The sequence below is a fragment of the Parafrigoribacterium mesophilum genome, assembly GCF_039652555.1.
Taxonomy (GTDB): domain Bacteria; phylum Actinomycetota; class Actinomycetes; order Actinomycetales; family Microbacteriaceae; genus Parafrigoribacterium; species Parafrigoribacterium mesophilum.
In genome coordinates, this window is record NZ_JBDJAF010000002.1 from 111,939 (window position 1) to 168,859 (window position 56,921).

General features: G+C 67.3%; 52 protein-coding genes, 2 pseudogenes and 1 riboswitch (1 of these 55 only partly in view). Of the genes and pseudogenes, 28 read left to right on the plus strand and 26 right to left on the minus strand.

Features of this window, described 5'->3' with window-relative positions:
• Together ABFX56_RS10640 and mdlC are read left to right on the plus strand one after the other, a co-directional pair.
• A protein-coding gene (locus tag ABFX56_RS10640) for an aconitase X swivel domain-containing protein (RefSeq protein WP_346233302.1) crosses the window boundary here: on the plus strand, nucleotides 1–93 show its 3' end. The gene continues 345 nt to the left of window position 1, outside the view; the window shows 93 of its 438 coding nt (coding positions 346–438); the start codon falls outside the window, past its left edge; it ends in the stop codon at nucleotides 91–93.
• 10 nt (nucleotides 94–103) lie between these two features.
• Entirely contained in the window at nucleotides 104–1,681 is a 1,578-nt protein-coding gene (gene mdlC, locus ABFX56_RS10645) for a benzoylformate decarboxylase (RefSeq protein ID WP_346233303.1), read from the plus strand.
• 33 nt (nucleotides 1,682–1,714) lie between these two features.
• Here mdlC and ABFX56_RS10650 read toward each other — a convergent pair whose 3' ends face one another.
• Genes ABFX56_RS10650 through ABFX56_RS10660 form a run of 3 tightly spaced genes read right to left on the minus strand, consistent with a single transcriptional unit; the run spans nucleotide 1,715 to nucleotide 4,384 of the window.
• The gene (locus tag ABFX56_RS10650) at nucleotides 1,715–2,470 is read right to left on the minus strand and encodes a maleylpyruvate isomerase family mycothiol-dependent enzyme (RefSeq protein WP_346233304.1); all 756 of its coding nucleotides are present in this window, start codon (nucleotides 2,468–2,470) and stop codon (nucleotides 1,715–1,717) included.
• Between the two features lie 4 nt (nucleotides 2,471–2,474).
• Nucleotides 2,475–3,308 (minus strand): fumarylacetoacetate hydrolase family protein, encoded by an 834-nt coding sequence (locus ABFX56_RS10655; RefSeq protein ID WP_346233305.1) that lies wholly within the window; start codon nucleotides 3,306–3,308, stop codon nucleotides 2,475–2,477.
• Nucleotides 3,305–4,384, minus strand: coding sequence for a cupin domain-containing protein (locus ABFX56_RS10660; protein WP_346233306.1), 1,080 nt, complete (start codon nucleotides 4,382–4,384; stop codon nucleotides 3,305–3,307). The genes ABFX56_RS10655 and ABFX56_RS10660 overlap by 4 nt, the downstream gene beginning before the upstream one ends.
• 297 nt (nucleotides 4,385–4,681) lie before the next feature.
• Between ABFX56_RS10660 and sucC the strand changes: the two genes are divergently transcribed.
• The 11 genes from sucC to ABFX56_RS10715 all read left to right on the plus strand — a co-directional run bounded on the left by sucC (nucleotide 4,682) and on the right by ABFX56_RS10715 (nucleotide 19,161).
• Nucleotides 4,682–5,851 (plus strand): ADP-forming succinate--CoA ligase subunit beta, encoded by a 1,170-nt coding sequence (gene sucC / locus ABFX56_RS10665; RefSeq protein WP_346233307.1) that lies wholly within the window; start codon nucleotides 4,682–4,684, stop codon nucleotides 5,849–5,851.
• Between the two features lie 61 nt (nucleotides 5,852–5,912).
• Complete coding sequence (sucD, locus tag ABFX56_RS10670; protein ID WP_346233308.1) at nucleotides 5,913–6,800, plus strand: succinate--CoA ligase subunit alpha; 888 nt, start codon at nucleotides 5,913–5,915, stop codon at nucleotides 6,798–6,800.
• A 235-nt stretch (nucleotides 6,801–7,035) separates the two neighbouring features.
• The gene (locus ABFX56_RS10675) at nucleotides 7,036–8,433 is read left to right on the plus strand and encodes a cell division protein PerM (protein ID WP_346233309.1); all 1,398 of its coding nucleotides are present in this window, start codon (nucleotides 7,036–7,038) and stop codon (nucleotides 8,431–8,433) included.
• A gap of 9 nt (nucleotides 8,434–8,442) precedes the next feature.
• Nucleotides 8,443–9,036, plus strand: coding sequence for a phosphoribosylglycinamide formyltransferase (gene purN / locus ABFX56_RS10680; RefSeq protein WP_346233310.1), 594 nt, complete (start codon nucleotides 8,443–8,445; stop codon nucleotides 9,034–9,036).
• Nucleotides 9,033–10,607, plus strand: a complete 1,575-nt coding sequence (gene purH / locus ABFX56_RS10685; RefSeq protein ID WP_346233311.1) for a bifunctional phosphoribosylaminoimidazolecarboxamide formyltransferase/IMP cyclohydrolase — start codon at nucleotides 9,033–9,035, stop codon at nucleotides 10,605–10,607. The genes purN and purH overlap by 4 nt, the downstream gene beginning before the upstream one ends.
• Before the next feature lie 118 nt (nucleotides 10,608–10,725).
• Nucleotides 10,726–11,955: a dimethylargininase gene (gene ddaH / locus ABFX56_RS10690; protein WP_346233312.1), complete on the plus strand. Its 1,230-nt coding sequence runs from the start codon at nucleotides 10,726–10,728 to the stop codon at nucleotides 11,953–11,955.
• 217 nt (nucleotides 11,956–12,172) lie between these two features.
• Nucleotides 12,173–13,258, plus strand: a complete 1,086-nt coding sequence (locus ABFX56_RS10695) for a substrate-binding domain-containing protein (protein WP_346233507.1) — start codon at nucleotides 12,173–12,175, stop codon at nucleotides 13,256–13,258.
• Nucleotides 13,259–13,278: 20 nt separating this feature from the next.
• Nucleotides 13,279–14,316, plus strand: coding sequence for an ABC transporter permease (locus ABFX56_RS10700; RefSeq protein WP_346233313.1), 1,038 nt, complete (start codon nucleotides 13,279–13,281; stop codon nucleotides 14,314–14,316).
• Between the two features lie 2 nt (nucleotides 14,317–14,318).
• A complete protein-coding gene (locus ABFX56_RS10705; protein ID WP_346233314.1) occupies nucleotides 14,319–15,152 on the plus strand; it encodes an ATP-binding cassette domain-containing protein in 834 nt (277 codons plus the stop codon).
• 488 nt (nucleotides 15,153–15,640) lie between these two features.
• Nucleotides 15,641–17,359 carry an ABC transporter ATP-binding protein gene (locus ABFX56_RS10710; protein WP_346233508.1) on the plus strand — a complete coding sequence of 573 codons (1,719 nt, stop codon included), beginning with the start codon at nucleotides 15,641–15,643 and terminating at the stop codon, nucleotides 17,357–17,359.
• Nucleotides 17,356–19,161: an ABC transporter ATP-binding protein gene (locus ABFX56_RS10715; RefSeq protein WP_346233315.1), complete on the plus strand. Its 1,806-nt coding sequence runs from the start codon at nucleotides 17,356–17,358 to the stop codon at nucleotides 19,159–19,161. Before ABFX56_RS10710 ends, ABFX56_RS10715 begins: the two co-directional genes overlap by 4 nt.
• 192 nt (nucleotides 19,162–19,353) lie before the next feature.
• Here ABFX56_RS10715 and ABFX56_RS10720 read toward each other — a convergent pair whose 3' ends face one another.
• Both ABFX56_RS10720 and ABFX56_RS10725 read right to left on the minus strand, forming a co-directional pair.
• Entirely contained in the window at nucleotides 19,354–19,671 is a 318-nt protein-coding gene (locus ABFX56_RS10720; protein ID WP_346233316.1) for an MGMT family protein, read from the minus strand.
• A gap of 9 nt (nucleotides 19,672–19,680) precedes the next feature.
• Nucleotides 19,681–20,133, minus strand: coding sequence for a GNAT family N-acetyltransferase (locus tag ABFX56_RS10725; protein ID WP_346233317.1), 453 nt, complete (start codon nucleotides 20,131–20,133; stop codon nucleotides 19,681–19,683).
• A gap of 148 nt (nucleotides 20,134–20,281) precedes the next feature.
• Between ABFX56_RS10725 and ABFX56_RS10730 the strand changes: the two genes are divergently transcribed.
• From ABFX56_RS10730 to ABFX56_RS10745, 4 genes and pseudogenes are all read left to right on the plus strand, one after another.
• Nucleotides 20,282–21,511 carry an NADP-dependent isocitrate dehydrogenase gene (locus ABFX56_RS10730; RefSeq protein ID WP_346233318.1) on the plus strand — a complete coding sequence of 410 codons (1,230 nt, stop codon included), beginning with the start codon at nucleotides 20,282–20,284 and terminating at the stop codon, nucleotides 21,509–21,511.
• A gap of 203 nt (nucleotides 21,512–21,714) precedes the next feature.
• Complete coding sequence (locus ABFX56_RS10735; RefSeq protein WP_346233319.1) at nucleotides 21,715–22,896, plus strand: ABC transporter substrate-binding protein; 1,182 nt, start codon at nucleotides 21,715–21,717, stop codon at nucleotides 22,894–22,896.
• A gap of 88 nt (nucleotides 22,897–22,984) precedes the next feature.
• On the plus strand, nucleotides 22,985–23,860 hold the full coding sequence (locus tag ABFX56_RS10740; RefSeq protein ID WP_346233320.1) for a branched-chain amino acid ABC transporter permease: 876 nt from the start codon (nucleotides 22,985–22,987) through the stop codon (nucleotides 23,858–23,860).
• 64 nt (nucleotides 23,861–23,924) lie between these two features.
• Nucleotides 23,925–25,235: pseudogene (locus ABFX56_RS10745) on the plus strand (ABC transporter permease subunit); the annotation flags it as partial.
• A gap of 27 nt (nucleotides 25,236–25,262) precedes the next feature.
• Here ABFX56_RS10745 and ABFX56_RS16300 read toward each other — a convergent pair.
• Nucleotides 25,263–25,385: pseudogene (locus tag ABFX56_RS16300) on the minus strand (hypothetical protein); the annotation flags it as partial.
• A gap of 12 nt (nucleotides 25,386–25,397) precedes the next feature.
• Here ABFX56_RS16300 and ABFX56_RS16305 point away from each other — a divergent pair.
• From ABFX56_RS16305 to ABFX56_RS10760, 4 genes are all read left to right on the plus strand, one after another.
• Nucleotides 25,398–25,619 carry an ABC transporter ATP-binding protein C-terminal domain-containing protein gene (locus tag ABFX56_RS16305; RefSeq protein WP_428834438.1) on the plus strand — a complete coding sequence of 74 codons (222 nt, stop codon included), beginning with the start codon at nucleotides 25,398–25,400 and terminating at the stop codon, nucleotides 25,617–25,619.
• Complete coding sequence (locus ABFX56_RS10750) at nucleotides 25,616–26,338, plus strand: ABC transporter ATP-binding protein (protein WP_346233322.1); 723 nt, start codon at nucleotides 25,616–25,618, stop codon at nucleotides 26,336–26,338. Before ABFX56_RS16305 ends, ABFX56_RS10750 begins: the two co-directional genes overlap by 4 nt.
• 262 nt (nucleotides 26,339–26,600) lie before the next feature.
• Nucleotides 26,601–28,133 carry a beta-N-acetylhexosaminidase gene (nagZ, locus tag ABFX56_RS10755; protein ID WP_346233323.1) on the plus strand — a complete coding sequence of 511 codons (1,533 nt, stop codon included), beginning with the start codon at nucleotides 26,601–26,603 and terminating at the stop codon, nucleotides 28,131–28,133.
• A 73-nt stretch (nucleotides 28,134–28,206) separates the two neighbouring features.
• Nucleotides 28,207–28,974, plus strand: coding sequence for a glucosamine-6-phosphate deaminase (locus tag ABFX56_RS10760; RefSeq protein ID WP_346233324.1), 768 nt, complete (start codon nucleotides 28,207–28,209; stop codon nucleotides 28,972–28,974).
• A gap of 13 nt (nucleotides 28,975–28,987) precedes the next feature.
• Here ABFX56_RS10760 and ABFX56_RS10765 read toward each other — a convergent pair whose 3' ends face one another.
• The 8 genes from ABFX56_RS10765 to ABFX56_RS10800 form a co-directional block, all read right to left on the minus strand.
• Nucleotides 28,988–29,359 carry a YrdB family protein gene (locus ABFX56_RS10765; RefSeq protein WP_346233325.1) on the minus strand — a complete coding sequence of 124 codons (372 nt, stop codon included), beginning with the start codon at nucleotides 29,357–29,359 and terminating at the stop codon, nucleotides 28,988–28,990.
• A 36-nt stretch (nucleotides 29,360–29,395) separates the two neighbouring features.
• Nucleotides 29,396–30,574: an ROK family protein gene (locus ABFX56_RS10770; protein ID WP_346233326.1), complete on the minus strand. Its 1,179-nt coding sequence runs from the start codon at nucleotides 30,572–30,574 to the stop codon at nucleotides 29,396–29,398.
• Between the two features lie 48 nt (nucleotides 30,575–30,622).
• Entirely contained in the window at nucleotides 30,623–31,612 is a 990-nt protein-coding gene (locus tag ABFX56_RS10775) for a Gfo/Idh/MocA family protein (RefSeq protein WP_346233327.1), read from the minus strand.
• A complete protein-coding gene (locus ABFX56_RS10780; protein ID WP_346233328.1) occupies nucleotides 31,609–32,406 on the minus strand; it encodes a sugar phosphate isomerase/epimerase family protein in 798 nt (265 codons plus the stop codon). Before ABFX56_RS10780 ends, ABFX56_RS10775 begins: the two co-directional genes overlap by 4 nt.
• A 29-nt stretch (nucleotides 32,407–32,435) precedes the next feature.
• Nucleotides 32,436–33,317 (minus strand): carbohydrate ABC transporter permease, encoded by an 882-nt coding sequence (locus ABFX56_RS10785; RefSeq protein WP_346233329.1) that lies wholly within the window; start codon nucleotides 33,315–33,317, stop codon nucleotides 32,436–32,438.
• Nucleotides 33,314–34,225 carry a carbohydrate ABC transporter permease gene (locus ABFX56_RS10790; RefSeq protein ID WP_346233330.1) on the minus strand — a complete coding sequence of 304 codons (912 nt, stop codon included), beginning with the start codon at nucleotides 34,223–34,225 and terminating at the stop codon, nucleotides 33,314–33,316. Before ABFX56_RS10790 ends, ABFX56_RS10785 begins: the two co-directional genes overlap by 4 nt.
• 87 nt (nucleotides 34,226–34,312) lie before the next feature.
• Complete coding sequence (locus ABFX56_RS10795) at nucleotides 34,313–35,671, minus strand: ABC transporter substrate-binding protein (protein WP_346233331.1); 1,359 nt, start codon at nucleotides 35,669–35,671, stop codon at nucleotides 34,313–34,315.
• A 22-nt stretch (nucleotides 35,672–35,693) separates the two neighbouring features.
• Nucleotides 35,694–36,713, minus strand: a complete 1,020-nt coding sequence (locus tag ABFX56_RS10800; RefSeq protein WP_346233332.1) for a Gfo/Idh/MocA family protein — start codon at nucleotides 36,711–36,713, stop codon at nucleotides 35,694–35,696.
• A 126-nt stretch (nucleotides 36,714–36,839) separates the two neighbouring features.
• Between ABFX56_RS10800 and ABFX56_RS10805 the strand changes: the two genes are divergently transcribed.
• Nucleotides 36,840–37,760 (plus strand): ROK family protein, encoded by a 921-nt coding sequence (locus tag ABFX56_RS10805; RefSeq protein WP_346233333.1) that lies wholly within the window; start codon nucleotides 36,840–36,842, stop codon nucleotides 37,758–37,760.
• Here the strand turns inward: ABFX56_RS10805 and ABFX56_RS10810 are convergent.
• Nucleotides 37,754–39,781, minus strand: a complete 2,028-nt coding sequence (locus tag ABFX56_RS10810; protein WP_346233334.1) for a beta-N-acetylhexosaminidase — start codon at nucleotides 39,779–39,781, stop codon at nucleotides 37,754–37,756. The genes ABFX56_RS10805 and ABFX56_RS10810 overlap by 7 nt on opposite strands.
• A gap of 214 nt (nucleotides 39,782–39,995) precedes the next feature.
• Between ABFX56_RS10810 and ABFX56_RS10815 the strand changes: the two genes are divergently transcribed.
• Complete coding sequence (locus ABFX56_RS10815) at nucleotides 39,996–41,222, plus strand: MFS transporter (RefSeq protein ID WP_346233335.1); 1,227 nt, start codon at nucleotides 39,996–39,998, stop codon at nucleotides 41,220–41,222.
• Between the two features lie 93 nt (nucleotides 41,223–41,315).
• Here the strand turns inward: ABFX56_RS10815 and ABFX56_RS10820 are convergent, their stop codons facing one another.
• Nucleotides 41,316–43,190, minus strand: a complete 1,875-nt coding sequence (locus ABFX56_RS10820; protein WP_346233336.1) for an ABC transporter ATP-binding protein — start codon at nucleotides 43,188–43,190, stop codon at nucleotides 41,316–41,318.
• 83 nt (nucleotides 43,191–43,273) lie between these two features.
• Here ABFX56_RS10820 and ABFX56_RS10825 point away from each other — a divergent pair, with 83 nt between their 5' ends.
• From ABFX56_RS10825 to ABFX56_RS10835, 3 genes are read left to right on the plus strand one after another with little or no spacing between them, the layout of a single operon-like run.
• Nucleotides 43,274–44,200: an ABC transporter ATP-binding protein gene (locus ABFX56_RS10825; RefSeq protein ID WP_346233509.1), complete on the plus strand. Its 927-nt coding sequence runs from the start codon at nucleotides 43,274–43,276 to the stop codon at nucleotides 44,198–44,200.
• Complete coding sequence (locus ABFX56_RS10830; RefSeq protein ID WP_346233337.1) at nucleotides 44,197–45,003, plus strand: ABC transporter permease; 807 nt, start codon at nucleotides 44,197–44,199, stop codon at nucleotides 45,001–45,003. The genes ABFX56_RS10825 and ABFX56_RS10830 overlap by 4 nt, the downstream gene beginning before the upstream one ends.
• On the plus strand, nucleotides 45,000–45,833 hold the full coding sequence (locus tag ABFX56_RS10835) for an ABC transporter permease (RefSeq protein WP_346233338.1): 834 nt from the start codon (nucleotides 45,000–45,002) through the stop codon (nucleotides 45,831–45,833). Before ABFX56_RS10830 ends, ABFX56_RS10835 begins: the two co-directional genes overlap by 4 nt.
• 10 nt (nucleotides 45,834–45,843) lie before the next feature.
• Here the strand turns inward: ABFX56_RS10835 and ABFX56_RS10840 are convergent, their stop codons facing one another.
• The 6 genes from ABFX56_RS10840 to mvaD form a co-directional block, all read right to left on the minus strand.
• A complete protein-coding gene (locus ABFX56_RS10840) occupies nucleotides 45,844–46,197 on the minus strand; it encodes a DUF202 domain-containing protein (RefSeq protein ID WP_346233339.1) in 354 nt (117 codons plus the stop codon).
• A complete protein-coding gene (locus ABFX56_RS10845) occupies nucleotides 46,194–46,316 on the minus strand; it encodes a hypothetical protein (protein WP_346233340.1) in 123 nt (40 codons plus the stop codon). Before ABFX56_RS10845 ends, ABFX56_RS10840 begins: the two co-directional genes overlap by 4 nt.
• 9 nt (nucleotides 46,317–46,325) lie before the next feature.
• Nucleotides 46,326–46,529 (minus strand): YidH family protein, encoded by a 204-nt coding sequence (locus tag ABFX56_RS10850; RefSeq protein ID WP_346233341.1) that lies wholly within the window; start codon nucleotides 46,527–46,529, stop codon nucleotides 46,326–46,328.
• An 80-nt stretch (nucleotides 46,530–46,609) separates the two neighbouring features.
• On the minus strand, nucleotides 46,610–48,898 hold the full coding sequence (locus ABFX56_RS10855; protein ID WP_346233342.1) for a hydroxymethylglutaryl-CoA reductase, degradative: 2,289 nt from the start codon (nucleotides 48,896–48,898) through the stop codon (nucleotides 46,610–46,612).
• Nucleotides 48,895–49,911: a mevalonate kinase family protein gene (locus ABFX56_RS10860; protein ID WP_346233343.1), complete on the minus strand. Its 1,017-nt coding sequence runs from the start codon at nucleotides 49,909–49,911 to the stop codon at nucleotides 48,895–48,897. Before ABFX56_RS10860 ends, ABFX56_RS10855 begins: the two co-directional genes overlap by 4 nt.
• On the minus strand, nucleotides 49,908–50,903 hold the full coding sequence (gene mvaD, locus ABFX56_RS10865; RefSeq protein ID WP_346233344.1) for a diphosphomevalonate decarboxylase: 996 nt from the start codon (nucleotides 50,901–50,903) through the stop codon (nucleotides 49,908–49,910). Before mvaD ends, ABFX56_RS10860 begins: the two co-directional genes overlap by 4 nt.
• 130 nt (nucleotides 50,904–51,033) lie before the next feature.
• Here mvaD and ABFX56_RS10870 point away from each other — a divergent pair, with 130 nt between their 5' ends.
• Both ABFX56_RS10870 and ABFX56_RS10875 read left to right on the plus strand, forming a co-directional pair.
• Nucleotides 51,034–52,500, plus strand: coding sequence for a hydroxymethylglutaryl-CoA synthase (locus tag ABFX56_RS10870; RefSeq protein ID WP_346233345.1), 1,467 nt, complete (start codon nucleotides 51,034–51,036; stop codon nucleotides 52,498–52,500).
• A gap of 102 nt (nucleotides 52,501–52,602) precedes the next feature.
• A complete protein-coding gene (locus tag ABFX56_RS10875) occupies nucleotides 52,603–53,031 on the plus strand; it encodes a hypothetical protein (protein ID WP_346233346.1) in 429 nt (142 codons plus the stop codon).
• 57 nt (nucleotides 53,032–53,088) lie between these two features.
• On the opposite strand, the gene ribH is transcribed toward ABFX56_RS10875, so the two are convergent.
• The 4 genes from ribH to ribD are packed head-to-tail and all read right to left on the minus strand — an operon-like array spanning nucleotide 53,089 to nucleotide 56,616.
• Nucleotides 53,089–53,559 (minus strand): 6,7-dimethyl-8-ribityllumazine synthase, encoded by a 471-nt coding sequence (gene ribH, locus ABFX56_RS10880; RefSeq protein ID WP_346233347.1) that lies wholly within the window; start codon nucleotides 53,557–53,559, stop codon nucleotides 53,089–53,091.
• Nucleotides 53,556–54,887 carry a 3,4-dihydroxy-2-butanone-4-phosphate synthase gene (ribB, locus tag ABFX56_RS10885; RefSeq protein ID WP_346233348.1) on the minus strand — a complete coding sequence of 444 codons (1,332 nt, stop codon included), beginning with the start codon at nucleotides 54,885–54,887 and terminating at the stop codon, nucleotides 53,556–53,558. Before ribB ends, ribH begins: the two co-directional genes overlap by 4 nt.
• Complete coding sequence (locus ABFX56_RS10890; RefSeq protein WP_346233349.1) at nucleotides 54,884–55,522, minus strand: riboflavin synthase; 639 nt, start codon at nucleotides 55,520–55,522, stop codon at nucleotides 54,884–54,886. The genes ribB and ABFX56_RS10890 overlap by 4 nt, the downstream gene beginning before the upstream one ends.
• A complete protein-coding gene (gene ribD / locus ABFX56_RS10895) occupies nucleotides 55,522–56,616 on the minus strand; it encodes a bifunctional diaminohydroxyphosphoribosylaminopyrimidine deaminase/5-amino-6-(5-phosphoribosylamino)uracil reductase RibD (RefSeq protein ID WP_428834433.1) in 1,095 nt (364 codons plus the stop codon). The genes ABFX56_RS10890 and ribD overlap by 1 nt, the downstream gene beginning before the upstream one ends.
• An 87-nt stretch (nucleotides 56,617–56,703) precedes the next feature.
• Nucleotides 56,704–56,856: riboswitch (FMN riboswitch) on the minus strand.
• Nucleotides 56,857–56,921 lie beyond the last annotated feature (65 nt).

Consider the following 56,921-nt stretch of genomic DNA (forward strand, 5'->3'; position numbering starts at 1 on the left):
ATCGAGACCGGCGACTGGGTGGTGGTCGACGGCGATCGCGGTGTCGTCATCGTGACCAAGAAGGCGGAGCGCACCGACCTGAAGGTTGCGTGAGCCAAAGAACATGCCGACCATACGCGAGGTAACGTACGAGGTTCTCCGGAAAAACGGGCTCACCACGATCTTCGGCAATCCCGGATCAAATGAGTTGTCATTCCTGGATCGCATGCCGGATGACTTCCGGTACATCCTCGGGTTGCACGAGGGGGTTGTTGCCGGGATGGCGGATGGCTACGCACAGGTCACCGGCCGACCGGTCTTCGTCAATCTGCACGCGGCGGCCGGCACCGGCAACGCCATGGGTGCGATTGCCAACGCTTGGAGCGCACACAGCCCGCTGGTCATTTCGGCGGGACAACAAACACGGGCCATGGTCGGCGTCGAGGCGATGCTGGCCAACGTCGACTCGGTGCAGCTGCCGAAGCCCTTGGTCAAGTGGAGCTACGAGCCCGCGCTCGCCGCCGACGTGCCGCGTGCCATTGCGCAGGGGATCCACACCGCCGGCTCTGCCCCGCAGGGACCGGTCTACGTGTCGATCCCCTGGGATGACTGGGCGCATGAGGCGGACGACGCAAGCGGGAGTGACGGGCTCGCGGGCCGCACCGTCGAGAGTGCCGGCTCTCTTTCGGAGCAGCAACTCGACCACCTCGTGACGCGAATCACGGCTGCCGAGAACCCGGTACTGGTTCTGGGCGCCGACGTCGATGCAGGTGGAGCCAACGGGTTCGCCGTGGAAGTGGCCGAGCGCCAGCGCATGCCCGTGTGGCTTGCACCATCGGCATCACGTTGTCCATTCCCGACCGATCACCCGTGTTTCCGCGGCATTCTCTCGTCCTCAATCGCCGGAATCTCAGGCACCTTGGCCGGTCACGACCTGATCCTTGTCATCGGTGCACCGGTGTTCCGGTATCACATATTCGAACCGGGTCGATACCTGCCAGCCGGGAGTGAGCTGATCCAGATCACTTCTGACCCTGCCGAGGCCGCTCGCGCACCCGTTGGCGACGCCGTCATCGCGGACGTGGGCAGCGTGTTGCAGGCACTCGCGAAGGCCGTTCCCGTCGCCGGCAATCGCGTCATGCCAGCGACCCGCGCCGGCGTGGCTGCGGCAGAGCGCAGCGGCGTACTGACCACGGAAGCTGTGTTCGACGTGCTCGATACCGTCGCGCCCGATGACGCGATTTATGTACGGGAGGCGACTACGACGAACACGGCGTTTTGGGAGCGCATCCGGCTACGGCATCCCGGTAGCTACTTCTTCCCGGCGGCCGGAGGCCTCGGGTTCGGGATGCCGGCAACAGTGGGTATCCAATTGGGCAGCGCCAGCCGGCGAGTCATTGGCATCATTGGCGACGGCAGCGCCAACTACGGTATCACCGCGCTATGGACTGCGGCGCGTTATCGCATCCCCGCCACATTCCTCATCCTGAACAACGGCGGTTACGGAGCGCTGCGCTCATTCGCGACGCGGCTCGGCGTGGAGTCCATCCCTGGGATCGACCTTCCCGGTCTGGACTTCTGCGCGCTCGCGACTGGCTATGGGGTGAGCGCCACGGTTGCCGACACGACCGACGCCCTGGAGGCGGCACTGCGGAATGCACTGGCGGGTAGCGCGCCCACACTCATTGAGATTCCGATCTAGCGCCGCGGCTCGCGTTTTCGTGTTCCCCGCCGGCTAGAGCCAGCGCGGCGCCGCCGGCACGACAGAGCCGTCCGCGGCAGTGACTCCGGCACTCCCGCGCCCGGTTGCCCACCGGGCCAAGGCCGCGGCAGAGCCGGTCAGCACCACGGCGTCACCGGCATCCGCATCGCCGACCGAGCGCGCGCTGTCGCGGTCGTCAGGACGCAACACGAAGTTGGGGATGCTCTCCGCCTCGCGCCGCTTGCGCCAGTTGCTGAGCACGTCCGCGATCAGGTGGTCGATCAGCTCGACCGGGAAATGGGTGACACTGCCACCGTTGTTCAGGTCCACGGCGTGCAGCCACACCTCGCGGGTGCGCATCCAGATCGTGGTGGATGTCGGAACGACGCGACCCTGCGACGTGCGCACTTCGGCGTGCCAGGCGTCGTCGGTGAGATCGCGCCATTGCACGTTGAGGTGCACGGCGGCGTGCTCCGAAAGGTTGCGCAGCGCGACCGGACTCAGCGTCGCCCCGTATTCGATCTCACGCCAGCGCGCCTCGGGCGACTCGTACATCGGATGCTCGACGCCGGTTTGCGCCCATTCGGTCAGCCTCACGATGGCGCGCGCGTTGTAGCCGACGTGGGCGATCAGGTGTCGGCGGCTCCAGCCGGGGAGCAGGCTGGGCTGATCGAACTGGTCGTCAGGCAACTCGTTGAGCTTGCGCGAGAAGTAGGCGGTGCCCCGCCGGGCCAGCAGCAGGCCGGCTCGGATTTCGGGGTCCGTGGTCTTGTCGGTACGTGCTGGCACGGTGCTACCTCACCTTCACTGCCCGGTTCGACTGAGCGCCGAGGCCCTCGATCGACGTCTGAAGTGTGGCGCCGTCGGTGAGGTATCGCGGGGGCTTCCGGGCGTGCCCGACGCCACCGGGGGTTCCGGTCGCGATCACGTCGCCGGGGTTGAGGGTGACCACCTGCGAGAAGTAGGCGATCAGCTTCGCCGGCGAGAACACCAGATCCGACGTCGCCACATCCTGCATCGTCTCGCCGTTGACCAGGGTGGTCAGTTTCGGGCCCGGCGTCCATTCATCCGTTGTCACCAGGTAGGGACCGAACGGGCTGGTGTTCTCGAACGTCTTGCCCTGCAGCCACTGCAGCGTGCGGTACTGGAAGTCGCGCATCGTCACATCGTTGATCACCGCGTACCCGGCAATCGCTTCGGCCGACTGCTCCTCGGTGAGGTTGCGGGCCGGACTGCCGATGACGACGGCCAGTTCGCCCTCCCAGTCCACGGCATCCGATACCGCGGCCAGTTCGATGTCGTCGAACGGGCCGACAAGCGCCTCCGGGAACTTCGAGAAGTACGTGGGATGCTCTGGCAGGGTGCGGCCCATCTCCAGGATGTGGTTGCGGTAGTTGAGTCCGACGCAGAGGATCTTGCCCGGCCGCGGCACGACCGGCGCCCACCGCTGCGGCTCGATGCCCTCCAGCGGATGCACCGGACCGGATGCCGCGGCAGCGAGTTCGCGCCAGTCCCGCTGCTTCAGCAGCGCGCCCACGTCGGTGACGGAGGTGATTTCGGTGGCGGCGGCGGTGCCGACGACGACGGCGACGGTGCCATCGGACGTGCGCAGAGTGGCGAGTTTCACGCGGTCTCCTGAGGGGTGTAGGTGCGGGTGAAATGCAGGCGGTCGATGATCGGTCCGTCGTTGTAGCGGAACAGGTCGAACTGGCTGTTCGCGTGCAATGACCACGATACCCAGGAGGGTACCGCGAAGATGTCGCCGGTGGAGACCTGGTGCTCGACATCGCCGAGGACCACGGTGCCCTCGCCCTCGAACACCTGCCACACCGAGGAGCCCACCTCGTGCCGGGTCGGCGTGTCCGCGCCCGCGCGCAGCCGGTGGAACTCGGCCCGCAGGGTCGGCATCACGTCGCCGCCGGTGGTGGGGTTCACGTAGCGGATGGCGGCGTGGCCCTGCTCCACGGTGGCCGGGTGACCGTCGTCTTCCAGCGCGAGCTGCTCACGCAGGGCGGCATCCGTATACTCCCAGCGGTAGGCGGCCAGCGGGGAACTGGTGGTGTCTTCGAGCGCGGACAGCGGCCGCAGTCCCGGGTAGCCCCAGAGCCGTTCGGCGCGGGAGACGGCCGGGGAGGCCTCGTCGGTGACCCGCTCGGAGCCGTACTCGAAGAATCCGACATCGGTGTAGTGCGAGAACGGGATGTCCAGGCCGTCCAACCAGGCCATCGGCTGGTCCGTGTCGTTGTGATGGCCGTGGAAGTGCCAACCCGGAGTGAGCAGCAGGTCGCCGCGGGTCATCGCCACCGGATCGCCGTTGACGACGGTCCAGACCCCCTCGCCCTCCACGACGAACCGGAACGCGTTCTGGCTGTGCCGATGTTCGGGTGCGGTCTCGTGCGGTCCGAGGTACTGGATGGCGCACCAGAGCGTCGAGGTTGCATGGGCGGTGCCCGGCAGGCCCGGGTTCGCCAGGCCGATTGCACGGCGCTCGCCGCCTCTGCCGACCGGGACTAGGTCCCCGCTGCGCCGCGCGAGGTCGTAGAGCACGTCCCATTTCCATACATAAGGAACGGCGGCGGGCTCTGGCGACATCGGCATCAGCCCTTCGCGCTGGGTCCACAGCGGTGACAGCTGGTGGGTGTCGAAGTCCCGGTACAGCTTTTCCAGTTCCGGGCTGTCGGCCCGGCCATCCATCTGCTGCATTGCAGTCTCCTTTCGCATGCACGGCCGCGCCGCGCCCAAAATGCTCAGTACCGAATGCTCGGTGCCAAAATGCTCAGTGCACCAACTATATGAACATCGAGGCGGATGATCAAGAGTGTTTGGGACCGCGACGGCGAAAGAACACCCGATCTTAAGGCGTCACACAGCCTCCCAGGTCTTTGCCCGCATCGGCGAGCGGGTAGAGTTCTTGGTGGCCAAAGTCTCTTGACGTCGAACTATCTCGGTATCGAGACATGTGCCATTTCAAGCAACCGACGCGCGGATTGGACGAGCAGCGTGGATCTATTCGAGTATCAGGCCAGGGACCTTTTTGAGTCCTACGGAGTGCCTGTGCTGGCCGGCATCATCGCCGACACCCCCGAGGACGTACGAGCGGCGGCCGAGAAGCTCGGCGGCACCGTTGTCGTCAAGGCCCAGGTCAAGGTCGGTGGCCGCGGCAAGGCCGGCGGCGTCAAGGTCGCACACGACCCGGCGCAGGCCGAGGAGGTGTCCCGCGGCATCTTCGGGCTCGACATCAAGGGCCACACGGTGCGTCGCGTCATGGTTGCCGGGGGCGCGAAGATCGCGCGCGAGTTCTACTTCTCGGTGCTGCTGGACCGGGCCAACCGCTCCTTCCTGTCACTGTCCAGCGTCGAGGGCGGCATGGAGATCGAGATCCTGGCCGTGGAGAAGCCGGAGGCGCTGGCCCGCATCGAGGTCGACCCGATGGTCGGCATCGACGAGGCCAAGGCGACCGAGATCGCCCGGGCAGCAGGATTCCCGGATGAGCTCATCGACAAGATGACCCCGGTCATCCGCAACCTCTACAACGTCTTCAAGGGCGAGGACGCCACGCTGGTCGAGGTCAACCCGCTCGTGCTCACCGAGGAGGGCGACATCATCGCCCTGGACGGCAAGGTGACCCTGGACGCCAACGCCGACTTCCGCCACCCGGCGCATGCCGAGCTGGAAGACGTCGCGGCGGAGGACCCGCTGGAGGCCAAGGCCAAGGCCTCGCACCTCAACTACGTGAAGCTCGACGGCAACGTCGGGATCATCGGCAACGGCGCTGGCCTGGTGATGTCCACCTTGGACGTCGTGTCTTACGCGGGGGAGCGCCACGGCGGCGCGAAGCCGGCCAACTTCCTCGACATCGGCGGCGGCGCATCCGCGGCGGTGATGGCGGCCGGACTGGACGTCATCCTCGGCGACAAGCAGGTCAAAAGCGTGTTCGTCAACGTGTTCGGCGGGATCACCTCGTGCGTCGCGGTGGCCAACGGCATCCTCGAAGCGCTGAAGACGCTGGGCGACACCGCCACCAAGCCGCTGGTCGTCCGGTTGGACGGCAACAGCGTCGTCGAGGGGCGCAAAATTCTGGCGGAGGCGAAGCACCCGCTCGTCACCGTCGTCGAGACCATGGACGAAGCCGCCGACAAGGCCGCCGAACTCGCGAACGCGTCGCGCTGATCAAACGCATCCCGGTGATCGAGCTTGTCGAGATCCCAGAATCATAGCTAAGGACTAGAAAATGTCGATTTTCCTCGACGAGAACTCCAAGATTGTCATCCAGGGTCTCACCGGCTCGCAGGGCACCAAGCACGCCGGGCACATGCTGCGCGGCGGCTCGACCATCGTCGGTGGTACCAACCCGCGCAAGGCCGGCACCAGCGTGGAGATCGAGGGCCACAGCCTGCCGATCTTCGGCACGGTGGCGGATGCGATGCAGCAGACCGGCGCGAACGTCTCGGTGGTCTTCGTGCCGCCCGCCTTCGCCAAGGCCGCCGTGATCGAGGCGGTGGATGCCGCGATCCCGCTGGTCATCGTGATCACCGAGGGCATCCCGGTGCACGACTCGGCGGAGTTCTGGGCGTATGCGAAGTCCAAGGGCAACGCCACCCAGATCATCGGCCCGAACTGCCCCGGCGTGATCAGCCCCGGCAAGTCGAACGCCGGCATCATCCCCGCATCGATCTCCGAGGCCGGCCCGATCGGCCTGGTGTCCAAGTCCGGCACCCTGACCTACCAGATGATGTTCGAGCTGCGCGACCTGGGCTTCTCGTCGGCGATCGGCATCGGCGGCGACCCGATCATCGGTACCACCCACATCGACGCGCTCGCCGCGTTCGAGGCGGACCCGGAGACCAAGGCGATCGTCATGATCGGCGAGATCGGCGGCGACGCCGAGGAGCGTGCGGCCGAGTACATCCAGGCCCACGTCACAAAGCCGGTCGTCGCCTACGTCGCGGGCTTCACCGCGCCGGAGGGCAAGACCATGGGCCACGCCGGGGCGATCGTCTCCAACGGCGCCGGCACCGCCGAGGGCAAGAAGGTGGCCCTGGAGGCTGCCGGCGTGCGGGTCGGCAAGACGCCGTCCGAGACCGCGGCCATCATGCGCGAGCTGGTCGCCGCGCTGTAGCCGCCACATCCGGCATCCGACTCCGTCCCCTCCCCTCTCCGAAAACTCAGGAACGTACGTCACCGCCGCGACGGGGAAGGCCGCGCCGCGGCCCGGCCGCCTACTCGGCTGACGTGACTTCCTGAATTTCCGGGGGGGGGGACGCGGTGTTGCGGGGAGTCGGCGCCCGCGAATGTGCCACGGCCCGGACTGCCGCGGCGGGATCGCGGCGGCACGAAGGTAGGCTCCGACGAGTATGAATCGACCGCTCACCGCCCTCTTCGCCGCGCTTGAGGCGCTCCTCGTCGTCGGCATCGGCATCGGCATCCCGCTCGTGCCGCTCACCATCATGTGGGCCGCCCAGTACGGCCTTCAGGTCGACTGGCTCGTGTTCTGGCGCGCCAGCGTGGACATCTGGCTGCTCGGCTCCGGCACGGACATCCGGATGACACTGGACCCGGCCCTGGCCACCGCCGCCGGTTTCGTCGGCGCCGGAACCCCGTTCGTGCTGACCATCGCGCCGTTGGGTTTCTCGCTGCTCACCGTGCTGCTGGGGATCCGGGCGGGTCGACGGGTGGCCGAGACCCCGTACCGGATTTTCGGCCTTCTCGCCTCGATCGGCAGCTTCGGCGTGCTGGCGTTCGCCGCCACGGTGTCCGCGCTGCACCCGCTGGCCCGGCCGTCGATCTCGCAGGGCACGTTGTTGCCGACCCTCGTCTTCGCGACCGGCGTGGCCATCGGCTGGGAGGTGACCAGGCGTCGGCTGCGCGCCGTGCGGGAGAGTCCGGACACGACAAGAGGCAATGCCGCGCGCACGGATGCGACGCGGCCGGGCGCTGCCGGATCGGATGGTCGCAGCGCGGATGACGCGCCGCCGCCGAGGGGCCGGGCCGGCGCCCTGCGCGTCACGGCCGCTCTGGCCGACTGGGCCGACGGGCTGCGCCATCAATGCGGGCGCTGGATCCTCGAACTGCCGACGGGCATCCGCAGCGCTGTTCCGGCGGCGGTGCGCGGCGGCGCCATGGCCGCGGCCGGAGTGGTCTCCGTCGCGTCGGTCCTCGTCGCCGGCTCCCTCGTGGTCAGCTATGCGCGCGTCATCGGCCTGTACGAAAGCGTGCACACGGGGGTGCTCGGTGGCGTCGCCCTCACGCTCGGGCAACTGGCGATCCTGCCGAACCTGGTCATCTGGGGCGGGTCCTGGCTGGTCGGTCCCGGCTTCGCGATCGGCACGGCCTCGGCGGTTTCCCCATTGGGCACCAACCTCGGTCCGCTGCCCGCGGTGCCGGTGCTCGGCGCCCTGCCGTCCGGTGAACTCGGCTTCGGCTTCCTCGGCCTCCTCGTTCCGGTGCTCGCCGGCTTCCTGGCGGCGGTCGTGATCCGCACTCGGATCCAGTCGGTCGGCACACGCGGTGCGTTCGGTCAGGTCGGACTGGGTATCGGCATCGGCGTCAGCGCCGGCGTGGTGCTCGGACTGCTCGCCTGGTTTTCCGCGGGCGCCGCCGGCCCGGGACGGCTCGCCGAGGTGGGGCCGAACCCGTGGCTGGTCGGCGGGTTCGCGGCCCTGGAAATCGGACTCGCCGCCATCGCAGGACTGTTCGCCGTGCGTCCGGCGGAACGACTGGCCTCGCAGCTGGACTCCGCCGGCTCGCGATAAACTTGTAGGGTGCTCTCTGTCGTCGTGCTCATCTCCGGCGGCGGCTCGAACCTCGAAGCACTGCTCCAGCGCGCCGAAGTCGACGGTTTTCCGGCTCGCATCGTCGCGGTCGGTGCCGACCGCCAGGCGAGCGGACTCGCGCACGCAACCTCACGCGGCATCCCCACCTTTGTCTGCGCCACGGCCGACTACCCGGACCGCGCATCCTGGGGCGACGCGCTGCTGGACCAAGTGCAGCACTGGGAGGCGGACCTGGTCATCCTCAGCGGCTTCATGCGGTTGCTGCCGCCGCGTGTGGTCGCGGCGCTGTCGCCTCACCTGATCAACACGCATCCTGCCTTCCTGCCCGAGTTCCCTGGCGCGCATGCGGTGCGGGATGCGCTCACTGCGGGTGTAGAAGCCACGGGAGCTAGCGTCATCGTCGTCGACAACGGAGTCGACAGCGGACCGATCGTCGCAAGACGCAGGGTGCCGGTCCTCCGGGACGATACCGAAGCTGTGCTGCACGACCGCATCAAACTCGTCGAGCGGGAGCTGCTCGCGCAGAGCGTGCTCGGCATCGCCACCGGAACCATCGATCTCAAGGAGCTCGTTCGCGCATGACCGCTACTTCCACCTCCGAGCGTCGCGACCGCGACATCATCCCGATCCGCCGGGCCATCGTCTCCGTCTACGACAAGACCGGCCTCACCGAGCTGGCCGCGGCGCTGGTCGCCGCAGGGGTCGAGATCGTCTCCACGGGGTCGACCGCCGCCCGCATCCGCGACGCCGGACATCCGGTGACCGACGTGTCCAACATCACCGGATTCCCGGAGTCGCTGGACGGCCGGGTGAAGACCCTGCACCCGTCGGTGCACGCCGGCATCCTGGCCGACCTGCGCCTGGCCAGCCACGAGGCGCAACTTGCCGAGCTCGGGATCACCCCGTTCGAACTGGTGGTCAGCAACCTGTATCCGTTCGCCGAGACCGTCGCATCCGGGGCCGCGCCGGACGCGATCATCGAGCAGATCGACATCGGAGGCCCGGCCATGGTGCGCTCGGCCGCGAAGAACTTCGCCAACGTGGCGATCATCACCTCCCCGGAGTCCTATGCGGCGCTCATCGCCGCGGTGGCCGCCGGCGGCACGAGCCTGGCATTCCGCCGGGAACTGGCGACGCTGGCCTTCACGCACACCGCAAGATACGACACCGCCGTCTCCGAGTGGTTCACCTCCGGCACACCGGAGGACGCGGAGGCCGGCTTCCCGAAGACCGTAGCGGCTCGCTATGACCTGGCGCACGAGCTGCGCTACGGCGAGAACGCCCACCAGGCGGCCGCCCTCTACCGCTGCGAGGGCGCCGGCATCGCGCAAGCCACTGTGCTGCACGGCAAAGAAATGTCTTACAACAATTACGTCGACGCGGATGCCGCCTTGCGCGCCGCCTTCGAATTCGACGCTCCCGCCGTGGCCGTCGTCAAGCACGCCAACCCGTGCGGGATCGCGGTCGGCGCCGACATCGCTGACGCGCACGTCAAGGCGCACGCCTGCGACCCGGTCTCCGCGTTCGGCGGGGTCATCGCGGCCAATCGGCCGGTCACCCTGGCGATGGCGCAGACGGTGAAGGACATCTTCACCGAGGTTGTCGTGGCACCCGGCTTCGAGCCGGAGGCGCTGGAACTGCTCGCCCAGAAGAAGAACATCCGCCTGCTGCAGCTGCCCGCCGGCTACGCGCGCGAGCCGCGCGAGTTCAAGCAGATCTCCGGCGGCCTGCTCGTGCAGGAGCCGGACACTCATTTCGCGCCGGCGTCCCAGTGGACCATCGCGGCTGGGCAGCCGGTCGATGCCGCCACCCTGGCGGACCTGGAATTCGCGTGGCGGGCGGTGCGTGCGGTGAAGTCCAACGCCATCCTGCTCGCGCACGACGGCGCCTCCGTCGGCGTCGGCATGGGGCAGGTCAACCGCGTCGATTCCTGCCACCTGGCCGTGACCCGCGCCGGCGACCGGGCGCACGGCAGCGTCGCCGCCTCGGATGCGTTCTTCCCGTTCGCCGACGGCCTGCAGGTGCTGCTGGATGCCGGCGTGCGCGCGGTGGTACAGCCCGGCGGTTCCATCCGTGACGAGGAGGTGATCGCCGCGGCGGCCGCCGCCGGAGTGACGATGTACCTCACCGGCGAGCGTCACTTCTACCACTGAGCCCGCCACTACCACTGAGCCCGCCACTATCACTGAGCCGCCGCCGCTGCTCGACCGGCCAAGGACCTTCGGTGGCGCGGGTCCGGGTACCCAGCCGGCATCCAATAGTGTCGAGGACATGACTTCTTCCTCTGGAACCCTCCCGCTCGCGCGTCGCGTCACGGCCGCACTGCTGCCGGCCGCGACCGCCGCCGCCATCGCGCATGTGGCGACGGTACTGGCGTTCTTCGTCGCCGGCGGGGCGAACACCGAAAGCCTCAGGCAGGTCAGCGACTACTTCCTCGTCGCCACCCTGTTCGCCTTCATCCTGTTGGCCGTCGTCGCGGGCCTGGACGGCCTGCGACGCTGGTACATTGCCGTCCCGGCCGCGATTGTCGTGGCGGCCATCGCATCACTGTTGGGCACGGTAGTCACGCTGGTGACGAGCCAGACGCCGATCGACGCGACCACGATCGGCCCGGTGCTGGCCACACTGCTCGGCCCGAGCCTGGTCTATATCGTCGCGTTCACCGTGGCCGCCGCCACGATCGGCAGACGCGTGTGGTCCGCGCTCGCCGCAACCTCCGTGGAATCGGATGCGACCGGGACCGGTCGCGTGGCCCTGGTGCGCGCACCGGCGGCGAACCTGGCCGAGGGGCAGGTCACCCACATCGAGCGCACCCCGATCGACGCGGACCTCGCCGAGGATCAGTGGGACGGCTATCTGCAGGCCCTGGTCGACAACGGCTGGGAGCCGGTAGAGGTGACCGCGGCGCCGGCCATCCCCGACTCGGTCTTCATCGAGGACACCGTCGTGATGTTCGACGACACCGCCGTCATCACCAGCCCGGGAGCCGAATCACGTCGCGGCGAGACCGCCGCAGTGGAGGACGCCGTGCGGGATCTCGGGCTGAGCATCCGCCGCATCGAACTGCCGGGCACCCTCGATGGCGGTGACGTGCTCAAGGTGGGTCGTACCGTCTACGTGGGCCGTGGCGGCCGCACCAATGCCGAAGGAATCCGCCAACTGCGCGCCATCGTCACGCCGCTCGGGTTCACCGTGGTCGCTGTCCCCACGACGAAAGTGCTGCACCTCAAGAGTGCGGTCACCGCGCTGCCCGACGGCACCGTGATCGGATACCCGCCCCTCGTGGACGACCCGGCCGTCTTCGACCGCTTCCTCGCCGTGCCAGAGGAGTCCGGAGCGCACGTGGTGGTGCTCGGTCCCGACACGGTGCTGATGGCGGCATCCGCCCCCAACAGCGCCGCGCTGATCGCCGACCTCGGCTACCGCGTCGTTCCGGTGGACATCAGCGAGTTCGAGAAGCTCGAGGGCTGCGTCACCTGCCTCTCGGTGCGGGTGCGCTGATTCGGATGCGCTGATTCGACCGCGCCGATTTGGGTGCGCAAGTGTTGCGCAGAACCCGTTGACAGTGCGAAAACGACGTGCTTACCATGCACACCAGGTGCTAGCACTACCGGCCAGACTTCAACGACCTGCGCAGCGGTAACACCCGAAGATGACGAGTCCAGGGACATCGGCGCTTCACGAGGTGTCTCATGACTCCTGATCAGGAGGTTGTGTGATGGTCCTCGCAAACATGCGCCCGACGATGGCGCGCAACCCAGTCTCCAGGCGCGACTTGCTGCGCGGAGCCGGATTGTCCGGCCTTGCCGGCCTGTCCGCTGCGGCGCTGGCCGCCTGCACGACGAACGCCTCGACGGATTCGAAAGCCGGCGGCCCCGGCGACTTTCCCAGTACGCCCAAGTTCAAATTCACCTTCGTCAATCATGTGACGACGAACACGTTCTTCCAGGCCACACAGTACGGGCTGGCCGATGCTGCGGCGCTGCTCGGGCTGCCGACACCGCAATGGACCGGATCCGAGTCCTCGAACGTCTCGCAAATGGTCACCGCGATGAACACCGCGATCACCGCAGGAGTGGACGGGATCGCGGTGGCACTCGTCGATGCGAAGGCGTTCGATGAGCCGACCTCCAAAGCACTGGACGCCGGCATCCCGGTGGTCTCCTACAACGCGGACGTGCCCACCAATCCGCGCCTGGCATACATCGGGCAGGATCTCTTTGCCTCCGGGGAGGCGATGGGTCAGAGGATCGCCACTTTGATGCCGGATGGCGGCGATGTCGCGATCTTCATAGCCACCCCCGGCTCATTGAACATCCAGCCTCGTGCGGATGGCGCCGTCGCCGCCCTGAAGGCCACCGGAAAGTCGTACAACGTCAAGCAGATCGCGACCGGCGCGGACCAAAGCGGTGAGCAGACGGCCATCGATTCGTTCTACACCGGCAACAAGGATGTCAAGGGGCTGTTTGCCGTCGACGCGGGAAGCACCGCAGGGGTGGCGGCCGTGATGACCAAGTACAAGCTCGCCGACAACGGGTTCCACGGCGGCGGTTTCGACCTGCTGACCACCACCGAGAACGCCATCCAGTCGGGCAACTTGGACTTCACCATCGATCAATCGGCGTACCTGCAGGGGCTGCTCCCGACGCTCTACCTGTACATGTACAAACTGTCCGGCACCCTGGTCGCCCCACCGACCACGAACACCGGGTTGAAGTTCGTGGACAAGTCCAACGTCAGTCCGTATTTGAAGACGACGAACCGCTATGAGGGGAGCTCCACCAAGCAGCTGTACATCCACTGAACAAGTGAAACGGTGACGACATGGCGGTGAGGGAAGCCGAACAGAAGGACTCGAGCCCGGTGACTCCACCGCGCTCCCGGAATGGGATGGGCATGGTCGGCACGCGGGTGCTCCGCGTGCGCGAGTTGTCAGTACTCGTGGTGGACATCGCCCTGATCGTGTACTTCGGGCTGGCGAATCCGGCCTTCTTCACGGCCGGGAACTTTCAGAACATCGCGAACTTCTTCAGCGCGGCGGCGCTGATCGCGGCAGGGGAGACGTACCTGCTGATCTGCGGCGAAATCGACCTCTCCGCGGGCATGACGTTCGCGCTGGTGCCCGTGATCATGGTGACCCTGAACGGTGAGAACGGCGAGGGTCTGCCGCTGTGGCTGTGCCTGATCATCAGCCTGGCCATCGCCGTGGTCATCGGCGTGTTCAACGGGCTGGTGACCCAGTATCTGAGGTTGCCCTCCTTCATCACCACGCTCGGCACCCTGTACGTGCTGCACGGCATCTCGTTGACCATAGCCGGCAGCACACCGCTGCCGGCACCGCAGGACGGCTTCATCCCCACCGTGTTCGGCGGGTGGATCTGGTCTGAGCTGATCTGGACGGTGGTGATCGTGCTGGTCATGCAGGTGGTACTCACCCAGACCCGCTGGGGAGCGCACACCATTGCGACCGGGGCGAATCTCCTCGGTGCGGCCGAGGCCGGGATCAAGGTGCGGCAGATCAAGACTCGGGCCTTCGTCATCACGGCCGTGTTCGCCGGGCTGGCCGGCATCCTGGACGGAACGAACATCGCGAAGTCGTTCGACCCGAACGCGGGCGGCAACAACCTCATGTTCACCGCCATCGCGGCATCCGTCATCGGCGGCACGGCCCTGCTCGGCGGCTCAGGAACCGTCATCGGCGCCGCCCTCGGCGCCCTGCTGTTGGCCGTGTTGCAGGACGGGTTCAACATCCAAGGGATCAGCGCGACCACGTTCGTGATCGTCGAGGGCGTCGCCATCCTGCTCGCCATGACGCTCAACACCTATCTCGCCCGGTTCAGAGCCCGAGCCAAGGAGGCCTGACCATGGCAGATGTCGCGAGCGACCGGGTGCAGGACGAACCGCGGCCGGCGCCGCCGGCCATCGAGGCCCGCAACGTCAGCAAGAGGTTCGGGTCGGTGACCGCTCTTGAACGGGTCAGCCTGCGGGTGGGCAAGGGCGAGGTGCTCGGCCTGATCGGGGACAACGGCGCCGGCAAGTCCACCCTGATCAAGATCCTCAACGGCTTCCATCAGCCCACCCAGGGCGAACTCCTGATCGACGGGGTGGCAACCAGGCTCACCGGGGTGGCGGATGCCCGCGCGCACGGGATCGAGACGGTGTTCCAGGACCTGGCGTTGATCAACACGCTGCCGGTGTATATGAACCTGCACCTGAACAAGGAACCGCGTTTTGGGCCATTTCTGCGTCGGTCGCTGATGCAGCGCAATTCGCGGCGCTACCTGGACGACATAGGAATCGGCATCTCATCCGTCAACGACGAGGTCGCCAACCTCTCCGGCGGCCAGCGCCAGGCCATCGCCGTGGCCCGATCGGTGTATTCGAACTCGCGGATCCTGCTGCTGGACGAGCCGCTCGCGGCGATGGGGGCGAAGGAGGGCGCGATCATCCTCGATCTCATCTCGATGCTGCGCGAGCGCGGCGACGTGTCGATCATCCTCATCGCCCACAACTACACCCAGGTGCTGGATGTCTGTGATCGGGTCAACCTGCTTCAGCACGGCGAAATCGTGCTCGACAAAAAGACCACCGAGACCTCGGCGGAGGAACTGCTGGACCTGGTGGCCAACGAATACCGGCGCGGCGGACGGCTCGCGGGCACTCGTGGGCAGTTGCTCGACGAGCTCCGCCGCGGATGACCGTTCCCAGCGTCAGTTTCCCCGCGTGATGGTTGCCCGCGTGATGGTTGCCCGCGTGATGGTTGCCCGCGTGATGGTTGCCCGCGTGATGGTTGCACGCTTTTTGGTTGCACGCTTCTTGGTTGCACAGTGGAATGCTCGGGTATAGCCTGTAAAGCTGCCCGGGGGCGCCTCGCGGACGCGACCGCGCCGATCCGGATGCCGTGGCTGACTCCTGTGGAGGCGCCCCGAGGAATCTGTGCTGAGGAGGACGTCGTGATGAAGCCGAGCCGTGCCATCGCTGCCGTGTCCGCCACCGGCGCCGCCGTCCGCTTCGCCGGGCCGCGGTAACCGCCGGGAAGTTCCCGCCACCACCTCAACGCCATCGGGTTAAGTCGGTTCACGCCGACCGCAAGTTTCAAGGAATCCACGTGTCAACTGCCCACACCGGCAAAAGATCCAGTACGTTCGCCTCCATCCTGCGGGTCTACCCCTATGCCCGTCCGGCGATGCCGCGCATCTACCAGGGCATGGTCGCCGCGTTGCTCGCGGCGCTGGTGGCCCTTGCCATCCCGCAGGTGCTGCGTGCCCTGATCGACGGTCCCCTGAAAGACGGCGACTCGAGCGAGATCTGGTGGCCGGTCGGCATCGTCCTCGCCCTGGGCGTGCTGGAGGCGGTGATGATCGCGCTGCGCCGGTGGCTGGTGCTCACGCCGGGCACCCGGATCGAGGCGCGGATGCGGAACAGCATCTACGAGCACCTCCAGGCGCTGCCGGTGAGCTTCCACGACCGTTGGCCCAGCGGACAACTGCTGTCCCGGGCGATCGGTGACCTCAACCTCATCCGCCGCTGGTTCTCATTCGGGATCGTCCTGCTCGTCGTCAACGCGGTCACCATCATCGCCGGGGTCGCGATTCTGGCCAGCATCAACTGGGTGCTGGGCCTCGTCTTTGTCGTCTGCTCGATCCCGCTGTGGATCTACGGCTACGCGTTCGAGAAGCGCTACTCGTCGGTGGCTCGGCTCAGCCAGGACCAGGTCGGCGACCTCGCCACCACGGTCGAGGAGTCCGTGCACGGCATCCGGGTGCTCAAGGCCTTCGGCCGCGGCGGTTACGCGATGAAGAACTTCTCCCGCCAGGCGGAGCACCTGCGCGGCATCGAGATCGAGAAGGCCAAGGCGATCGCCGGCATCTGGCTGTGGCTGCTGCTGGTCCCGGATGTGACGTTTGCGCTGTGCCTGCTCGGCGGGGTGTGGATGGCGTCGGCCGGGGCGATCACGATCGGCGAGCTGGTGATGTTCTTCGCCACCGCGATGGTGCTGCGGTTCCCGGTCGAGTCGATCGGCTTCCTGCTGTCGATGACCTACGACACCCGCACCGCGGCGGATCGGTTCTTCGAGGTGCTCGATGCGCCGGTCACCGTCACCGACCCGGACCAGCCGAAGACGATTCACAGCCCGCGCGGCGCCCTCGCCTTCTGCGACGTGCACTTCCGGTACCAGGATTCGCCCGAGCGTTACGGCGACCTCCTGAACGGCATCGACCTCGAACTGGTGCCGGGGGAGACCATGGCACTGGTCGGCCTCACCGGGTCGGGCAAGTCGACCCTCACTGCGCTCACCACCCGGCTGTACGACGTCACCGGCGGGGCGATCCTGCTCGACGGCATCGACATCCGGGACCTTCGGCACACCGAGCTGCGCCGCCACATCGCCATGGCGTTCGAGGATGCCATCCTGTTCTCCGCCTCCGTGCGCGACAACGTCATGCTCGGCCGGCCCGGCGGCACCGAGGCGGAACTGGCGGAGGCGCTGGACATCGCCCAGGCCGGCTTCGTCTACCAACTGCCCGTGGGTCTCGACACCATGGTCGGCGAGGAAGGCCTGAGCCTGTCCGGCGGGCAGCGCCAGCGACTCGCCCTGGCCCGGGCGATCGCCGCGAAACCGTCGGTTCTTGTGCTCGACGACCCGCTGTCGGCGCTGGACGTCGACACCGAGGCGCTGGTCGAGGCGGCGCTGCGGCGGGTCCTGGCATCCACCACCGCGCTGATCGTCGCACACCGGCCCTCCACCGTCATGCTCGCCGACCGGGTGGCGCTGCTTGAAGCCGGACGGATCACCGCGGTCGGCCGGCACCACGACCTGCTCGCCGCGAACGAGCACTACCGGTTCGTCATCTCCAGCCTCGACGACGAAACGGACAGCGATCGGACGGAGGTGGGGGCATGAGCGTGCTGGGAGTCGAAGGCGAGGAGCGCGACGACTTCACCACGGCGGAGAGCCGGCTCATCCGGGACCGCTCGGTGCGGCTGCTCGGCTCGCTGCTGAAGCCGCTGCGGATGCGGGTGGCGCTGACCATCGTCGTGGTGGTCGCCAGCACCGCGGCCCAGGTCGCCGGGCCCGCGCTGATCGCCTACGGGATCGACGCCGGGCTGCCCGCGCTGCTGAACGCGGATTGGCTGCCGCTGGCCGTGGCGGTCGGCGCGTACCTCACCACGGGAGTCGTCGGCGCCGTCCTCATCGCCTGGTACACCGTGCTCAGCGCGCGGATCAGCCAGGCTATCCTCATCGATCTGCGCAAGCGGGTGTTCCTGAAGACGCAGAAGCTGTCGCTGCAGTTCCACGAGACCTACACCTCGGGGCGCATCATCTCCCGGCAGACCAGCGACCTGGATTCGATCCGGGAACTGCTCGACGAGGGCATCAACCAACTCGTGCAGGGCGGGCTGTACATGGTGTTCATCGCGGTCGCGCTGGTCACGCTGGATCCGATCGGCGGACTGGTGCTTTTCGGGTCGCTGGTGCCGTTGGCGTTCCTGTTCCGTTGGTTCCAGGTGCGCTCGCAGAGGCTGTTCCGGCAGTCGCGGGTCGCCTCGGCGAAGGTCATCGTGCACTTCGTGGAGACGATGACCGGCATCCGGGCGGTGAAGGCGTTCCGCAAGGAGAAGCGCAACGAGGGCGAGTTCGGCGCCCTGGTCGAGGACTACCGGGATGTCAACAACCGCGTCATCCAGCTGTTCGGCTACTTCGATCCCGGCCTGATCCTGATCGGCAACATCACCCTCGCGGTCGTGCTGCTGGTCGGCGGGCTGCGGGTGGCCGGCGGGTCGCTGGCGATTGGCGTGCTGCTCGCGACGCTGCTGTACACGCGCCAGTTCTTCGCTCCGGCGGAGGAAATGGCCATGTTCTACAACTCGTACCAGTCGGCCGCGGCCGCGCTGGAGAAGATCTCCGGCGTGCTCGAGGAGCAGCCGAGCGTGCCGGACCCGACCCGTCCGATCGACCTGTGGCAGGCCAAAGGATCGGTGACATTCGACGGCGTCGAGTTCGCCTACGCCGCCGGCCGGGTCGTGCTCCCGAAGTTCAGCCTGGAGCTGCCGGCGGGACAGACGATCGCGCTGGTCGGCTCGACCGGGGCGGGCAAGTCCACCCTGGCCAAACTCGTCTCGCGGTTCTATGACCCGTCCGAGGGCACGGTGTCGCTGGACGGTGTGGACTTGCGCAGGCTGCATCCCAAGGACCTGCGCCGGGCGATCGTCATGGTCACCCAGGAGGCGTACCTGTTCTCCGGCTCGGTCGCCGACAACATCGCGCTCGGCAAACCGGAGGCGAGCCGGGAGGAGATCGTCGCGGCGGCGAAGGCGGTCGGCGCGCACGAGTTCATCTCCGCGCTGCCGAACGGCTATGACACGGATGTGAACAAGCGCGGCGGGCGGGTCTCGGCCGGCCAGCGTCAGCTCATCTCGTTCGCGCGGGCGTTCCTGGCCGACCCGGTCGTCCTGATCCTGGACGAGGCGACAGCGTCCCTGGATATCCCGAGCGAGCGCCTCGTGCAGCGGGGACTGCAGACGCTGCTCGCCGACCGCACCGCGATCATCATCGCGCACCGGTTGTCGACGGTGGCCATCGCCGACCGGGTGCTCGTGATGGAACACGGCCGGATCGTGGAGGACGGCACCCCCGCCCACCTGATCGCCGGCACCGGCCGCTTCTCGAAGCTGCACGCCGCCTGGCGTGACTCCCTGGTCTGACCCGTTTCAAGGACTTTTTGTCCGGCAACCCGCTACATCCCTGTGCCCGGTTGCCGGATCTACAGATTCTCCGTGAGACGGGCACAGGCAGGCGACGGGGCGGGCGGGACCTGGTCAAAGCAGCTGGGGTGGGACCTGGTCGAAGCAGCCGAGGTGGGACCTGGTCGAAGCGGCTGGGCGGGGACCGGCGGGCTAGGGGCGGTAGCGGGCCAGACGTAGGTCGATGCGGTAGCCGGATGCCGTGGGGGCGAGCGGCGTGCCCTCGGCTTCGTAGTGGGCCAGCGCCTGCTCATCGTGGCAGAGCGGCGGATGCCCGCCGGCGCGGATCACCCGCCACCACGGCACGTCACTGCCGTAGTACGCCATCACCTGGCCCACCGCTCGTGGCGCCCGCGAACCGATGGCGGCCGCGATGTCGCCATAAGTCATCACCTTGCTCGGCGGGATCGATTCGACGACCGCCAGAACCCGGGAGGCGAAATCCTCGCCCGGCGAAACCGGATGCGCCATGGCCGTCGGCTACAGATCCATCGCGCCGATGTTGTCGCCGTACTGGGTTTGCCCGATGGGCTTGAACCCGATCTCGAGGAAGAACCCTTCCGGACCTTCCTCGCCTGGCTCCCAGACCACGGTAAGCCGGTTGAAACCGCGCCGACGGGCCTCGGCGGCCACGGCATGGGCTGCGAACTTGCCGACGCCGCGACCCTGCGCCTCCGCGGCCACGTTGAGCCGCCAGATGCAGCTACGGAACTCCTCGTCCTGCGCATCCGGGTCGAAATTGCCCATCACGAAGCCGACGACGCTGTCGTCGTCGAGCACAACTCGAGGCCAGGAGGTAAGCGGATTCACATACGCTTCCGCGATCGAGTGCGAGACGGGGGCGACGAACTGTTCCTGCCCGGGCTTCAAGCTCAGCGAATTCGCCGCAACGATGTTGGTTGCCGACAGCTCTTCCAGTCTCAACTCACCCATGGACACAGGCTATCTCTCCGTGCGCGTCCGGTGCAGAGATATCTTGATGTCAAGATACTTGCGTCGAGCCTGTAAGATAACGGATGGTCTAATCGGGCGCCAGAAGACCGTCGCCGAACGGCGACGAACAGTGACGAGGGAGAAGCAGTTGTCGAAGATTAAGGTAGCGGGAACAGTCGTCGAGATCGACGGCGACGAGATGACCCGCGTCATCTGGCACGCCATCAAGGACACGCTCCTGCTGCCGTACCTGGACATCAACCTCGACTATTACGACCTGTCGATCCAGAAGCGCGACGAGACGAACGACCAGATCACGATTGACGCGGCCCACGCCATCCAGAAGCACGGCGTCGGCGTGAAATGCGCGACGATCACCCCGGACGAGGCGCGCGTGGAGGAATTCGGCCTCAAGAAGATGTGGAAGTCGCCCAACGGCACTATCCGCAACATCCTCGGGGGCACGATCTTCCGCGAGCCGATCATCATCTCCAACGTCCCGCGCCTGGTGCCCGGCTGGAACAAGCCCATCATCATCGGCCGTCACGCCTTCGGCGACCAGTACAAGGCCACCGACTTCGTCTTCGACGGCCCCGGCACACTGACCATCAGCTTCCAACCGCAGGACGGACCGAACGGCGAAAAGCACGAAGCCCAGTCGTTCCATGTCTTCGACGCCCCCGGTGGCGGCGTGGCCATGGCGATGTACAACCTGGATGCCTCGATCCGCGACTTCGCCCGCTCCAGCCTCAACTACGGGCTCGAGCGCGGCTACCCGGTCTACCTCTCCACCAAGAACACGATCCTCAAGGCCTACGACGGCCGGTTCAAGGACCTCTTCGCCGAGGTGTTCGAGAACGAGTTCAAGGACAAGTACGCCGCCGCCGGGCTCACCTACGAGCACCGACTCATCGACGACATGGTGGCGGCCTCGCTCAAGTGGCAGGGCGGCTATGTCTGGGCCTGCAAGAACTACGACGGCGACGTGCAGTCCGACACCGTCGCCCAGGGCTTCGGCTCGCTGGGCCTGATGACCAGCGTGCTCACCACCCCGGACGGCAAGATCGTCGAGGCCGAAGCGGCGCACGGCACGGTGACCCGGCACTTCCGCCAGCACCAGGCGGGCAAGCCCACCAGCACCAACCCGATCGCGTCCATCTACGCCTGGACCCGGGCGCTGGCCCACCGCGGCAAGCTCGACGGCAACCAGGAACTCATCGACTTCGCACGCACGCTCGAGGATGTCGTCATCACCACCGTCGAATCCGGCAAGATGACGAAGGACCTCGCCTTGCTCATCGGTGCCGACCAGGCGTACCTCACCACCGAGGAGTTCCTCGGCGCCTTGGCCGAGAACCTCGCCGGCCGTCTCGCGTAGCCGGGTTTCCGGCCGGCAGCACCGCGGGAGCGGAGCAGCCCAGCCGGTATGATGGGTGGCGATACCGCTGGCCGCCGTGCGCGGCCGGCTCGCCGTGGCCGACCAGGGCCCACCGACGCAGGCCGTGCAGATCCGCGATGCGACCGATATCACCACAGCCGAAGTTCAGGTTCGCTTCGAACCCTTCCCCATCAAGGAGATCTATGCGTCGCAATATCCTTTTGGCCGGTGCCGGTGCATCGGCCCTGCTCCTCGTCCTGGCTGCCTGCAGCGGCACCGCCGGGACCGACAACGCTGACACCAAGGCCGGCGGACTGACCGGCACCGGCACCGGTGACCAGTGCACCATCAGCGAAGAGGTTCCTGTCTCCGCCGCGTTCAGCCTCACTGGCGCTGCCGCCCAGTACGGAGCCGGCCAGAAGAACGCCCTCGAACTCGCCGTCGACAACCTGAACAAGGCCGGAACGGTGAAGTACAAGCTCACCGTCGAGGACGACCAGACCGACCCCAAGCAGGGCATCCAGTTGTTCGAGCAGTTCGTTGAGAACGGCGCCAGCATCATCGTCGGCCCGACCCTCTCCAACACCGCGATGCAGACCGATCCGGTCGCCCAGGATGGCAAGACTCCGGTGCTCGGTGTTTCCAACACCGCAGAGGGAGTCACCGCGCTCGGTGACTACGTCTTCCGTGACTCGCTCACCGAGGGTGCCGTCATCCCGCAAACCATCAAGGCCGCCGTCAAGGCGCACGACCTGAAGAACGTCGTCGTGATGTACAGCAACGATGACGCGTTCACCACCTCGGGCTACGAGGCCATGAAGGCGGCGCTGGACGATAACGGCGTGAAGATCATCAACACCGTCAAGTTCTCCAAAGCCGACACCGACTTTCACGCCCTGCTCGACCAGGTGAAGAACGCGAAGCCCGACGCGATCATCGTCTCGGCCCTGCTCGACGCCGCCGTCCCGCTGGTCACCCAAGCCCGCGAGCTCGGCATCGATGTCCCGATCGTCGGCGGCAACGGATTCAACTCCCCGGCCCTGATCAAGGGTGCCGGAGCGGCAGCGGAAGGCGTCATCGTCGGTGCCGCGTGGAACTCGGCCTCCGAGAACGAGCAGAACCAGCAGTTCTTGAAGGACTACCAGGCGAAGTACAACGCCGCCCCCGACCAGTTCGCGGCGCAGGCCTACGCGGGCATGCAGGTCATCGACGAGGCCGTGCGCCTCGGATGCTCCGGCGAGCGTGAGGCCATCAAGACGAACCTGTCCAAGGTCAAGGACCTCCCGACGGTGCTTGGCGACATGAGCATCGACAAGAACCGGGACGCCGTGCAAGAAGCGCTCGTCCAGGTGATCAAGGACGGCAAGTTCACCATCCTGAAGTAGCCCACCACCTGGTGGCAATACCAGCGACCGCATGCTGTGCGTCGTCCGTGACAACGGGCGGCGCACGGCGGCGGTTGGGGGACACACTATGCAACAGCTGATGGACGGGATCTTCCTCGGGTCGATCTATGCCCTGTTCGCCGTCGGCTACACCCTCGTCTTCGGGGTGTTGGACCGGCTCAACCTGGCGCACGCAGCGGTGTTCTCCGCCGGCGCCCTGGTCGGCATCGAAGTGGTGACCAGGACCGGCATCTCGATCTGGGCGGCCGTGCCGATCGTCATGGCCGTCGGTGCGATCCTCGGTCTGATCATCGAACGGGTCGCGTTCCGTCCGCTGGAGGGCAGGCACGACGCGCACTTCGCCGGGCTGATCTCCTCCATCGCGCTCGGCGCCATCTTCATCGCCCTGTTGCAGGCCAGGTACGGTGCGGACACCCGGCGGTTCGAGCCGGATGTCTTCCCCAAGTCGCGCTTCGAATTCCTCGGCGCGAGCGTGTCCGTGCTGCAGCTGCTCATCCTCATCATCAGCGTCGGCTTGATGGTTCTGCTCACCTGGCTGGTCGCCCAGTCCAAAATCGGTCGCGGCATGCGGGCCATCTCCGAGAACGCCCACGCCGCCGCGGTGCTGGGCATCAACGTGAACCGGGTCAGCTCGCTCACCTTCGCGATCTCCTCCGCGCTGGGCGCCGCCGCCGGCGTGTTGTTCACCCTCAACGTCAACACCGCGCAACTGGGCATCGGCCACGCCGTCGAGCTCAAGGGGCTGGCCGTCATCATCGTCGGCGGCCTGGGCTCGCTGCCCGGCGCCGTCGTGGGCGGCCTGGCGCTCGGGCTCGCCGAAGTGTTCGCGGTCAACTACGTCGGAACCTCCTGGCGGGACATGGTCGCCTTCGGGCTGCTGTTCCTGATCCTGGTGGTCCGCCCGCAGGGCCTGTTCGGCGCCAAGAAGATCCGGGAGGTGTGACGTGTCATCCTCCCTGATCACGCTGATCGCCCTCGCCGCGATCCTCGCCTACAGCTTCTACGCCGTGCTGCTGGCCGGCCAGCTCAGCCTCGCCCAACTGGGCATCGCCTCGCTCGCCGCGTTCACCTCCACCCTGGTGGTGCCGGATGACCCGCTGTTCGGGTTTGTTCCGCCACTGGTGGTCGGGATCGTGTTCGGGGTGGTGGTCGGGATGCTCGCCGCCTTCATCCTCGGACTGCCGCTGATGCGATTGCGCGGCGTGTTTCTCGCCATCGCCACGCTCGCGTTCGCCGAGATGGTGCGGATCTTTCTGATCAACCAGACCTGGACACACGGTGCACAGGGACTGTCCTTCCCCAAACTGGTGGGACCAGAGATCGCCTGGATCGCGCTGGCCGTCGTCGCGTTCTGCTTCTGGCGGCTGTCGGGATCCCGGCTCGGCCGGGCCTTCGACGCGATCCGCGAGGACGAACTCGCCGCCAGCTCGATGGGCATCAACGTCGCCTGGCACCGGATGATGTCCTTCATCCTCGCCGGCGCGATCGCCGGACTGTACGGGGTGTTGTTCAGCTACTTCACCCGGTTCGCCGACCCCAACGAGTTCTCGTTCACCGCGGCAGTGGACGGCCTGGTGATGGCCGTGGTCGGCGGCGTGGTGCTGTTCATCGGGCCGGTGCTCGGTGCGGCCTTCCTCACCGTGCTGCCGGAACTGCAGCGCACCGTCGGCATTGACGCGAGCTGGATCCGGCCGATGATCTCCGGCGTGCTGCTGCTGGCCGTCATCCTGTTCCTGCCCGGCGGCCTGTCCGGACTTATCCCGCGCCGCAAGTCGGCGAACAAGCTCATCACCGACCCGGCAGCGATGCCGCAGCTGCCGGCACTGCCGCCGCACGGCACCCGGCTGATCACCCTGACCGGGCTCGGCAAGGCCTACGGCGGGGTACGCGCCGTGCACGATGTGAGCCTCGAACTCGGGGCCGGCGAAGTGCTCGGATTAATCGGCCCGAACGGAGCGGGCAAGACCACCCTGGTGAACATGGTCACCGGGCTGACCCGCCCGACGACCGGTGCCGGAGAAGTGCTCGGCACCTCCCTCACCGCGCGCGTGAAGCCACACGTGCTCGCCGGACGCGGAGTGGCCCGCACGTTCCAGCAGATCAAACTGTTCAGCAGGCTGTCGGCGCTGGAGAACGTGCTCGTCGGTGGCTACCGGGTCTCCCGGGGCACCACGGTCCGGCGACTGATCTTCCTGCCCTCCGCCCGGCGGGACGAGCGCAGCGCTCTCGCGATGGCCTCCGCGCAACTGCGGCGGGTCGGCCTGGCCGACCACGCCGCGACCCCGGCAGGCGACCTGTCCTACGGCGACCAGCGCCGCCTGGAGATTGCGCGGGCCCTGGCGTCGCATCCGTCGCTCCTCGTGCTCGATGAACCCGCCGCGGGCATGAACCGGGTCGAGGCCGGCAAACTCTCCGAACTGATCCGATCTCTCGCCACCGACGGCATCGGCATCCTGGTCATCGAACACAACGTGCGGATGATGCTGGAGACCTGCGACCGGATCATCGTGCTCAACTTCGGCGAGGCGATCGCCAGTGGGCAACCGGCCGACATCGCCCGGGACCCCGCCGTGCTCGAGGCGTACCTCGGCGCGGCGGCCACCGGGCCGGGCGAGGAAGCGGCCGAACGCGCGGTCGCCGACCTCACCGCGACCCTCGACGCGGCGGAAACCGTGCGCGACCAACCGGAGGCGGACCGATGAGCCAAGACGGCGAGCCGATCCTCGCGGTCGAGGGGCTGCAGGTGAACTACGGCCGCGTGGACGCGGTGCGGAACGTTTCCTTCCAGGTGCCCGCCGGCTCCCTGGTCACGCTCGTCGGCGCCAACGGGGCGGGCAAGACCTCCATCTTGAACGCAGTCTCCGGCCTGCTGCGACCGCGCCGCGGCGCCATCCGATTCCGCGGCGAGGACGTCACGAAGTGGCCGTCGCACAAGATGGTGAAGGCGGGACTGGTGCAGGTGCCGGAGGGCCGGCAGATCCTGGCGACCCTCACCGTGGCCGAGAACCTCTCCCTGGGCGGCTGGCACCGTGGGCATACCCTGGCCCGCAACGTGGCCGCCATGTACGAACGGTTCCCGGTGCTCGGGCAGCGGCGCACCCTGCAGGCCGGCGCCCTGTCCGGCGGCGAGCAGCAGATGCTCGCCATCGCGCGTGCCCTCATTGCCGAGCCAGCGGTGCTGCTGCTCGACGAGCCGTCCATGGGTTTGGCGCCGAAGATCGTGGACGAGGTGTTCGCCGTGATCGAGCAGATCCGTGCCACCGGAACCACCGTGGTGCTCGTGGAGCAGAACGCCAGGCGAGCGCTGGCCGCCGCCGATTACGGCTACGTGCTGGAGACCGGCGAGATCACCCATTCCGGCCCGGCCGCCGACCTGCTCGCCGACGAAAAGGTGATCGAGGCCTACCTCGGCCTGGAGTAGTTGGCGCTCGCATCCGTGACTTGCACCCTGTGCTCCTTCCCAGGGCGCGGGAAGGTGCACACGGCGCAAGTCACCGGTACCCCACCTACAGCCCCTTGAGCCCGTTTCAAGGAGAAACTGACATTCGAGTGCCTGCCCACCGGGCAATCCGGGGTTCCCGGTCAGAAACTCCGTGAAACGGGTCGGTCGGGCCGGCGCGGACACCGCCGGGTCGGCCTCTGCGGCAGTTGTGTGGATGCTTCAGGCTGGGGGAGGATGGGTCGTGACCACCACCGCAGACGAGGCCGTGCACCGGCTGTCCCCACGCAGCATCGCCGCCACCCTCCTGCCCGGCTTCGCTGGAAGGGTGCTTCCGGACTGGCTCGGCCAGCAGCTTCACGACGGCCTCGGCGGCGTATGCCTGTTCGGAAACAACATCAGCTCGCCCACCCAACTTCGGGAATTGACCGCCGCCATCCTCGACGCCAACCCGCACGCGATCATCGCGATCGACGAAGAAGGCGGGGATGTCACCCGCCTGTACTACGGCATCGGGTCGCCGTTCCCGGGTAACGCCGTGCTTGGTCGGCTGGACGATACCACCGCCACCGAGGCGGTAGCGACCGCTGTGGGGTGGCAGCTGCGCGCGGCCGGATGCACGGTGACCTTCGCACCCGACGTCGACGTGAATTCCAATCCCGACAACCCCGTCATCGGCACCCGCAGCTTCGGCACGACACCGGAGCTCGTCGCCAGACACAGCGCCGCCTGGATCACCGGCCTGCAGGCCACCGGCATCGCCGCCAGCGCCAAACACTTCCCCGGACACGGCGACACCGCGCAAGACTCTCACCTCGCCCTCCCCGTCGTCGACCGCTCCCGCCGCCAGTTGCGCGAGCGGGAACTGGTTCCGTTCGTCGCGGCGATCGCCTCCGGCGCGAAGACGATCATGACCTCGCACATCCTGCTGCCCCAGCTCGACCCGGACAATCCGGCGACCCTGAGCAGCACCATGCTCACCGGCCTGCTCCGCGGCGAGCTGGGCTTCGACGGCGTCATCGTCAGCGACGCGCTGGACATGAAGGGCGCCAGCGGTGCGCTCGGCATCCCGGCCACCGCCGTGCGTGCGCTCGCCGCCGGATGCGACTTGCTGTGCATCGGCACCGACAACACGGCGGAGCAGTTGGCGCGGATCGAGGAGGAGATCCTGACCGCACTGGACGACGGTCGCCTCGAGGCCACGCGGGTCGCGGATGCCGCTCGGCGGGTGCTGGAACTCGCCGACAACCTCGCTACCGAGCGGGAGCGGATTCGGGTACCGGCGGATACCGCCGCCACCGAACCGCACTTCGACGTCGATCGAGTGACCGCCAGCTTCGCGCGCCGACCTGGCGCCGATGCCTGGGTGGTGGCCGCCGCCGGCCGGTTCACCGTGGTCCGCATCGACACCCTCGCCAACATCGCCGTCGGGCAAGCTGCGTGGGGGCCGTTCGCACACCTGCTCGCGCATCCGGATGCGCCGGAGGCCGTCGCCTTCGCCGCCCATCCGCTCGTCGTCGTCACCGAGGCTGGCAGCACAGGGGCCGGCAGCACAGGGACAGTTCCGGAGGCGCACGACCCGGTGGTCGTGATCGGCAAGGACAACCACCGGCATCCGTTCGCGCGCGCCGCCATCGACCGACTGCGGGTCGGCGGCCGCGAGGTGCTCGTGATCGACATGGGCTGGCCCTCCGACGACCGGGCCTACGCCGACGTCGCCACCTTCGGCGCGTCGCGGCTGGTCGGTCAGGCGCTGCTGCGCTACCTGCAGCCCTGACGGCGGACTCCGCACGGCCAGACGGAATGTGCGACAGTGAAACTGTCAGTTCAAAGATAAGAGGAGTTCACACGTGGCCGAGATCGTCATTGTCCGGGATGCCGCTGCGGCAGGGGAGTTGGTCGCCGATGCGATCCTCGACCTGGTCGCGAAGAAGCCGGATGCGGTGCTCGGCCTGGCCACCGGCTCCAGCCCCCTGGCGACCTACGCGGCGCTCGCGGCCCGACACGCGGATCTATCCCGGGTGCGCGGCTTCGCGCTGGACGAGTACGTGGGACTGCCGGCCGGGCATCCGGAAAGCTATCGGGCGGTGATCACCCGCGAGGTCGTCGAGCCACTCGGACTGACCCCCTCCCTCGTGCACGTGCCCGGCAGCGGACCGATCGAGACGGCTGGGGCCGACTACGAGCGGGCGATCACCGACGCCGGCGGGGTCGACCTGCAGATCCTGGGCATTGGCAGCACCGGGCATGTCGGATTCAACGAGCCGAGTTCCTCGTTCGCATCGCTGACCAGGGTGAAGACGCTGGCCGAACGCACCCGCCGGGACAACGCCCGCTTCTTCCACTCGCTGGATGAGGTACCGACGCACTGCATCACCCAAGGACTGGGCACGATCCGGAGGGCGTCGCACCTGGTGCTGCTCGCGTTCGGGCCGAAGAAGGCCGAGGCAATCGCCGCCGCGGTGGAGGGACCGGTCACCGCCAGCATGCCGGCCTCGGTGATCCAGCTGCACCGGCACGTCACGGTGTTCGTCGACGAGGCGGCCGCGGCGCACCTGGCGAATGCGAACTACTACCGCTACGCGTGGGAACACCGGCTGCCCTGGGAGACCCTGTAGGAACGGGTTCCGCTCACTGCTGCCGGTCGCGCCGCTGCTCGGCCCGCAGGTTGAGGATGCCGCTGACCGCGGCCACGACGACGAAGACCGCCGCAATGATGGGGTGGTCGAGCATGACCCAGGCCAACGCGGCCGAGCCCATGACGGCGACCTCCACGATGGTGCGGCCGAACGCATCCAGCGGGAAGCGGGCCCGCGGCGAGCGGAACAAACCCCACACGATCGCCGCGAACAGGGGAGTCCCGATCATAAACGCCACGCCGGGCCACGGGAAGGGCCAGGCGAGATAGCCCCAATACCCCAGTGAGAAGAGCGCAAACAACTCCAGGAAGAACCGCAACACCTCGTTCGGCCCGATACGCGGGTCCGGTTGCGGGTTTGGCACCGCACCAGCCTAGAGGTCCGGAGCGATCGTCGGGAATCAGGCGGAGGCGATGATGTCGTTGACCTGGTCAGCCGACAGCACCTTGTCGAGGATGAGGAACGCCGGCCCGTAGAGACTCGCGTCGACGCCGTTCTTGCTGAGGTCGATGGTGAGGTCGTGCGTGGTCAGCGGCAGGGAGCGCTCGTACAGCGCGGACCGCATGCTGTTGTACAGGGATTCGATCTGCGACAAAGCACCGCCCACTACAATCAATTCCGGGTTGAAGAAATTCGCGATCAGGGCGAGCGCTTCCCCTATGGCACGCCCCGCGGTGCGCGAAAGTTCCAGCGCGTCTGCCTGGTTCTCTCTGGCCAATCGTTCGATTTCCGCGGGATTGCTCACGTCCACGCCGCGCTGCTGCAGGATTCGCACGAGTGCGGAGCCGCCGACCGACGCCTCCAGGCAATGGTCGCGACCGCACAAGCAATGCCGGGCGAATGGCACGTCCACCCAAACGTGGCCGATGTCCCCCGCGCCCCCTGTGCCGCCGCGGTAGACCTGCCCCCGCGCGATGATTCCACACCCGATCCCGCTGCCGATCTTGACGAACAGCATGTCCTGCACGTCGGGGTGCTGGATGCGGTGTTCCGCCAATGCCATCAACGTGGCATCATTGTCCGCGGCCACCGGCACCGAGAAGGCCGAGGCCAGCGGAGTAATGAGGTCGGCGTCGTGCCAACTGGGCACCCGGGTGGGATACACCACCCGACCGGTTTGTGCGTGCACCGGTGCGGGGATGGACAATCCGATACCCAGCAGCGGTCGTTCGGCGATCTCCTGGCGGCTCTTGGACAGGAAGCGGTGCAGCGCCTCGATCAGCCACCGGGTGAATTCGTCGACATGGTCGGTGCCATGCTCCAGTTGACGGCTGGTCAGGATGGCGCCGGTGGCATCCACCAGGCCGAGCCGCACGTGACGGGCGCCGATGTCCGCGACGGCGACGAAACCCAGGCCGGGATCCAGCGCCAGGGCCCTCGGGTTTCGGCCGCCACGATCATTGCTGCCCTGCCGAAGGTAATCGGCCTGCAGAAGCTGTTCGACGCGGGCGGCGACGGTGCTCGGGGACAGCCCGGTGAGTTGCACGAGACCGGCCCGTGATGCCGCTTTCCCGTGTCGGATCAGCTGCAGGAGCTCACCGGCGCTCCACGCGAGCGCAGGCGGAGCGTGATTAGTCACTCGAACCCCTTCGCGCTTTTCTCAGCATCGTATCCGTAATTCGACTGCTCAGGAGGCATCGGCTGGGTCCTCCTCGCGCCCGCTGGTCATCGACCGCACCGCCGCGCGGGAGACGCCGAGGGCGGCGGCGGCCGAGTCGACGCTGCCCGCCACCGGCTCCCGGCCGGTTGCCACACAGTCCAGGAAGTAGTGGATCTGGCTTTGATAGGGGTCGGACGGGGCAACGTCAAGAGACTGCCGGCCGCTGGATGAGAGCAGATCAACCTGGCCGTCCGGCACGGTGGCGTCGGCCGCGGCGGCGACGAAGCGGTGCGACAGGATGCCGTCGCTGCCGACGACCTGGATCGAACTACTGAACGGTGTGCCCGACGGGAGCGCGGAGCCACCCGTGACCAACGCCGTGCGTCCCTCCTGATACGTCACCGTCACGGCGTAGCTTCCGGCGGTTTCCCTCGCCGTCACCGCTTCCGGTCGGCCGAGCAGCCGATTGGCCAGGTCGAAGTCGTGGACCAGCAGATCCACGAGGGGTCCGCCGGATTGGCCCGGGTCGGTGATCCACCGGCTCCAGTTCGGCTTCTCGCCAAATCGTGTCGCCATGACACAGGCTGGCTGACCGATGGCGTCATCATCGACTGCTTGGATGAGCCGTTGATAGCCACCGAAGAACTGCAGGACGTGCGCCACCATCACAACCTGGCCGGCTCTGCGTCGCCGGTAGACATCTTTGATGCGCGCCGCCCCGGTGCCGTCCAGCGCAATCGGTTTCTCGACCAGTACGTGTCGGCCTCCGTCGATGCCGGCTTCGACCAGGAACGGATGCGTGCCGGTCGGCGTGCAGAGATCCAGAATCGTCACTGACGTGTCGGCGAGCACCTCTTCGATCGACGGCGTCCACTGTGCCCCTACTCGTGCCGCCAGTTCGCGTCCCCGCTGGGAGGGGGAGCAGACCCAGGATATGGGTGCGGAGCCCTCGGCTAGCCACGCGTTCGCGTGCACCCCCGCCATGTACCCGGCTCCGACCAGCGCGACGACGTTCACTCGAGGAAGCCCAACTCGAGCAGGCGCCTTCGGGAGACGGCCATCGCATCGTCCACCACCTCGAGCGGCGGCCACGGCTCTCCGGAGAACTCGAGTTCCACCGACATGGGTACGTCGATCCCGCGGCGCTGCAGCAGTTCGAGTACTCGGTCGAACTCGACATGCCCGCCGCCCAGGGCGGGGAAATGCCAGACTCCGGCTCCGCCGAGCTTGTCCTTCAGATGGATGTGCGCGATGTGCTCGATCACGGCAGGCAGGTCGGTGGCGGCGCTGATGCCGGAGTAGAACTCCACGTTCCCGGTGTCGTAGTTGATTTTCACGCCGTCAGATCCGACCTCGCGGATCAGTTCCAGCGCCATCGTCCCGGAGGGTGCAAGGTCGCCGTGCACCTCGACCGCGACGACCACCTCGCATTCTGCGGCCACGTCTCCCAGCCGGCGCAGGCCCTGCACGACGTCGGCAGTCGATGTTTCCGGAGTCGGCTTGGATGCCAGCGCCGCGTTGACGACCGGGACACCGTATGCCGCCGCCCAGCGGACGATCTTCTCGGTGTCGGCCAGGCCGCCCGGCTGGAACAGGTTCACGTGCGCGCTCATCGAGGACGCGGCCAGTCCGTGCGAGGAGAGCAGCCTGCGGACGGCTTCGGGATCGTCGTCGACACTCACGAACTCGCACCAGTTCTGAACCGCCGACAGTTCCGCGTGCGAGTAACCGGCGGCCGCTATTCCGCGCAGGGACTCCTCGAAGCTGTAGCTGTGGTAAGTGTTGGTGTGCCCGGCGACAATGCGCGACATGGCGAGCTCCTTCGTGGGTGGTGGGTGGGTCAGACGGCGCCGTAGGACAGCCCAGACACGAGCCGTTTGCGCATGAGGAAGGCGAACACGATCACGGGGAGCGTGCCGATAATGGCGGCGGCGGCCATCTGGCCGAAGCTGGTTCCCGTGATCGAGAGGAAGAAGCCGACAGTGGTCGGGAAGGTTCTGGCATCGGTCGACGTCAAGAACTGGGCGAATGCGAACTCGTTCCAGCTCTGAATGAGCAGCAGGATGCCGGTGGACGCGATCCCCGGTGCCATGATCGGCACGTGCACGCGCCAGAGGATCCGCATGCTGGAAGCCCCGTCCAGTTGCGCCGCCTCGTCGATTTCGATCGGGATGTCTCGCATGAAGCCGCGCAGCATCCACACCGCCAGCGGCAGGTTCATAGTCATGTAGGCCACGATGAGAAGCAGATGCGTGTCGATCAGGCCCGCAAATTGGCCGATGAGGAAGAACGGAATCACCACGGCGATGGCGGGAATCATCCTGAATGACAGCAGTGTCGTGGCGATCGAGCGCTCGCTCTTCAGCTCGAACCGGGTGAGTCCGTAGGCGGCGAGCAACCCCAGTGCGAGCGAGGGCACCACCGTTCCCACCGAGACGAGTGAGCTGTTGGCCAGGTAGTGGAAGAAGTTTCGCCCAGTGAAGATGTCTTCATAGTTGTCCAGGGTCGGTGAGAAGATCCAGGTGTTCGGGTTGATGACGTCGCGCTTCAGCTTCAGCGATGTGGCGAGAGTGAAGTAGAACGGGAACAGGGAGACCACGGTCCACGCGATGAGAATCAGGTACCGCAACCCGGTCAGGACCCGCCGTAGATACTTGCCCGAAGCCGCGGGCGCCGCCGAGGCGCGCCGGGTCACTCGAGGCCGTGCGATGGTGGTGGTCATCCCTGGAGCTCCTCTGCTTTCTTCAGGTAGCGCGTGACGAAATTCGACAGAATGACCACCAGTACCAGAAGCAGTACCGCAACGGCCGCGGCCCGGCCGATCCACCCCGTCTGATACAGGCCGTAGTGCCAGACCATCAGACCGAGGGTCTCGGTGGCTTTACCCGGACCGCCCTGAGTGAGCGCGTATGCCGTATCGAAGATCTTCATGGAGTCGATCAGCCGCAACGCGACGACGAGGCCGAAAATCGGCTGGATCATCGGGAAGGTAACATGCCGGAATAATTGGAACGCGTTGGCGCCGTCGATCATGGCGGCTTCGCGCGGCCGCGCATCTACCGATTGGATCCCGGCGAAGATGATCAGGGCGACGAACGGTGTCCACTGCCAGGTCTCGACGATGAGCACGGACAGGAAGGCGAGGCTCGGAGTGCCCAGCCAGGACTGCGCGGCGCCGATGGGCGTAAGAAGGGCGTTGACCACGCCGTAGAGGTCGTTCAGCATGAGCCGCCAGATCAGCCCGGCAATGACCGGTGCCATGATCAGCGGGATGAGCATGAGGGTGGTGAACACCGAGCGGGCTCGGATCACCGAGTCGAGCAGGATGGCCAGGACCGTGCCGAGGACGACCGTGCTCGCGGTGGCAGCGACCAGGAAGAGTAGCGTGACGCCCACCGCCGGCCAGAAATTGTCGTCCTGGCCGAACAGGAGCCGTGTGTAATTGTCGAAGCCCACCCAGCGGGCGGAACTGAGAGGCGTCCCCCGGTTGTAGTCGAAGAGGCTGATCAGGTACAGGAAGATGGCCGGGACGATCGTCACCGAGAACATCACGACCAGTGTCGGAGCGACGAAGAGCATGCCCGTGCGTTGTTTGCGTCGGGAGCGTCTCAGGGGTGGGGCTGCTGTCATGATCCTTGCGTCCTTGGTGTACCAGGCGGCACACGTGGCAGCGGGAGCGCGGCCGTCTTTCGACGTGGGTCGCGCTCCCGCCACGGGTTACGGGAGGGCTGCGATCTCGGCCTTGGCCTTGGCGAGCGCCTCCTTGGCGCTGATGGAACCAGCCAGCGCCTCGGAGCCGTAATTGCCGATGATGGTCAGCTTCTCATCGGAGCCGGGCACCTGCGGCAGCCAGCTGTTGCCGGCCTCCACCAGGTTGGCGGATGCCTTGAGTGCATCGAGCATCGCCGGGAAGTAGACCTTCTGATCGTTAGTGGTCGGGTTCTCCAACACACTGGTTCGCGTGGGTACGCCGCCGTTTTCCATGTAGGTCGGTGCCATGGACTTCGACGTCATGTAGGTGACGAATGCCCAGGCGGCATCCTTGTTCTTGCTCTTGTTGGCGATGCCGAGGCTCCAGCCGGCCAATGCGCCGAAGGTGCCCTTCGGACCCTCCGGAGGTCCGGCGAAGGCTACCTTGTCGACGACGGTGGACTGGTCCTTGTCGAGGATCGATGGGGCGATGGCGGTGGCATCGAACCACATCGCGGCGTGGCCCGACATGAACGCCGAGAGCGCTTCCTCGTGGGTGTAGCTGCCGACGTCGCTCGGAGCGTTCTTCAACAGTTCGACGTAGTATTCGAGCGCCTTGACGTTGTCGGCGGAGTCGACCTGGTTCTCACCCGTGGCCGGGTCGAAGAAGCCCTCGGTGAACTGGTACATCAGGGTCATCATCCCCGAGGTGAAGTGGATGCCCTTCTGGCCGCGCATGGCCACCCCGTAGAGGCCTGGTTCCTTGCCGTTGAAGAACTTGGCGAGTTCCAGGAACTCGTCCATGGTCTTCGGCGGCTGCTTGTCGTATTTCTTGAACAGGTCGGTGCGGTACCCGAGGAAGCGGGATTCGCCGGCGATCTGCACGCCGTAGGTCTTCCCGTCATACTTGTCCAGACCCTCCCGGTAAGCCGGCAGGATGTCTTCGTAGTCGAAGAACGCGGGTGTCTGCTTCGCGTCGCTCACCCGGGAGGTGATGTCGTCTACGACACCCTTCTCGGTGAAGCCGCTGAGCCAGAAGCTGTCGATCATGTTGACGTCGTATGCGCTGTTTCCGCTCTGGAAGTCCAGTTCGATCTTCTGTTTCAGGCTGTTCTGGTCGACGATGTCCCAGACGACCTTGATTCCCGTGAGTTCTTCGAACTTCGCGGTCATCTTCTGCATTGATTCGGTGCTCGGGTGGGTCTGCGCCGCGATCGTCACGGTGCTTCCGCCGTGCTCCTTCTTGATGTCGGCGGCCCATTGCTCCACGGCGGAATCGACGTTGGTGTCGCTCGGTGGGGCAGGGTCGTTCGAGCTGCATCCGGCCAGTGCCAGTGACCCGGCGACCAGAACCGCGCCGAGGCGCAATGCGGTGTTCTTCTTCATGTGGGTTTCCTTTTCTTGGTGGTTAGTTCAGGGCAGTGACGTATTCGGTGCGACCGGAGGATAGTGCGCGCTCGATTGCGAAGAGCACGTCGTTTACCGCTATCCCATCCGCGATGGTGGTCGGTACCGGTGATCCGCTCATGATGCTGTGCACGAAGCTGCGGGCCATCCAGGCCGGGGCGGAGGTGTCCGTGCCGTTCTGCTTCGCGTCGAGTGTTCCGATGGTGGCGTGCCGGTTTGTGAAATGCTCGATGCCGCTCCGCCCGATGTCGGTTCGCACACTGCTGGTGCTGCCTACCAGTTCGTAGGTGAAGTCCACGATGGATGGGGCGCCGTCGGGAAGCACCCACGCGGAGGTGAGCGTTGCGGTGGAACCGTTCTCCAATTCCGCCATGACGTGCACGACATCCCAGGTGTCGACGCCGCGAGCCGCGAGCAGGCCCTTGCTGCCGGTGGCCATCACGGTGCGGATGGGTGACCCGCCGAGCCACATCACCAGATCGACGGTGTGCGGCATCAGAAACCACAGCGGCGAACTGGATGCTGCCCAACCGAGCATGTTCGTGGCCACGTGGTAGGTGTTGCTGAGGTTAGCGGACTGGAAGACCGGCGTGCCCAACGCTGACGACTGGACGAGTTCGTGGATCTTCACGAACGGTGGGTTCCAACGGTTCTCGAAGGCGACCATGCACGGGGCCCCACCGCGTCGCACCGCGTCTTGGATCGCGCGCGTATCGTCGATCGTGGTGGCGATGGGTTTCTCCAGCATCATCGCGACGCCGCGCTGCGCGACTTCGACGGCGGGAGCGGCATGAGCGTGATCCGGCGTGGCGAGGATCACGGCATCCGGGCGGCCGTGGTCCAGCAGTTCACTGGTGCTGCCGAACAGTCGCTTCGGTCGGCCGGCGACCGCGAGCTGCGGTGTGGCGTGGAACGGATCCGCAAAGCCGACAAACTCGACCCCCGGGATGTCGGCGATCACGTCGGCAAACATCCTGCCGCGTAGTCCCGCCCCGACCACTCCCAGCCTGAGACCGTCCACTCTGCCGCCACCTCTTCCGTTGGGGTGCATTCCGATATTGGAACTATATATGGCAATGTTGGAGATTCATAGTTTGAATTTGGATGTTACGTGAGCTCTGGGCCCGCGTCGAGCAAGGGAGCCCGTGTGAAGTACTGGGCAGGCGTGGATGTCGGTGGGACGAAAACCCACACGATCGTGGTCGACGTGGACGGCAACATCGCAGCCCAGACACGAGCGCCCACCGGAAAAGGTGGGGATCGGGTGGTCGACGCGGTGGTAGGCGGACTCGTCGACGTGGCCGCGAAGCTGCGTATCGAAGTGGACGGCTTTGCGGGTGTCGGCGTGGGGATCCCAGGGGCGGTCGATGCACGCGCGGGCACCGTCTCGCACGCGCTCAATATCGGTGTTGAACATTTGGATCTGAGGGCGCGTATCCGGCACCGTCTGGGAGTGTGCATCACTTTAGAAAACGACGTGAAGGCTGCCACTCTGGGAGCCTCGAAGCAGATGAACCATCCGACCACGCCTCTGGCGTACCTGAATCTGGGCACGGGGCTGGCTGCCGGCCTGGTGCTCGGCGGCCGGCTCTGGCGCGGCAACTCCGGCACGGCGGGAGAGATCGGCCACATTCCGGTCGACCCGCAGGGTCACCTGTGTTCGTGTGGCCAACGCGGATGTCTTGAGACCAGCGCCTCCGGTGCCGCCGTGGCGCGGGAGTGGCCGACGAAAAGCGGCAGCGCCATAACCAGCCTGTTGTCCGCGGTCGAGGATGGCGACCCGGCCGCCAGCCGCGTGCTTGGCGTGGTCGCGGACCGGGTCGCCACCGCCGTCAAGGTTCTCGTGCTCACCGTTGACGTCGGTACGGTGGTGCTCGGCGGAGGACTCGCATCAGCGGGGGACCGGCTGCGGTCAGCAGTCGCGACAAGCCTGGATCGGGACGCACTGGATTCGGTATTCCTCGCGTCCTTGGGGCTGTCCAATCGCGTGGTGCTGGTCCCGGACCCCGCGACCGTCGGTGCGCTGGGCGCCGCGATCGTGGGCTCGGAGGGTTCCGGCGACTACTGATCCAGTGTGATCGGGATGGTCAGTGGCGCTCTGTCGGGGGCGATCACCGTGACGCTGGCGCTGAAGGCATGGCCGTCGTGCTCATACCGGTGACTGCCCGAGATCGTGTAGAGCCCGTTGACCGAGGTGCCGGTTGCGGCTGTTCCGCTGACCGTCCCGGCGGATGTTGTGCCGTCGCCCCACTGGATCGTCGCGGTGATGACGCTCGCCTCAACCCCCGGGGCCGACACTCTCGCCAGCGGCCTATTCACGATGGTGGTGCCGTGGTCGCCCGGTAGTACGCCGATGCCGTCCAGCGGCCAGGATACCTCGGCGGAGGGGAAGAAGTTGGTTCCCGCCGCCTGGAGCCTGGTGCTCTGGGCGGACAGCCGCTGGAGGAAGTCCTGGTAGGCCGCACTGTCCAGCGTGCGTTCCACCTTGGGCGACCAGGCCAGCTCAGCGAGCGCGAAAAGCCGCGGGAAGACCAGATACTGCGCGTCGCTGAGGCTGGTGACCGTCTCGCTCCACAGCGCGCCTTCCACGCCGATCACATTGTCATCGGTCACTCCGGCGACATAGCTGCTGGGCTCCCAGTTGTAGAACTGATCGACGTCGCAACCGTTCCTACCGCAGGCCCAGGTCAAGCCAAGGTCCGACGGTGTGTTCCGCGCGTACTTCTGATCGAGGTAGGCATGGTTGGCCGGCGCCATCACGATCTTCATGTTCTTCTGCACCGCTTCGGTGCCGGATGTGGTGCCGCTGGCAGACCCGGATGCCGGGTTCCAGTATTCGGCGACCGAGCCGGCCGGCAAGTCGGTGCCGGCTCCGGCGATTTCGGCCCAGCCCATCACGGTCTTGCCCTGCTCGGCGACGATCCCCGCCTCGCGATTGACCAGGCTGGCGTATTGCTCCTGACTGAGCACGCTCGTGGGCACTTCGTCGCCGCCGATGTTGTAGTACTGGCTGGAAGAAAGCGCGGTCAACTGCTCGATGATGGCGGTGAGGATCGAATAGGTGTTGTCGCTGTCCGGGCACAGGGCGCTGTACCCGACCTGTCCCGTGTAGTTCCACTCCGGTGGATTCTTAGTGCTGCAGTTGATGTCGGCCGGAGTGCCGTTCAGCATCGGATTCGCCGTGTCGTTGTACTCGGACATGATGATCGCGTTGGTGTGTCCAGGTGTGTCCACCTCGGGGACCACGGTGATGAATCGCGCGGCCGCATAGGCGACGACCTCGGAGAACTGCGCCTGGGTCCAGAACCCGCCCGGGTCCATCGTTCGGCCGTCGGTACCCACAGAGCCCTGCGCTCCGATTTCTGTCAGGTTGGGGAATCCGTTGATGACGATTCGGAAGCTCTGATCGTCGCTGAGGTGCAGGTGCAGCGTGTTGATCTTGGCCGCGGCCGCCTCATCGATCAGCGTTTCGACCGCCTGTGGAGTCTGGTAGTGCCGGGCGATGTCGAGCATCAAGCCGCGGTATTGGTATCGCGGATAGTCGGTGATCTGGGCGGCGGGAATCGTCCACGGGCCCGGCTGTGCGGTGGGGCTGGCGATCCAGCCGGGCAGCAGCTGGCGGATCGTCTGCACACCGTTGAACAGACCGTGCAGCGTGGTCGCCTTCAGCGATACGGTCGCCGTCGTGACGTCGAGTTGGTAACCCTCGCCGAAGGTGTCGCCCTGCAGTGTGCCGGGGTCGGCGAGTTCGATGGTGATGTCGCCCTGTTCGGCGCTGCGTTCCGTCACCGGCAGTGGGAACCCGGTGGCCGGCCGCAGCGTGGTGCGGAGGAACTGGCCGATGGACCGGGCGGCACCGGATGCCACGATGGCGGTCTTCTTCGTCATGGTGAAGTGGCCGTTGCCCGCGGTCAGCGACACCGGTTTCGGCACGATTTGCGGCGCGGAGGTGCTCCCTTCGGTCAAAGGGCTGGCGGAGGCCGGTGCCGCGACGACCGGGGAGCTGAGAGTTCCGGCTGTGACCACAGCGGCAAAGGCCGCGATGATCATCCGAATCCTGGGCCGGGACTCGCGTCTTGTGGTCAACATTGACGACTCCTTTCGTCCCGTTGGTGCGAACGACTGGTAGGACCAGCGAGAACGTTCTCTATAGACCTATCGGTCTACACCGGGCGCGGGGGCGGCGTCAAGGTTGGCACGCATCCAGGGTGCGCCGGGTATCGTTGACCGTGATGCGGCATGGGTCGCGGCATCCCGCGGGCGGCGAGCGCTCCACGTCTGAAAAAAGGGAAAGTACAGCGCGATGCGCGCGTCCGACAGCGTCACCGATCAGAAGCCTGCCGCCGCCGGCCTGCCCTGGCTCGGCCTGCTTGTTCTGGCCGGCGCGATCTTCCTCTCGGTGACCAGCGAGGTGCTACCCACCGGTCTGCTGCCGGACATGTCCCGCGGACTGGGCGTCTCGGAGTCGCGGATCGGCTTCCTCGTCACAATCTTCGCCGGCGTGGTGGTGATCACCGCGGCGCCGATGACCGCGCTGACCCGGAACTACCCGCGCAAAACCCTCGTCGTCGTCGTGCTGATCGGGTTCGCGCTCAGCAACCTGCTCACCGCTGTGGCGCCGAACTATGAGATCGTCATCGTCTCGCGGGTCATCGGCGGACTCGCACACGGACTGTTCTGGGCCGTCGTCGGCGCCTACGCCGCCCACCTGGTGCCGAAGGAACAACTCGGCCGCGCCATTGCGGTCACCGCGGCGGGCGCCAGCGCCGCGTTCGTGCTGGGTGTGCCGCTGGGCACCGCCCTCGGCCACGCGCTCGGTTGGCGGCTGGCGTTCGGGGTGACCTGCGGCGCGATGGTGTTGCTGGCGGTGCTCGTCGCCTTGTACCTGCCAGCGGTGCACCACATCGTGCGCGTGGCCACCGGTGAGATTCCGCTGCCGCTGTTGCGCGACCCCAGCCTGCCGGCGATCGCGTTCGTCTGCGCGATCACCGGGGTGGTGATGATGGGGCACAACATCTTCTTCACCTACATCGTGCCGTTCTTCATCGGCGTGAACGGATTCCCGGAGTCGTCGGTGAGCACCCTGCTGTTTGTGTACGGCGGGGCCGGTGCCATCGGCCTGTTCCTGGCCGGATGGATCGGCGTCCGGTTTCCCAGGTTGGGCCTGGTCGGCGCGTTTCTCGCGGTGGCCGCCGCGGTGCTGGTCATGGGATTGTTCCCGAGTCTGAGTTGGCTGGTCATCGTGGCCCTGGTCGTGTTCGGTGCCGCGTTCGGCGGAGCCCCGGCCATGCTGCAGACGCGGCTGCTGATGGTGGCGTCGCCTCGGCTGCGGGATTCGGCGGCCGCCTACTTCACTACCGCGTTCAACGTTGCGATCGGCGGCGGAGCGTTCATCGGCGGTCACCTGTTGGACACCTTCGGCATCGAGGTTCTCCCGTTCGTCTACGTCGGCGTGGCGCTCGCAGGCATCGTGCTGATGCTGGTCAGCGATGCCGTCCTGCTCCGCCGTCGCACCCGCGTCCCCGTCTAGCAGAACCCGTTTCAAGGAAAAACTGACCACACGGGACCGCACCACCGGCATCCGGGGGCCTTACCGACAGATTTTCCTTGAGACGGGTTGGGGTCAGACCAGGAGCTGGTGCTTCGCCAGGTCGCGATAGAGCGGGGTGGAGGCGACCAGCTCGGAATGCGTGCCGACGCCGACGACCCGACCGTGGTCGAGTACCACGATCTGGTCCGAGTCGACCACGGTCGACAGCCGGTGCGCGATCACCAGCAGCGTGCGGTTCTCCGCCACCGCGTCGATCGCCTCCCGCAGCAGTTGCTCGTTGAGTCCGTCCAGGTTGGAGGTCGACTCATCCAGCAGCAGAATCGGCGGCGCGGCGAGCAGCGTGCGGGCGATCGCCAGCCGCTGACGCTCCCCGCCGGAGAGCATCACTCCCTCTTCGCCCACCGGAGCATCCAGCCCCTTCTCGTCGCGGTCGAGCACCTCGGTGAGGTTCACCGCGTGCAGCACCTCGATGCACTGCGCGTCGGTGGCGTCCGGCGACCCGAGCTTGAGATTCTCGCGCAGCGACCCGGCGAGCACGGGCGCGTCCTGCTCGACGTACCCGATCTGCGCGCGCAGGGCGGTGCGATCCAGTGCTCGGATGTCGGTGCCGCCGACCCGCACCACACCGGACTCCGGATCGTAAAACCGCTCGATCAGCGCCAGGATGGTGCTCTTGCCCGCCCCGGACGGCCCGACCAAGGCGGTGCGTTTGCCGCGCTGCGCCGTGAAGCTCACGCTGTGCAGCACACCGGAGGGTTGGGCCGGTGCGGACTCAAGCTCGGCGGGAACGGAGTTGGGCTTCGCGGTGCGCGTCCCTGGCTCGAGCGGGTGGACGTCGGCCGGCGCCCCCGCGTACCCGAACACGACGTCCTCGAATTCGATCCCGGCATCCGAGGCCCGAGCCGGCGAGGCATCCAGCGCCAGGGCGGTGTCGCCGTCCTCCTCGGCGGGCAGGTCGATGATCTCCTGGATGCGCCCCAGCGCACCGAGCGCCGCGTTCACCGAGGTGACGGCGCCGAACGCGGTGCCCAGCGGCAGGATCATCATGAACAGGAACAGGATGAACGCCACCAGCGACGCCACCGTGATCGCCCCGCTGGCGACCCGGAACCCGCCGACGCCCAGCACCACCAGAAACGACACCTGCATCGCGATCCCGGCCACCGGCACCACCAGGGCCGAGATCTTCGCGACCTTCAGGCCCATCCGCCAGGCGCCCTCGGCATCCTGCTCCACTGCGGCGATCTCGCGATCGGTGGCCCCGGATGCCCGCACCGTGCGTACCGCCGTGATGGCGCGCTCCACGGACGCGGCCAGGTCGCCGACCTTCTCCTGCGCCTTCCGGCTGGCGATCCGGATGCGACCAGACAGCGTCACGACGACCACGACGGACACCGCGATCACCAGCGCGGTGAGGCCGAGCAGTACCGGGTCGATGATCGCCATGGCGACCACAGCGCCGGTGAAGGTGAGCGCTCCGCCGATCGCGTCGACGAGCCCCTGGGTGAGCACGGCCCGCAGCAGTGTGGTGTCCGAGCCGACCCTGGAGACCAGATCGCCGGTGCGGCGGGTGTCGAACTCGCGGATCGGCAGGCGCAGCATCCGTCCCACCAGCTTGCGCCGGCTGGAGAGCACGACGCCCTCGCCGGTGCGCTGCAGCAGGTAGTGCTGGTAGCCGGTGATCAGCCCGGACAGCACGACCAGCAGCACCAACGTCCAGACCAGCCCGCCGAGCGGTCCCGCGTTCTGCACCACGGTGATCACCTGGCTCACGAGCAGCGGCTGGGCCAGTGACGCCGCCGCGCCCAGGATGCTCAGTCCGATCACGACCGAGAGCACCTTCTTGTGCTCGAACAGGTAGGGCAGCAGTTGGCTGAACGTGGCGCGCGGGCCGTCGTCGGGTTTGGCGGAGAAGCGACGTCGGCGCGGTGTTGCTGTTGTGCTCACCGTTCTATTCTGCGGCCTGCGCACCTGGGGATACGCCGCGCCGGCAGCACCGATTAAGCTCTACAGTCGTGTCACAAACCATGCTGAACGCTCCGGTCATCAGCGCCAGCGGTCTCACCAAGAGATACCAGGACTTCGTGGCCGTCGACGGGATCTCGTTCCAGATTGCTCCGGGGGAGTCGTTCGGCTTCCTCGGCCCGAACGGCGCGGGCAAGTCGACGACCATGCGGATGATCGGGGCCGTCTCCACCCGCAGCGGCGGCACCCTGGAGGTACTCGGCCTCGACCCGGACCGCTACGGCCCCGAGGTGCGATCCCAGCTGGGCGTCGTGCCGCAGGCCGACAACCTGGACATCGAACTGCGGGTGCGCGACAACCTCATCGTGTACGGCCGCTACTTCGGCATGAGCAACAAGACTGCGGGCAGGAGGGCGGATGCGCTGCTCGAGTTCGCGCAGCTGTCCGACCGCGCGAAATCCAAGGTGGACGACCTCTCCGGCGGCATGAAACGGCGGCTCACCATCGCCCGTGCCCTGATCAACGAGCCGCGCATCCTGCTGCTGGATGAGCCCACCACGGGTCTGGACCCGCAGGCGCGGCACATCCTGTGGGACCGGCTGTTCCGGCTCAAGGAGGCCGGCACCACCCTGGTGCTCACCACCCACTACATGGACGAGGCTGAGCAGCTGTGCGACCGGCTCGTCGTGGTCGACAAGGGCACCATCATGGCGGAGGGGTCGCCGCAGAGCCTGATCAGGCAATACTCCAGCCGCGAAGTGCTCGAGTTGCGGTTCGGCTCGGACAAGAACGCGCAGGCGGCGCACCGGCTGAAGGATGTCGGCGACCGGGTTGAGGTGCTTCCCGACCGCGTGCTGATCTACAGTTCCGACGGCGACAGCGAGCTGGCCCGGATCGCCGCGCTCGGATTCGAACCGCTGACGAGCCTGGTGCGGCGCTCCAGCCTGGAGGACGTGTTCCTCCGGCTGACCGGCAGGAGCCTGATCGAATGACCGTGAGTTCGGCGACCGCCGGTGGCCTGAAGCCGCGCCGGTACGGCTCCTGGTACGTGGCGGAGCACCGCATCCGGAGCATGCGCGCCTACGCGCAGACCGTGGTGTTCACCAGCGTCGGCAATCCCCTCGTCTACTTGTTCGCGCTCGGGGTGGGCCTGGCCAGCCTGGTCCCGACCGGGGTCGGCGAGGTGAGCTACCTGGTGTTCGTCGCACCGGCGCTGCTGGCCTCCGCCGCCGTCACGGTCGCCGCCGAGGAGTCGACCTACCCGGTGATGATGAGCTTCAAGTGGAACCCGATCTTCTACGCCATGAACGCGGCACCCATCTCCGGCAACCAGATCGTCAACGGAGTGGTGATCGGCATGCTGGCCAGGATGCTGCCCACCTGCGTCATCTACTACGTGGTGATGCTGTTCTTCGGCGCGGTCCCCTCCGGATTCGGGGTCCTGGCCGTGCCGGCATCCGCGGCGACGGGTCTGGCGGTCGGAACCCTGATCATGTCGTATTCCTCGCGCGTGGAGGAGGACAAGGGCCAGATGGCGATGATCATGCGGTTTGGAATCACCCCGATGTTCCTGTTCTCCGGCACGTTCTTCCCGCTGACGCAATTACCCGGCTTTCTGCAGTGGATCGGCTGGATCTCGCCGCTGTGGCACGGCACGCAGCTCGGCCGGGTGTTCGCCTATGGGTACGCCGAGCCGTTCTGGCTCTCGGTGGTGCACGTGGTCTACCTGGCGGTGCTCACGGTGATCGGTTGGAAACTCACCCAGTCGGTCGTGACGAGGAGGCTGAACAAGTGAGCGTCACCTTCGCGCCGGTGCGGCCGGATGCCCGGCGCCGGGTCGGTCTGATCGGTGCGCTCTATGCCGGCAACGCCCGCTCGGTGGTGCGACGCGGGCTGCTGGCGACCAAGAGCACCAACTACTGGGTGGTGCTCAGCGGATTCTTCGAGCCGGTGTTCTACCTGCTGTCCATGGGCATCGGCCTCGGCGGCCTGGTAGGCACGGTGGCGACGGCCGATGGCATCCAGGTGTCCTACGCCGCCTACATCGCCCCGGCGTTGCTGGCGGTGTCGGCGATGAACGGTGCGGTGTACGACTCCACCTGGAACGTGTTCTTCAAGATGCAGTACGCCAAGTTGTACGAGGGGATGCTCACCACCTCGCTCGGCCCGCTGGATGTCGCGCTCGGCGAGATTTCGCTCGCGCTGCTGCGCGGAGCGATCTACTCGTGCGGGTTCATGATCGTGATGCAGATGCTCGGGCTGAACCTGTCCTGGACGGCGCTGCTCGCCCTGCCGGCGGTGATGCTCATCGCGTTCGGCTTCGCCAGCCTGGGCATGGCGATCACCAGCTACATGAAAACGTTCCAGCAGATGGACTGGATCACGTTCGTGCTGCTGCCGATGTTCCTGTTCTCGGCGACCTTCTTTCCGATCACCGTGTACGCCCAGCCGATCCAGTTGGTGATCCAGGCGCTGCCGCTGTGGCACGGGGTGGAACTGGTGCGCGGCCTGACCACCGGCGTGCTGGGAATCGGCATGGTGTGGCACGTGCTCTACTACGCGGTGCTGGCCCTGGTCGGCATGGTGTTCACCACGCACCGGCTGCGGAAGCTGTTCCTGGACTGACCCGGTCGCGCTAGCCCGGTGCGGCGATGAGGGCGAACGCGAGGCCACATCCGGCCAGCACGGACGTGGTGAGCACCCACACGTACAACGGCACGGCGCTGCTGAACGGCACCCGAGCACCACGGGCGCGCACCAGCATGGTGTGGGCGAACCGGTAGCGCCGGTGACCGAGCAGGAACAGCGCGGTCGTGGCGACCAGACCGATCGCGGCCAGCAGGAAGCTGAGCGAGCAGAACACGCCGACCAGCAGACGGGCGGCGACCAGGAACGCGATGGCAAACGCAAGGATGGTCCGCTGCCAGGCCAGCGCGGTGCGCTCCGCCTGCAAACCGGCGTCGAACGGGCGATCCAGCGGGTCGGTCACGACAGCAGAAGACCCACACCGAGCAGCATTCCGGCGAGCGCGACGCCGATTGCGATCAGTCCGGCCAATCCGGGCGGCGACAACGGGCGTTCCAGACGCAACGCCCGCTCCACCGACATCCAACCCATTCAGGCCTGCAGCGGGGCGAGGATGCCGAGCCCGATCAGCAGCAGCGACGCGCCGAGCCGGAAACCCGGCGCGATCGGCAGGGCGAAGGCCTCCAGGGCGACGCCGACGGCGATCAGCGCCAGCGAGGTGCGGATCCAGGCCAGAAAGGTGCGCTCATTGGCCAACGTGAACCGGGCATCCGGCTCCGAGCCGACGCCGTACACCCTGCGCGGAAATCGCGTTTGAACCGGTCGGCCGGTTCGGTCATCGGTTGGCCCTCACCGCGCCATTCTATCGGCGCAGGCTAGCGGATCTCGGTGAGGTAGGTGTCGAACCCGGCCCGTCGCATCGCCGTGGCGATCGACTTGGTACGGTCCGGTTCGGCGACGGCGATGATCGCGCCGCCGCCCCCGCCGCCGGTCAGCTTGGCGCCGAGCGCTCCAGCCCGACGGGCGAGATCCACCAACGTCTCGATCTCGGGGCTGGACACCTGCAACGCATTGAGCAGGCCCTGGTTGAGGTTCATCAGGTCGCCCAATTCCGCCACGTCGCCACGGCGCAACGCATCCGCCCCCGCGAGCGCCAGAGCGTCGATCTGGGTAAAAATGCCGTCGTAGCGGGACGGATTCTTCGTCCACGCCGTACGCACCAGACTGACCGTGCGCGCCGTGAGCGAGCGCACGCCGGTGAGACCGATGATGACGGGCAGCGGATGCGGCGGTACCACATCCGAGATCTCCGGCCCGCCCGCGCCGATCGCCTTGCGGAACAGAATCGGCCGGCCGAATGTGGCCACCGTGTTGTCGATGCCGGAGGGGGTACCGTGCACGATCTGCTCGCACTCGAACGCCAGCGCACTCACCTGCGCGTCGGTGAGCGGGATGCTGAAACAGTCGGCCATGCCGCGGATCACCGCGACTGCGAGAGCCGCGGAGGCACCCAGCCCGCTGGCCCGTGGCAGGTCGGGGAACACCTCAACCCGCATGCCCTGGTTCTCGATGCCCAGCCGCTGGGTGATCAGCGCGGTGACCCGTACCGGCAGGTCGGAGTCGGCCGACTCGCGGGCCGCGGCACCCCCGCCAGGGATGATCAGTTCGACTCCGGCCGGCTGAGGGGTGACCTTCGCCCGGATCGACAGTCCGATCGGTGCCGCGATCGCGTGGTACCCGTACACCACCGAGTGCTCGCCGAGCAGGATGATCTTGCCGAAGCCGACCTTGCCGAATCCCGCCTTGCCGATGTGCGGAATCGGCGCGGTCTTCGGGGCGGAGGTGAGGTCCTCGCCGCCGGCCGTTCTGGCGCTGTCGGCCGCTTCAATGGCCTCCAGGATGCGCCGCGCCTTCCACACCTTGATCTCCCCGCTGGCGACCAGCTTCTCCACCACCTCGGCGAACCTTTCTCCCGTAGCTCCAGCCGCGACCGCGACGCTGCGCGCGTGCAGGCGCATATGACCCGGCTGGATGCCCTCCGTCGACAGCGCCTTCAGCGCCGCCAGGTTCTGGGCCAGGCCCACCGCCGCCATCACCTGCGCCAGTTCGACCGCGGAGGTGGTCCCCAGGATGCCGTAGGCGATTCGCACCGCGGAGTTCGACTCCACCTGCCCGCCGACGGTGCCCACCTTGAGCGGCAACTCCAGCTCGCCGACCAGGTCGCCGTCCTCGTTGCTGGTCCAGGTGGTCAGCGGTGAGTAGCGGCCGCTGCGCGCCGCGTAAGCATGCGCGGCCGCCTCGATGGCCCGCCAATCGTTCCCGGTGGCGATCGCCACGGCGTCGATGCCGTTCATGATGCCCTTGTTGTGCGTCGTCGCCCGGTGCGCATCCAGCTGCGCGAACTCGTTCGCCAGGATGATGCCGTCGCGCACCTGCTCGCCGGAGAAGTCACCGGAGCCGAGCCGGGCCGTCGGGATCACCGCTCGGGCGCGCACGATGGCCCGGTCGGTGAGGTTCGACAGGATGCGCAGGAACACGTGCCCGCCGGTGATCTCCTCGATCAGCGGCGCCACCGCCTCGCACATCGTGTTGACCAGGTTGGCCCCCATGGCGTCGCAGCTGTCCACCACCAGGTGCACCACGACCAGTTCGCCGTGTTCGGCGGTGTCGCCACGGAGGAACACCTCGACGTCTTTGGCACCGCCGCCGCGCAGCACCATGTTCGGATGCTGGCTGTTGGCGATATCCAGGATCTCCTGCGTGCGCAGCAACAGATTAGTTCGCGCCCGTTCCGGGTCGGTCACGTCGAGCACCTGAACCTGGCCGAGAATCATCGGGGTGTCGGCGACGCTCGTGAAACCGCCGGCTCGGCGCACCAGCCGGGCAGCAGAACTCACCGCCGCGATGATCGACGGCTCCTCCACCACCATGGGCACCAGGTAGTCCAGCTCGTTGATGTGGAAGTTCAGGCCGAGCCCGAGCGGCATCGAGAACACGCCGATCACGTTCTCGGTGAGCCGGTCGGCCTTGTCCACGTCGAGCAGGTACGTTCCCGAGCTCAGTGCGTCGTAATCGGCATCACTGAGCAGGCCGCGCTCGACGAGGGCGCGCAACCGGTCCTTCACGGACAACTGGTAGAACTTGGGGATGCGGGACTGTCTCATATTCCGTCCTCGAGTCCGGCGGCGCCGAAGCCGAGCGGCACCACATCCGCCCCAGCGGCGGCAAGGGATGCCGCCAGTTCACGCGCCGGGGCGCCACTGCGGCTGAAGGCCAACCCTACATCGCCGCCGCCTGCCCCGGAGGTCTTGAACACGGCAGAGTGCCGTCGCGCCAGCGCGTGCAACTCCAGGTGCCGTTCGGTGACGATGCCGGCGTGCGCGTGGACATCCAGCAGGCGCAGTGCGTCGAAGTAGTCGCCCGCCAGTTCGAGGAACCGGTCAGCCGAGCGGAGGGCGACGTGCGCGCGCTCCGCCAGGCCGGTCAGTCGGGCGAGGTCGACGCGGTAGCCGGTGGGGTCCCGGTGGGCGTAGTCGCCGACGCGGCGCACCAGTTCGCTGGTGCTGCTGCCGGTTCCGGTGATCACGACCATCATGGTCAATCCGGTGGGCCAGTGCAGCGGAGCCGGGCTGTCCTCCCTGACAAAGCTGAGCAGGCCGCCGTAGGTGCTGGCCGCGACGTCGCCGCCGCTGCCCGCGCCATCCTGTGCGGCCCGATGCGCCGAACTGGCCAGCCCGCACACCTCGGCCCGATCCAGCCTCAACCCGGCCGCGCGTGCCAGCGCAGCGGTGAGGGCGACCGCCACGGCCGCGCTGGAGCCGAGGCCGAGCTTGTGACCATCCTGGGACAGCGCACTGCTGTCGGTGGTGATGGTCAGGCTGCGCGGCACGGATGCGTTCGGTTGCCCTGCGACGGCGGCGCGCACCGCGTCGAACAGCCGCAGCGTGGCGCGCGCGGGGGCGGGAAGCGACGTCGGTAGGGCACCGTCCTCGCCCAAATGCACCTCGGGCAGGCCGAGGTCGGGCGCATGCAGTTGCCAGGATGCGGTCTCCGGCCTCGTGATCGTGACGCTGACGCGACGGTCGACGGCGGTGAGTAGCGCCGGTGCCCCCTCGAGCACCGCGTACTCGCCGAGCAGGAAGAGTTTGCCGGGAGCCGAGGCGACGATGTCCGTCACGGTGCAGGCACCAGGTGCGCGCCGCGGCCGAGGCCGCTGGTGCGGGTTTCCTGCACTCCGGCCACGGCGGCCAGCGCGGCCGCCACGGTGGCGGCATCCGCCGGGGCGCACAGTGCCTTCAGTTGCGGGCCGGCGTCGATGGTGAAGTAGACCGGGATGCCGCCGGCGCGCAAGTCGCGCACGGCATGGATGGCGGCGACCGTGGCGGCGTTCCAGTAGACCAGAGCCGGTCGGGTGGTGAGCATCAGTGCGTGCAGTTTGAGGCAGCTGTATTCGGCCAGTTCGCCCACTCTGGCGAAGTCCCGGGCGGCGATCGCCGAGCGCATGTCCGCGAGGTCCTGCTCGGCGGTGTCGGTCCAGGCCGGGTAGAACGGAGAGCTTGCAGCGCTACGTCCCATGCCGGCGGTCGATGAGACGCTCTTCGCCTCCCGGGAGGTGATCGCGACCACCACCGACAACGGCCAGTCGGCGGCGTCCAGGATCGGTTCGGCGAACGCATCGCTTCCGTCGGGGGCCACTCCGGCGTGCAGTTCCACGAAGCCGCCGAAGATCGACCGGGCGGCCGACCCCGAGCCGCGCCGAGCCAGGATGGACAGTTCCGTCAATGACGCGTCGACGCCCGCCGCCGCACAGGCGGCAACGGCGAGTGCGGCGAACCCCGAGGCCGACGAGGCCAGGCCCGCGCCGGTGGGGAAGTTGTTGGTGGAGGTCACCGTGGCCGCGGATCGGATGCCGGCGCGCTCCCGCACGAGGTCGAGCATCCGCTGGGCCCGCTGCGCAGACACCCGCTCGCCGTCCAGCACCAGCTCGTCGTCTCCTTCGGAGCCGAACGCTACGGCGGTCTGGGTGCGCAGAGCGTCGAGCGTGACGGAGATTGAGCCCACGGCCGGGAGGTTCAACGCGGTGTCGCGTTTTCCCCAGTACTTGATGAGGGCGATGTTGCTGTGTGCGCGCGCCGCGGCGGTGCTTCCACCGCCGATGGGTTTCTCCACAGTGGTGCTCCGATCGCCTCCACGACATTTTAGCGGTGCCCTTCCGGGGCTTGCTAAAATCGGCTGAGTGTCGGTCGGCACGCGGTTTCAGCTACGGCCGAATGGCTACGAGAATCGGAACGAGAGCAGCTTGACACCTGGAATCAGCGGTCTGTCCCTGTATTTGCCACCGTATCGGGTGCAGTTGGAAGACTGGTGCCGGTGGAACGACGAGCCCTGGAACAAGGTGCGGGGCGTCGTCGGTCGTTCGTTCCGGATGCGCGGCCCGCGGCAAAGCGTCTACACGCTCGCGGCCAACGCGGTGTGGCGGCTGATCCAGGATTACGACATCGATCCAACGCAGGTGGGGCTGCTCGCGTTCGGCACCGAATCATCAAGCGACAACTCGGCCGGCGCGGTCATCCTCAAGGGCATGATCAACGACGCCCTGGTGGCGTCCGGTAAGCCGGAACTGTCCCGCAATTGCGAGGTTCCGGAGTTCAAGCAGGCCTGCCTCGGCGGGGTGTACGCGCTGAAGGCGGCACTGCGCTACCTGGCGACGGATGGCGTCGGCCGGCAGGCGATCGTGGTTTCCGCCGACATCGCCGAGTACGCGATCGGCTCCAGCGGGGAGCCCACCCAGGGCGCCGGAGCGGTGGCGATGCTCGTCGAGGGCGACGCGAAGCTGCTGGAGGTGGACCTGGCCGGTGCCGGCAGCGACTCCGACTACCGCGTCGTGGACTTCCGCAAACCGTTCGCCCGGTTCCGTCAGCCGCCGCGTGATGACGGTCAGATGCAGGATCTGCCCGTGTTCAACGGCCGGTACTCGACTAGTTGCTACATCGACGCCACCCACCACGCGATGGCGGCCATGCTCGCCAAGCGCCCGGGCCGCGGCGTGGACTTCTTCAGCGAGGTCGACGCTGTGTTCATGCACCGTCCCTACCACAGGATGCCGGCGACCGGCTGGGTGATGTCCTACCTGTTCGCGCTCGCCGCCGACGGTGAGCAGGGTCAGGCGCAGCTGCGGCACTACGCTGCGGATGCCGGACTGGACGCCGAACCGTTGATCGCCGAGCTGCTGGCGCCGTCCCCGTTCCGTGGCTACGGGGTGCGCGGCGAGGACACCGGAGACGTGTTCCCGCTGGCGAGGCTCCTGCGTCAGTACCTGCTGAAGACGGACACCTGGCGCATCCTGGTTGACGGCAAGCTGGGCCTGGGCGCCGAAGCGATGCGTGACCTGGGCAATCTGTACACCGCCGCCCTGCCGGCGTGGCTGGCGGCCGGCCTGCAGCACGCGGCAGCTCAGTCGCTCGACATCGCCGGCCAGCAGTGGCTCGCGCTCGGTTACGGCAGCGGCGACGCCGCCGAGGCCCTGCCGATGCGGGTGGTGCCCGGCTGGGAGGACGCGGCGAAGCGGATCAACTTCACCGCGGCGCTCGGCGATCCGATGGACCTCACCCGTGAACAGTACCTTGACCTGCACGACGGCCGCACCGCCGGTTTCCCGGCGCTGCCGGTGCACGACGAGTTTGTCGTGGATCGAGTAGGCACCTCGAACGGGCCGGAGTTCTACGACCGCGGCATCGAGTACTACCGCTTCGAGCCAGCCCGCTAACTAACAACCGGCAATGCCAGCATTAACGTAGGAACCTTCGGCTGCCAGCTGTCGAGCAGCGACCGGGGAGTCACCATCAGCGATGGCGGTCACACCGCGACGGTGGATCTGGGAACGATCAACGGCTCTGCCGCGGGGGAGCGCACGGCCCGCTTGACTCTGACGAACAAGGGGTCGATTCCGCTCGTCGCCCATTGGGGTGCGGAAACAACCGGAGGCGTTATCGGCGGTTCCGAGGCAATTACTGCGATTCCTGCCGCTGATTCGACGGCGTTGAACGCAGGAGGAACCCAGGACGTCAATATCGGGTTCAGGTGGGACGAACTAGGAAACGCGGATCTGAACACCAATCGCACCGCCCTCTACACCGTCAACTGCACCCACGCGGGGACCCAGGCATATGTGGCCGCGAACCACCTGACCGTTTCGAGCGCGTTCATTGTTGCAGACGCCAGCGCGTCAGCCGGTTCGACTAACGTCATCAGCTGCGTGAACTACTCTGGGACGCGGTTGTTCGGCACGGGTTGCTGATTCGCCAACGTTCCATCTGAGGGGTCCCCGGCCTCGGCCGGGGACCCCTTCGTATGTCTACGCGCTCAGCTGCTGCAGCACCCGCGCAGTCGCCAGCGCCGCTTCGGCCGCCTCGGCGCCCTTGTCTTCCTTCGAACCCTCCAGCCCGGCCCGATCCAGTCCCTGCTGTTCGTCGTCGAGGGTGAGCACCCCGAAGCCCACGGGTTTGCCGGTGGTCAGGGCCACCTGGGTCAGTCCGTTGGTGGCGGCGGCGGAGATGTACTCGAAGTGGGGGGTTCCGCCGCGGATGATCACGCCGAGCGCCACGACGGCATCCGCCCCGGCGTTCAGCGCCGCCTGGCAGGCTACCGCCAGTTCGAAGCTGCCGGGAACTCGCACCTCGGTGACCTCGGCTCCGGAGGCGTCGAGCACGCGGTGCGCGCCGGCGAGGAGGCCCGCGGCGATCGCCTCGTGCCAGCGGCCAGCCACGATGGTGACCTTGAGGCCGCTGCCGTCGGTGTGGTGTTGGGGGGCGCCGGCGCCGCTCATGCGCTTTCCTTTCCCTTGCCGTGGTGCTGTGACGCGCCCAGCCGTCCGAGCGCTGCATCCAGCGGCCCGTCTCCGGAGCCGGGCACGGGGTTGGCCGTGGTGAACTTGTGGCCCATCTTGTCGCGCTTGGTGGCCAGGTATCCGGCGTTCAGCGGTCCGACGCCGACCAGCAGCGGCACCTGTTCGGTCACGGTGATGCCGCGTTCGCGCAACTGCCGCACCTTGTCGGGGTTGTTGGTGATCACCCGGACCTCGGACAGGCCGAGGTCCTCAAGGATGGCGACGGCTGCACTGTAGTCTCGCTCGTCCACCGGCAATCCCAGTGCGAGGTTCGCGTCGAAGGTGTCCAGCCCGTCTTCCTGCAGCCGGTACGCCTTGAGCTTGTTGATCAGGCCGATGCCCCTGCCCTCGTGGCCGCGCATGTAGATGACCACACCGCCCTCGCGCTGGATGGTCTCCAGCGCCGATTGCAATTGCGGCCCGCACTCGCACTTGAGCGAGCCGAACACCTCGCCGGTGAGGCACTCGGAGTGCACCCGGAGGAGGGTTCCATTGCTGGGCGCCCCGGAGATGATCGCCAGGTGGTCAGCTCCGGTCATCCGGTCCCGGTAGGCGCGGATGGTGAACGATCCGTAGACGGTCGGCACCGTGGTCTCCACCTCGAAGATCACCCGGGAAGTCTCGGGCACGGACGCGATGCTGTGCGCCGTGGTGTCGGCGTTGGTGCGCACCAGGTAACCGATCAATTCGGCGATGGTGATCACCGTGACGTTCTCGCGCTCGCCGAACGCGAGCAGTTCCGGCAGTCGCATCATCTCTCCGTCGTCCGCGACGATTTCGGAGATCGCGCCGACCGGGATGAGGCCGGCCAGGGTGAGCAGGTCGACGGTTGCCTCGGTGTGGCCGTCGCGCACACGAACGCCACCTTCCATGGCGCGCAGCGGCAGCACGTGGCCTGGCCGGTGCAGGCTGGTGGGGCTGGATGCGGGGTCGGCGAGGACGCGCAGCGTGTGCGCGCGGTCGGCGGCGCTGATACCGGTGCTGAGCCGGTCGGCGGCGTCGACACTGACGGTGTAGTTGGTGCCGCGCGGGTCCTCGTTGTCGGCCACCATGACCGGCAGTTCCAGGCGGTCGGCGATCTCGTTGGTCATGGGAGCGCAAATGTAGCCGGAGGTGTGGCGCACCATCCAGGCGATCCACTCCTGGGTCGCGAGTTGGGCGGAGATAATGACGTCGCCCTCGTTCTCACGGCTCTCGTCGTCCACGACGATCAGCGGTTTACCGGCCCGCAGGTCATCCAGGGCGGTGGGGATGTCAGCGAGACTCATGGCTCGCTCCTTTCGGTGGTGGTGCGCAGATCGTTCGAACGGCCCGCGGTGAACTGCAGCAGGCGCGCAACGTGCCGCGCCAGGATGTCGGTTTCGATGTTGACGGCCTCGCCAACGGCGCGCTCGCCCAGGGTGGTGGCGCGAAGTGTTTCGGGGATGAGCGAGACTTCGAACCAGTCCGGTCCGATCGCGCTCACAGTGAGGGAGACGCCGTCAACGGCGATGGAGCCCTTGCCGGTGACCAGCGGGGCGAGCGCCTCATCGAGGGTGAAGCGCAGCACCCGCCACGCATCCCCGTCGGTGATGCTCAGCAGGGTGCTCGTGCCGTCGACGTGGCCCTGCACGATGTGCCCGCCGAGGCGGTCGCCGACGTGCGCGGCCCGCTCCAGGTTCACCCGGGAACCCACCGCGGGCGACTTCAGGGTGCTCATCGCAATGGTTTCGGCCATCACATCGGCGGTGAACCAGTCGTCGCCGGTGTCGACGACGGTGAGGCACACTCCGCTGACCGCAATCGAATCGCCGTGACCGGCATCCGACACGGCCAGCGGACCGCGCACGGTGAGTCGGGCAGCGTCCTCCGAGACACTCCACTCCAGGACCTCGCCCAGCTCTTCGATGATTCCGGTGAACACTAGCGCACTCCTTCTTCCGTCGATTCGTCAGCCTGCGTCGCCGGTCGGGCGACCAGCACGGTGTCGTCGCCGAGGCGCTCCACCGAGCTCACAATGAGCCGTCGTTGCTCGCCGATCGTGCCCACGCCGATGTCGCCGATCGCGCTGTGCGGCCCACCGAGGAGGGTCGGCGCCAGGTAGATCAGGTACTCGTCGACGAGGCCGGCGGCGACGAACGCGGTGGTCAGCGTGGGGCCGCCCTCGACGAAGGCATGACGCACTCCCCGGGCGAAGAGGCCGGCCAGGATGGCGCTCAGGTCTCGGCTGGCGGTGATAACCGGCCGCTGCGGATGCGTGAACAGCCGGGCATCCGGTGGGACGGGACGTTCGCCGACCACGACGGGGATCGGCTGGTGCGGCAGGAGGGTGCCGTCCGGTGCGCGCGCGGTGAGGGCGGGGTTGTCGGTGAGCACGGTGCCGGTGCCCACCAGGATGGCGTCGGCCTTCGCGCGCTGACGGTGCGCGTGCGCGCGGGCGCTTTCGCCGGTAATCCATTGGCTGGATCCGTCGGCGGCCGCGGTTCGACCGTCCAGGCTGGAGGCCCACTTGAGGGTGATGTAGGGGCGGCCCAGGCTCATGGCGGCGAGCCAGTCGTGCATGAACGAGCTGACCGCATCCGCCAGCACCTCACCGACCACCTCGACCCCGGCGTTGCGCAGCCGCTGGGCTCCTCCGTGGGCGACCGGGTTGGGGTCGGACAGCGCGTAGAAGACACGGGTGATGCCCGCCTCGATGAGTGCCTCGCTGCACGGGCCGGTGTGCCCGGTGTGGTTGCAGGGTTCCAGCGTGACCACCGCGGTGGCGCCGCGCGCCTGGTCGGCGTCGAGCTTCGCGAGGGCGTCCACCTCGGCGTGCGGTGTGCCGACGCCGCGGTGCCAGCCTTCGGCCAGCGTGTGGCCGGCGGGGGAGAGGATGACGCAGCCGACCTGCGGGTTCGGACCAGTCGCGGGGCCGCGGGCCGCGAGCTCCAGCGCCCGGGACATGGCGTGCTCGATGTCCGCCGCGACGGCACGGGTCGCCGGAGCAGCTGCCGTGTCGCTGGCTGGGCTGGTCATCCGGTTCCTCATGTCTGAACGAGACGGGCTCCGGGATTTCGTGCCGGCCGTTGCGTCAACGGGCCACGGCCGCCGACGGCGGCCACACGCGTGCTTCCTTCCATCCGGACTGAGAGACGTTGCCTGTCTCATAACCGTCGGTCCCGGAATTCCACCGGCTCAACCGCATCCGGTCTTCACCGAACGCGGGTCGCGGACTATCACCGCCGGTTCGGATTCTCACCGACCCCGGAGCACGTACTGCTGAACTTCTAGTCTAGTTAACCGGGCGGGCGCGGCGGTATTCCCCCGTCACGGATGACCGG

What these genes read in the sequence shown, in the direction of transcription:
- mdlC (WP_346233303.1), top strand. Translation starts at nt 104, where the DNA reads ATGCCGACCATACGCGAGGTAACGTACGAGGTTCTCCGGAAAAACGGG.
- ABFX56_RS10660 (WP_346233306.1), bottom strand. Translation starts at nt 4,384, where the DNA reads ATGCAGCAGATGGATGGCCGGGCCGACAGCCCGGAACTGGAAAAGCTG.
- sucD (WP_346233308.1), top strand. Translation starts at nt 5,913, where the DNA reads ATGTCGATTTTCCTCGACGAGAACTCCAAGATTGTCATCCAGGGTCTC.
- ABFX56_RS10675 (WP_346233309.1), top strand. Translation starts at nt 7,036, where the DNA reads ATGAATCGACCGCTCACCGCCCTCTTCGCCGCGCTTGAGGCGCTCCTC.
- purH (WP_346233311.1), top strand. Translation starts at nt 9,033, where the DNA reads ATGACCGCTACTTCCACCTCCGAGCGTCGCGACCGCGACATCATCCCG.
- ddaH (WP_346233312.1), top strand. Translation starts at nt 10,726, where the DNA reads ATGACTTCTTCCTCTGGAACCCTCCCGCTCGCGCGTCGCGTCACGGCC.
- ABFX56_RS10695 (WP_346233507.1), top strand. Translation starts at nt 12,173, where the DNA reads ATGGTCCTCGCAAACATGCGCCCGACGATGGCGCGCAACCCAGTCTCC.
- ABFX56_RS10700 (WP_346233313.1), top strand. Translation starts at nt 13,279, where the DNA reads ATGGCGGTGAGGGAAGCCGAACAGAAGGACTCGAGCCCGGTGACTCCA.
- ABFX56_RS10705 (WP_346233314.1), top strand. Translation starts at nt 14,319, where the DNA reads ATGGCAGATGTCGCGAGCGACCGGGTGCAGGACGAACCGCGGCCGGCG.
- ABFX56_RS10710 (WP_346233508.1), top strand. Translation starts at nt 15,641, where the DNA reads ATGCCGCGCATCTACCAGGGCATGGTCGCCGCGTTGCTCGCGGCGCTG.
- ABFX56_RS10715 (WP_346233315.1), top strand. Translation starts at nt 17,356, where the DNA reads ATGAGCGTGCTGGGAGTCGAAGGCGAGGAGCGCGACGACTTCACCACG.
- ABFX56_RS10720 (WP_346233316.1), bottom strand. Translation starts at nt 19,671, where the DNA reads ATGGCGCATCCGGTTTCGCCGGGCGAGGATTTCGCCTCCCGGGTTCTG.
- ABFX56_RS10725 (WP_346233317.1), bottom strand. Translation starts at nt 20,133, where the DNA reads ATGGGTGAGTTGAGACTGGAAGAGCTGTCGGCAACCAACATCGTTGCG.
- ABFX56_RS10735 (WP_346233319.1), top strand. Translation starts at nt 21,715, where the DNA reads ATGCGTCGCAATATCCTTTTGGCCGGTGCCGGTGCATCGGCCCTGCTC.
- ABFX56_RS10740 (WP_346233320.1), top strand. Translation starts at nt 22,985, where the DNA reads ATGCAACAGCTGATGGACGGGATCTTCCTCGGGTCGATCTATGCCCTG.
- ABFX56_RS16305 (WP_428834438.1), top strand. Translation starts at nt 25,398, where the DNA reads ATGCTGGAGACCTGCGACCGGATCATCGTGCTCAACTTCGGCGAGGCG.
- ABFX56_RS10750 (WP_346233322.1), top strand. Translation starts at nt 25,616, where the DNA reads ATGAGCCAAGACGGCGAGCCGATCCTCGCGGTCGAGGGGCTGCAGGTG.
- ABFX56_RS10780 (WP_346233328.1), bottom strand. Translation starts at nt 32,406, where the DNA reads ATGTCGCGCATTGTCGCCGGGCACACCAACACTTACCACAGCTACAGC.
- ABFX56_RS10785 (WP_346233329.1), bottom strand. Translation starts at nt 33,317, where the DNA reads ATGACCACCACCATCGCACGGCCTCGAGTGACCCGGCGCGCCTCGGCG.
- ABFX56_RS10790 (WP_346233330.1), bottom strand. Translation starts at nt 34,225, where the DNA reads ATGACAGCAGCCCCACCCCTGAGACGCTCCCGACGCAAACAACGCACG.
- ABFX56_RS10795 (WP_346233331.1), bottom strand. Translation starts at nt 35,671, where the DNA reads ATGAAGAAGAACACCGCATTGCGCCTCGGCGCGGTTCTGGTCGCCGGG.
- ABFX56_RS10810 (WP_346233334.1), bottom strand. Translation starts at nt 39,781, where the DNA reads ATGTTGACCACAAGACGCGAGTCCCGGCCCAGGATTCGGATGATCATC.
- ABFX56_RS10815 (WP_346233335.1), top strand. Translation starts at nt 39,996, where the DNA reads ATGCGCGCGTCCGACAGCGTCACCGATCAGAAGCCTGCCGCCGCCGGC.
- ABFX56_RS10830 (WP_346233337.1), top strand. Translation starts at nt 44,197, where the DNA reads ATGACCGTGAGTTCGGCGACCGCCGGTGGCCTGAAGCCGCGCCGGTAC.
- ABFX56_RS10845 (WP_346233340.1), bottom strand. Translation starts at nt 46,316, where the DNA reads ATGTCGGTGGAGCGGGCGTTGCGTCTGGAACGCCCGTTGTCGCCGCCC.
- ABFX56_RS10855 (WP_346233342.1), bottom strand. Translation starts at nt 48,898, where the DNA reads ATGAGACAGTCCCGCATCCCCAAGTTCTACCAGTTGTCCGTGAAGGAC.
- ribH (WP_346233347.1), bottom strand. Translation starts at nt 53,559, where the DNA reads ATGAGCGGCGCCGGCGCCCCCCAACACCACACCGACGGCAGCGGCCTC.
- ribB (WP_346233348.1), bottom strand. Translation starts at nt 54,887, where the DNA reads ATGAGTCTCGCTGACATCCCCACCGCCCTGGATGACCTGCGGGCCGGT.
- ribD (WP_428834433.1), bottom strand. Translation starts at nt 56,616, where the DNA reads ATGACCAGCCCAGCCAGCGACACGGCAGCTGCTCCGGCGACCCGTGCC.